The sequence below is a fragment of the Streptomyces sp. LUP30 genome (assembly GCF_001746365.1).
Classification (GTDB): Bacteria; Actinomycetota; Actinomycetes; order Streptomycetales; family Streptomycetaceae; genus Streptomyces.
Map to the genome: position 1 here is coordinate 113,810 of NZ_MJAJ01000011.1, position 51,207 is coordinate 165,016.

Consider the following 51,207-nt stretch of genomic DNA (forward strand, 5'->3'; position numbering starts at 1 on the left):
GGATCAACGAGTCGATCCTAGTGACGGGTTCCCGGACGACGCAGGCCCCGCACCCGAAGAATCACAGGGTGTCGGGATCCGGGCGCCGGGATCCGGAAGTCCGAGAGCCACGGCCCCGCGGGATCGGAGCGGGATCAGAGGGTGTCGAGCGCCTTGACGTACGCGCCGAGGTCACGGGCGTCCGGCAGCGCGTTGACGACCGTCCAGCGCACGACGCCCTCCTTGTCGATGACGAAGGTGCCGCGCACCGCGCAGCCCTTGTCCTCGGCGAAGACGCCATAGGCGCGGGAGACCTCGCCGTGCGGCCAGAAGTCGCTGAGCAGCGGGTACTCCAGGCCCTCCTGCTCGGCGAAGACGCGCAGGGTGTGGATGGAGTCGTTGGAGACGGCGAGCACCTCGGTCTCGCGGTCGGCGAACTTCGGGAGGTTGTCGCGCACCTCGCACAGCTCGCCCGTGCACACGCCGGTGAAGGCGAAAGGGTAGAAGAGCAGGATCACGTTCTTGCTGCCCCGGAAGTCGGAGAGCTTCACGTCCCGGCCGTGGTTGTCCTTGAGCTCGAAGTCAGGGGCCTTGTCGCCGACCTGGATCGCCATCGCCTGGATGTCCCTTCGTGGGCTGTCTGGGTGAGAACAGCCTACGCAGCGATCACCGGGACCGACGGACGGGCCGGGTCACGAGGACCCGGCCCGTCCGGGCTCGATCACTTCTGGGACGTCACTCCTCGGACGTCACTTCTTGGACTTGGCGGCCTTGGGCGTCACCAGCCGGCTGCCGCTCCAGTCCTTGCCCACGCTGACGCTCTTGCTGGCCGACAGACCCGCAGTCGTCGCGGCTTCGGAGATGTCGCTCGGCTCCACGTATCCCGTACGGCCGGTCTTCGGCGTCAGGAGGAGGATCGACCCGCCTTCTTCGATGTACGTGGTGGCGTCCACCAGCGCATCCGTCAGGTCTCCGTCATCGTCGCGGAACCAGAGCACTACGGCGTCGGCGACGTCGTCGTAGTCCTCGTCCACCAGATCGCTGCCGATGACTTCCTCGATGGACTCGCGGAGCTCCTGGTCGACGTCGTCGTCGTAGCCGATCTCCTGGACCACCTGCTCGGGCTGGAAACCCAGCCTGACGGCAGGGCTGGTCCGCTCCTCCGCGTGGTCCGCGGTCGCGCTCACGGGTTGCCTCCTGATCATGATTTGGGAATATCTCAGCCACGCGCGTGCGCGAGGCATTGGCCGTAGTCCACACGGGCGGGACGGATCGCGCAAGTACCCGGCGGTTCGGACCGCCGAAACGGTGACGATCCTGGCCGTGTCGACGCAACTCCAGGCACTCGATGCGGACGAATGGTGACGCACACCACACCTATCTGCCCTGTTTGCGTATTTGAGAACCATCCAAGGGTACGAGATTCGAACGGGTGCCGGTTACCTAGGGGTAGAGATGACGTTTGCGGCCCCTAGGTACACGATGGGGGCGGTGCAGCTACTGGAGAAGCAGCTTCATACCGGTGAGATTCCCAGCAAGACAAAACAGCCCCACACAGCCCTCTGACAGGTAAGGAACAGCGTGGCTTCCGGATCCGATCGCAACCCGATCATCATTGGCGGCCTTCCTAGTCAGGTTCCTGACTTCGATCCCGAGGAAACCCAGGAGTGGCTCGACTCCCTCGACGCCGCGATCGACGAGCGCGGCCGGGAGCGGGCCCGCTATCTCATGCTGCGCCTGATCGAGCGGGCCCGCGAGAAGCGCGTGGCCGTGCCCGAGATGCGCAGCACGGACTACGTCAACACCATCCCCACCAGGGCCGAGCCGTTCTTCCCGGGCAACGAGGAGATCGAGCGCAAGATCCTCAACGCGACCCGCTGGAACGCGGCCGTGATGGTGTCCAGGGCCCAGCGCCCCGGCATCGGCGTGGGCGGTCACATCGCCACCTTCGCCTCCTCCGCGTCCCTCTACGACGTCGGCTTCAACCACTTCTTCCGCGGCAAGGACGAGGGCGACGGCGGCGACCAGGTCTTCTTCCAGGGCCATGCCTCGCCGGGCATCTACGCGCGCGCGTTCCTGCTCGACCGGCTCAGCGAGGACAATCTCGACGCGTTCCGCCAGGAGAAGTCGAAGGCGCCGCACGGGCTGTCCTCGTACCCCCATCCGCGGCTGATGCCGGACTTCTGGGAGTTCCCGACGGTGTCGATGGGCCTCGGCCCGATCGGCGCCATCTACCAGGCGCGGATGAACCGCTACATGCACGCGCGCGGGATCGCCGACACGTCGAAGTCGCATGTGTGGGCGTTCCTCGGCGACGGCGAGATGGACGAGCCGGAGTCGCTCGGCCAGCTGACCATCGCCGCCCGCGAGGGCCTGGACAACCTGACCTTCGTCGTCAACTGCAACCTGCAGCGGCTCGACGGCCCGGTGCGCGGCAACGGCAAGGTGATCCAGGAACTGGAGTCGGTCTTCCGCGGCGCCGGCTGGAACGTGATCAAGCTGATCTGGGACCGGTCGTGGGACCCGCTGCTCGCGCAGGACCGCGACGGCATCCTCGTCAACCGGATGAACACCACGCCGGACGGCCAGTTCCAGACCTACGCCACCGAGTCCGGCTCCTACATCCGTGACCACTTCTTCGGCGACGACCAGCGGCTGCGCGCGATGGTCGAGGGCATGACCGACGACCAGATCCTGCACCTGGGCCGCGGCGGTCACGACCACAAGAAGATCTACGCGGCGTTCAAGGCGGCCGTGGAGCACACCGGCCAGCCGACGGTCATCCTCGCCAAGACGGTCAAGGGCTGGACGCTGGGCCCGAACTTCGAGGGCCGCAACGCCACGCACCAGATGAAGAAGCTGACGGTCGCCGACCTCAAGGGCTTCCGCGACCGGCTGCACCTGCCGATCTCCGACAAGGAGCTGGACGGCGGCCTCCCGCCGTACTTCCACCCGGGCCGGAACTCGGAAGAGATCCAGTACATGCACGACCGCCGCAAGGGCCTCGGCGGCTATGTGCCGACCCGTGTCGTGCGCTCGAAGCCGCTCGCACTGCCGGACGACAAGACGTACGCGACCGTGAAGAAGGGTTCGGGTCAGCAGTCGATCGCCACCACCATGGCGTTTGTGCGGTTGCTCAAGGACCTCATGCGGGACAAGGAACTCGGCAAGCGGTTCGTACTGATCGCGCCGGACGAGTACCGCACCTTCGGCATGGACTCCTTCTTCCCGAGTGCGAAGATCTACAACCCGCTCGGCCAGCAGTACGAGTCGGTCGACCGTGAGCTGCTGCTCGCGTACAAGGAGTCCCCGACCGGGCAGATGCTGCACGACGGCATCTCGGAGGCCGGCTGCACGGCGTCCCTGATCGCCGCGGGCTCGGCGTACGCCACGCACGGCGAACCGCTGATCCCGGTCTACGTCTTCTACTCGATGTTCGGTTTCCAGCGCACGGGTGACCAGTTCTGGCAGATGGCGGACCAGCTGGCACGCGGATTCGTCCTCGGCGCGACCGCCGGCCGTACGACGCTGACCGGTGAGGGCCTGCAGCACGCGGACGGCCACTCGCAGCTGCTCGCCTCGACGAACCCGGGCTGCGTCGCCTACGACCCCGCCTACGGCTTCGAGATCGCGCACATCGTGCAGGACGGGCTCCGGAGGATGTACGGCAGCTCCCCCGAGCACCCGCACGGCGAGGACGTCTTCTACTACCTCACGGTCTACAACGAGCCCATCCAGCACCCGGCCGAGCCGGAGAACGTGGACGCCGAGGGCATCGTCAAGGGCATCCACCGCTTCAGCGAGGGCACGGCGGGCTCGATTCCGGCGCAGATCATCGCCTCGGGCGTGGCCGTCCCCTGGGCGGTCGAGGCGCAGAAGATCCTCGCCGAGGAGTGGAACGTCCGGGCCGACGTCTGGTCGGCCACCTCCTGGAACGAGCTGCGGCGCGAGGCCGTCGACGTCGAGCGGCACAACCTGCTGCACCCGGAGGAGGAGCAGCGGGTGCCGTACGTGACGCGCAAGCTGGCCGGGGCCGAGGGGCCGTTCGTGGCCGTCTCGGACTGGATGCGGTCGGTGCCGGACCAGATCGCCCGCTGGGTGCCGGGCACGTACCAGTCGCTGGGGGCAGACGGCTTCGGCTTCGCCGACACCCGCGGCGCGGCTCGGCGGTTCTTCCACATCGACGCCCAGTCGGTGGTCGTCGGCGTGCTCACCGAGCTGGCCAAGGAGGGCAAGATCGACCGGTCGCTGCTGAAGCAGGCCATCGACCGGTACCAGCTGCTGGACGCGTCGGCGGCGGACCCGGGGGCGGCCGGGGGCGACGCGTAGAGGTCACCCGCGGGCGAGGGGCGGTGGAGCTTCGGCTCCCCCGCCCCTTACTCGTTCTTTACTATGCGGACATGCAACGACGAACGGCGCAGGACCGGCAGGACCGGTGGGAGCAGTGGACCCAGCGGCCGTTGCTGGCCCTCACCGTGGTGTTCGCCCTCGCCTACGCGGTGCCGATCGTGGACACCTCCGCCGGCAGGCCGCTGACGGTGGCCTGCACCTCGGTGGAGTGGGCGGTGTGGGGGACGTTCGCCGCGGACTACGTGGTCCGGCTGGCGCTGACGCCCGAGCGGCGCCTGTTCGTGCGGACGCACTGGCTGGACCTGTGCGCGGTGGTGCTGCCCCTGCTGCAACCGCTGCGGCTGTTGCGGCTCGTCTCGACGCTGCTGCTGGTGGGGCGGCGGGCGCGGATGGCCTCGCAGATCCGGATGACCACCTACGTCGTCGGGGCGGTCGTCGGGCTGCTGATGTTCGGTTCGCTCGCCGTGCTGTCGGTCGAGCGGGACTCGCCGGAGGGGAACATCCGGACACTGGGTGACGCCCTGTGGTGGTCGTTCACGACGATGACGACCGTGGGATACGGGGACCACTCTCCGACCACCGGGCTGGGACGGATCATCGCCGTCGGGCTGATGCTCTCCGGGATCGCGCTGCTCGGTGTGGTGACCGCGAACATCGCGGCGTGGTTCATCGAGCGGTTCGACAAGGACGACGTCGAGGAACGCGCCCAGACGGAGGCGATCCTGGCGCTGACGGAGGAGGTGCGGGCGCTGCGGCGAGAGGTCGCGGCGCTGCAGGACGGCGCCCGTGGGACCTCGTCGCTGACCTCCCGCCGACCGTCCGGGTAGCGGGGCGGCCGGGAGGCGCGGGGAGTCGGGGCCTCGGAACGGCCCGCGGCCCGTCAGCCGGCCGTCGGAGCGGTCCGCTGCCGGCCAGTGCGTTCGCTGCCGGTCAGAGCGTTTCGCTGCCGGTCAGAGCAGCCCGTTGCCCGTTCCCGTGGCGCCCGCCAGCCAGATGATCGCGAGCAGCGTGTCGATCGCGCCGAGGACGACGGCGACCAGGGCCGGCACCGGACGGGAGCCCGCCCAGCTACGGCCCATGGCCAGCCAGCCGCAGACGATCGCCGCGGGGCCGAGGATGATCCCCAGCGCGAAGAATCCGGCGACCGCGCAGACGAGGCCGATGATTCCGAGCGTCGCGCGATCCGGCCCGGCCTGTGACCCCGTGCGGCCACTCGAACGGGGGTACCTGCGGGCGCCGTTTCCGAAACCGGCCATCGTCAACTCCCTGGATTCCGGGGCTGTTCGATGGTCGGGTACCCGCGACACGCGGACTATTCCCCGCAGTTGCCGGGCAGTCGGCGCGCTGTCCCCCTCCGGCAGCGCGCCGCAGCCCTGGCCGCCCTGCCATCCGGAGGGCTTGACTAACTGTGACCTGCGGCGCGTACCGGATGCGAGGAACCTTTAGCGTTGTCACCCTGATAGGGGACATTCCTTGAAGTTCCGTCAGGTCGGACCGGCGGGAGCGCCTCAGATGTGGCCCGTCCCGGCGCCGGCGTCCGCGTTCTCCCCGCGCTTGGTGAACAGCGCGACGACGACGGCGACGACCGCGACCCCGGACGCCACCAGGGACGCCAGGCTCATGCCGGAGATGAACGTGTCGTGGGCGACGTCGGCGATCTTCGCGGCGATCGCCTCGGGAGTGCCCTTGGCCACCGGGGCCGCGCCGACCTGAACCGCCTCCGAGGCCTGGTCCAGCTGCGCGGGGGTGAGCGCGGGCAGCCCCGCGTCCTTCCAGTTGGCCGGCAGGTCGCTGTCGACCTTGGATGCCATCACGGCGCCCAGCACGGCGGTGCCGAGGCTGCCGCCGATCTGCATGGCCGCCTGCTGGAGGCCGCCCGCCACGCCCGACAGCTCCATGGGCGCGTTGCCGACGATGACCTCGGTCGCGCCGACCATGACCGGTGCGAGGCCGAGGCCCAGCAGGGCGAACCAGACCGACATGACACCGCTGCCGGTGTCCGTCTCGAGCGTGGACATGCCGTACATGGCGATCGCGGTGGCCGCCATGCCGCCGGCCAGCGGGATGCGGGGGCCGAGCTTGGTGATCAGCGCGCCCGCGAGCGGGGAGCCGACGATCATCATGCCGGTGAGCGGGAGGAGGTGCAGGCCCGCGTCGATGGGGCTCATGCCGTGCACGTTCTGGAGGTAGAACGTCACGAAGAACAGGCCGCCGAGGAAGGCGACGGCCATCAGCACCATGAGGACCACGCCCGCCGACAGCGGGACCGAGCGGAACAGCGCCAGCGGGATCAGCGGTTCCCGGACCTTCGTCTCCCAGTAGGCGAAGGCGGCGAAGAGCACCGCGGAGCCGAGCAGGAACGCCCAGGTCGCCCCGTCGCCCCAGCCCCAGGCCGGCGCCTTGATGAGGGCCCAGACCAGGCAGAACATCGCGCTCGAGAGCAAAGCGATGCCGAGGAGGTCGAAGGAGCGCGGGGCGTTCTCGGCGCGGTGGTCGAGCAGGATCAGCACGCCCAGGACCAGGGCGAGGGCCCCGACCGGCACGTTGATGAAGAACACGGACTGCCAGTTGACGTGCTCGACGAGGACGCCGCCGAGGATCGGGCCGCCCGCGGTGGACGCGCCGATGACCATGCCCCACAGGCCGATGGCCATGTTGAGCTTCTCCGCCGGGAACGTCGCGCGCAGCAGACCGAGCGCGGCGGGCATCAGCAGGGCGCCGAACAGGCCCTGGAAGACACGGAAGACGACGACCAGCGCGATGCTGTCGGACAGGCCGATCGCGCCGGAGGCGGCGGCGAAGCCGACGACGCCTATGAGGAACGTCTGACGGTGGCCGAAGCGGTCACCGAGCTTGCCCGCGGTGATCAGGGTGACCGCGAGGGCCAGGAAGTAGGCGTTGGTGATCCACTGGACCTGGGCGAAGGTGGCGCCCAGGTCCTTGGCGATGGCCGGGTTGGCGATGGCGACGATGGTGCCGTCGAGGGCCACCATCATGACGCCGACGGCGACGGTGAGCAGGGTGAACCACGGGTGGCCGCGCAGCCCCTTGGCGGACGGTCCCTCCGACGGGTCTGCCGGCGTCCTGCCCCCCGGTCCCGTCGAGTCGATGGCGGTCTGACTAGTCATGCGTTCGAGGCTAGTGACAGCCACTGACAATTGACAAACGAGTTCACAAGTCGGTAACTGACACTTATGCACACACTGCGCGAACGCAAGAAACAGCGCACCCGGGACGCGCTGCTGCGGGCCGCCGTGGAGCTGTTCACGTCCCGGGGATACGACGGGACCACCGTCGACGAGATCACCGAGGCCGTCGGCGTCTCCCAGCGCACCTTCTTCCGCTACTTCACCGGCAAGGACGAGGTCGCGCTCGGCCTGGTGGAGATGACGGTGACCAGGTTCGTCGAGGAGGTCCGCGCCCGCCCGGCGCACGAGACGCCGCTGCAGGCGCTGCGCCGGGCCGTCGTCGACGGCTGGTACTCGATCAACGAGGTCGTCGAGTCCGTCGTCCCGGTGGAGCTGTATCTGCGCATGTACCGGGTGATCGAGGAGACGCCGGTGCTGCTCGCCGCGCATCTCAGGCGCTCGGCGGAGGTCGAGGAGGACGTGGCGCGGGTGATCGCCGAGCGCGAGGGGCTCGACGCGGACGCCGATCCGCGGCCGCGTCTGGCGGTGGCGGTGTTCGGCGGGGCGATGCGGGCGGCGGAGCGCCGGTGGTCCACGGGCGAGGACCTCGACCCGGAGGAGATCCGGCTGCTGACGGCCCGGTATCTCGACGGCCTGGGGCCCGCTCTGCTGGGCGACTGGCGCGAGCCTGGAGCGGACCACGGGGCCTGAGACCCATACAGGCCTGAAGGGGATCATGACCACTCGCACGCCGGTTGAAACGTGATCCCCATCACTTGGGTCACCCGAGACCCTCTCGTTCTCCTAGTGTGTCCTTACAGTGACTTCCTTCGACACCTCCCCTCAGCTCAACGTCTGGCGCGCCCTGGCGGCCCTGGCCGTGGTGTTCGTGATGCTGACGACCACCGGCTGGACCGCCCTGCACCAGCACCGGGGCGCCACCGCCCTGCAGCACTCGCGCGCGGCGTGGGAGCACGGCCGGGTCGACGGCCGGCGGCTGCCGGACCTCGACTCCGCCCCCGCCCGGCTCGCCCGTTTCTTCGCCGGGCTGACCGCGCCGCAGCGCACCGCGCTCGCGCACGACTACGCGCTCGCGGTGGGCAACATGAACGGCGCCCCCGCCGAGCTGCGCTACCGCGCCAACCGCGTCGCCCTGCGCCAGCAGATCCGCGTGGAGCGCAGACGCCTGCACGACAGCCGGCTCACCCCGGCAGGGCAGCTGCTCGCCGACCGGCGGATGCACCGCTACGAGGCGATGAACACCGCGGGCCGGCAGATCCTCGCCTTCGACCCGGAGGGCTCCGGCCGGGCCGCAGAGGTGTTCGGCCGGCTCGATGACGCCGAGCGGATCTCCGTGGTCGTCCCCGGCGTCGACACCGACCTGCTCACCTTCCAGCGCACCAACCGCAAGTACTCGGCGCCCGTAGGCATGGCCCAGGCCCTCTACACGGCCGAACACGCGGCGAGCCCCTCGACGCGCACGGCCGTGATCGCCTGGGCCGACTACACCTCGCCCGACGGCCTGGGCATCGACTCGGCCACCGCGATGCGCGCACGCAACGGCGCCGTCCGGCTGAACGCCCTGCTCGGCGCCCTGCCGGGCCGCGCGCCGGTGTCGCTGTTCTGCCACAGCTACGGCTCCGTGGTGTGCGGGGTCGCCGCGCGCTCCATGCCGGACCGGGTGACCGACATCGCGGTGGCCGGCAGCCCCGGGATGCGCGTGGACAAGGCGGCCCAGCTGGGCACCGACGCCCGGGTGTGGGCGATGCGGGACGCCGACGACTGGATCCAGGACGTGCCGCACCTGGAGGTCGGCGGCCTCGGGCACGGCGAGGACCCGATGGCGCGGGAGTTCGGCGCCCGCGTGCTCTCGGCACGGGAGGCCCAGGGCCACGGAGGCTACTTCGAACCGGGCACGGACAGCCTGCGCAACTTCGCCGAGATCGGCACCGGCGCATTCCGCTCGGTGGAGTGCGCCCACGACGATGACGCCTGCACGGCGGGTTTGTTCGACACGACAGAGGCTGGACGCGCGTAGAGACGCAGTAATTGCGGGGTCGCGCGGGGAGGGGACGAAGAATGGGTGTCACGCCTACGATGAGCCGCATGGGTGACGTACTGGCCGGATTTCATGCCGCCTGGGAGTTCGAGTCCGACTCCGTCCTCATCCGCTACGAACGGGGGCTTCGCACTCCCAAGCTGCTCTCGGCTCTCCGCGAGCGCCGTATACCGCTGTCGGCCGTCGCCGGGGTGACGCTGGCCCCCGGCAAGCGGGGGACGGTCGTCCTGCGCCTGGAGCCCCGAGCGGGAGCCGATCCGTTGCTGGAGGCGGCCGCCGGCCAGCTGAAGGAGGGAAGCGACCCCTACCGGCTGGTGCTGCCCGCCGAGCGCGAGACGCTCGCCGAGTACTACGCCGACGAGCTGCGGTCGCAGCTGACCGGCTCCGGACCGGCCGAACGGTTCCTGGTGGACGCGCCGGAGGCGCCGCTGTCGTTCAAGGCGTACGACGGGAAAGCCTCGTTCGACGGGCGGACGGTGCGCTTCCGGTGGTTCTGGACGGGAGCGTCGTCCGCGAAGTGGAAGGCCGGCGACCAGAGCTTCGCCGTCTCCGAACTCAGCGGCGTCGAGTGGCGCTCGCCGGAGGTGTTCGAGGGACACCTCCGGCTGATCAACGGACAGGAGGCGCCGGTCCAGCCCGACCAGGATCCGGCGACCGTCGTCTTCGGGCTCGGCTACGGGCCCGTGCACGAGTCGCTGCCGTTCGCGGCCGCGGTGCTGGCGGCGGTCCGCGGCCGCGGGGCCTCGGCGGCCGTCCCGGCCGTGACCGTGCCGCGCCGGGATCCGGCCGACATCGCCGACCGGATCCGCCACCTCGGGGAACTGCATCAGGCAGGACTGGTGACCGACGAGGAGTTCACCGTCAAGAAGGCCGAGCTGCTGGCCGAGCTCTAGTGCTGTCGGCGTCGCCCGGCCCCGGCTGCCGTACCGGCTGCCGGGGCGGGCGGGTCACTCGCGTCCGGCGGAGGCGAACCGCATGTCCGCGTACCGGTCGCCGGCCACCTTGGCCGAGATCGGCTCCAGCAGGTCCAGCTCCTCGTCGCTCAGCACGATCCCCGTCGCCGCGGTGTTCTCCTCCACCCGGCCCGGCTTGCTGGTGCCCGGGATCGGGATCACCGGCAGGCCGTGCACGGTGCTCCGCTGCTGGACCCAGGCCAGGGCGATCTGGCCGAGCGAGGCGCCGTGGGCCTCGGCCACCGTGCGGACCGGCTCCAGCAGGGCCGCGTTGGCGACCGCGTTCTCGCCGTTGAAGCGGGGCTGCTGACGGCGGAAGTCGTCGGCGGTGAGGTCCGTTCCGGCGTCGGTGAAGGAGCCGGTGAGGAAGCCCCGGCCGAGCGGGGAGTAGGGGACCAGGCTCACGCCGAGCTCGCGGGCCGCCGGCACCACCTGCGCCTCGATGTCCCGGCTGAACAGCGACCACTCCGACTGGACGGCGGCGATGGGGTGGACGCCCTGTGCCGCGCGCAGCTCGTCGGCCGTCACCTCGCTCAGGCCCAGCTGCTTGACCTTGCCCTCGCGCACCAGGTCGGCCATCACGCCGACGGTGTCCTCGATCGGCACGTTCACGTCACGCCGGTGCATGTAGTAGAGGTCGATGACGTCGACGTCCAGGCGGCGCAGGCTCGCCTCGACGGCCTCGCGGATGTAGGGCGCGTCGTTGCGGATGATCCGCCGCGAGGGGTCCTCCGGGGGTATCGCCAGGGCGAACTTGGTGGCGATCACGACCTCGTCGCGGTGCGCCTTGAAGAACGGGGAGAGGAACTTCTCGTTCTCGCCCGCGCCGTACGCGTCGGCCGTGTCGTAGAGCGTGACGCCCAGCTCCAGGGCCCGTTCCAGAGCGGCGCGGGATGCGTCGGCGTCCGTGGGACCGTACGCGAAGCTCATGCCCATGCAGCCGAGGCCCTGGACGCCGACCTCGGGTCCGTTCTCTCCGAGTCGTGCCGTCGGGATCGTGCTGTAGGTCATCGGGCGGTCCTCTCGGCTTCGTGGAGCTGGGGTTCGTGGAGCTGGGGTTCGTGGAGCTGGGGTTCGTGGAGCTGGGGTTCGTGGGGCTGGGGTTCGTGCAGGCGGCCTTCGTAGGCCTGGGCGCGGGTGGCGTCCCCGTAGAACGTGATCTTCCGGTCGAGCACGGCGAGCGTGTCCTGGAGTTCGGCGATCCGGGCCCGCACGTCGCGCCGGGTGTTCTCCAGCAGTTCGTAGCGCTCGCCGAACGTGTGGTCGCCCTCGCGGACGAGCTCGGCGTACCGCACCATGTCGGCGACCGGCATACCGGTCAGCCGCAGCTTCCCGACGAGGTCGAGCCAGTCCAGGTCGCGGTTGCTGTAACGGCGCTGGCCGGTGTGCGAGCGGTCGATGTGGGACATCAGCCCGATGCGTTCGTACCAGCGCAGGGTGTGGGCCGTCAGGCCGGTGAAGGCGACGACCTCGCTGATCGTGTAGCTGTCCTGCCCGTCGGGGCGAGGGTGCCGCGGCGGGGGCGCGGAGCAGACGTCTGCGGGGGCGGGATTCTGCTCGATGGTCACGGGCGTGGTCTGCAACACCGTCATGACCACCACGCTATGGCCTTCGAGTGCGCTCGAAGCAAGCGGATACGGTAAGAAACCGGGGGACACGGCTCGATCACGCCGGTTAGCGTGCGGGGCATGAGTGTCGTGCGCCGAGCCCTGCCCGAGGACGCCGCGGAAGTGCTGCGGCTGCGCCAGGTGATGATCGACTCGCTGTCCCCCGGCGACGGGTCCGGCGGCGGGTCCGTCGGCTGGCACGCCGAGTCGCTGCCCACACTGCGCCGGCGGCTGTCCGAGCCCGACGGCGACTTCGCCGCCTTCGTCGTCGATCACCCCGAGCGGCCGGGGACGCTGGCCGCGCTGGTCGTGGGGACGATCGAGTACCGCATCGGGCGTGCCGGCAACCCGCGCGGGACCGTCGGCTACGTCTTCTCCGTCGCCACCGATCCCGGCGCGCGCCGCCGCGGGTACGCACGCGCCTGCATGGACGCGCTGCTCGCGTGGTTCCGGGCGCGGGGCGCGGCTCAGGTGCACCTCACCGCGTCCGCGGACGCGGCGCCGCTCTACACCGCCCTGGGCTTCCGCCCCAAGCCGGACCCCTTGATGGAGCTGCTGCTGTGAGCCGCATAGGGTCGTGGGCATGTCGTTGAAGAGTCTCGCGCTGATCGAGAACTGGCCGGTTCCTTCCGCCGCCGCGGGCGTCGTGCGGGCCGACGGCACGGTGCTGGGCGCCCACGGCCCCGTCGACCGGCGCTTCCCGCTGGCCTCGGTCACCAAGCCGCTCGCCGCGTACGCCGCCCTCGTCGCGTACGAGGAGGGCGCGGTGGAGCTGGACGAGCCCGCGGGGCCGCCCGGGTCCACGGTCCGCCATCTCCTGGCGCACACCTCCGGGCTCGCCTTCGACGAGCACCGCACGACCGCGGCCCCGGGCGAGCGCCGGCTGTACTCCAACGCCGGGTTCGAGCAGCTCGGCGACCACATCGCGAAGGCGACGGACATCCCGTTCGCGGAGTACCTGCGCCAGGCGGTCCTCGAGCCGCTGGGGATGACGGCGACGTCCCTCGACGGCTCCCCCGCCAAGGACGGCGTCTCGACGGTCGGGGATCTGCTGCGGTTCGCGGCCGAGGTGCAGGCGCCCAGGCTGCTGGACCCGAGGACGGTGGCCGCGGCCATGTCCGTGCAGTACCCCGGGACGAAGGGCGTGCTGCCCGGCTACGGGCACCAGAACCCCAACGACTGGGGGCTGGGCTTCGAGATCCGCGACTCCAAGTCGCCGCACTGGACGGGCAGTTCGTCGTCGCCGCGCACGTTCGGCCACTTCGGGCAGTCCGGCACGTTCCTGTGGGTCGATCCCGACGCGGGGGCGGCCGCGGTGGCGCTGACGGACCGGGCGTTCGGGCCGTGGGCGGCCGAGGCCTGGCCGCCGTTCACGGACGCGGTGCTGGCGGAGATCCGCTGACCGCTAGCCGGTCGCATCCTGGCCGGCCGGATCGTGGCCGGTCAGCTCCCACAGCAGTACCTCCGCCGCCGTCGCCCCCACCGCCTCCAGGTCCTTCGCGTCCGTGACGCGCGCCGCGTCCCCGGCCGCCAGCTTGTCGCCGCCCAGGCGGACTTCGCCGCGCACGACGTGGACGTAGACCAGGGGGGCGTCCGGCACCGCCGTGCGCTGCCCCGCGTCCAGCCGCCGCACGTGCAGCATCGCGCCCGCCCGCGGGACGGCGTACGGGGTGGAGTCGGCGATGCCGCGGACGATCTCGTACGACGGGTCGCCGCCGGGGGCCGGCGGGGCCAGCCACATCTGGACGAAGGTCAGGGGCACGTCGGCGTCGTTGCGTTCCACGTGCCGCACGCCGTCGGCCGAGCTGAGCCGCTGCACGTCACCGGGGCGCACGCGGGTCTCGTGACCGGCGGAGTCACGGTGGGTCAGCTCGCCCTCGACGACCCAGGTCACGATCTCGGTGTGGCTGTGGGGGTGCTCGTCGAACCCGGCGCCCGGGGCGAGGCGCTCCTCGTTGCAGGCGATCAGCGGGCCGAAGCGGAGGTTTCCGGGGTCGTAGTGGGGGCCGAAGGAGAACGCGTGCCACGACTCGATGCCCGCGGCCGGGTCTCCGCCTCGGTAGCGCTCGTCGGCGCGCCGTACGTCCATCACGGCACCCACGGTAGACCCGCCCCGCCCGGCGCGCGGGCCCCGGCGCGTCGGACCCCCGGCCGACGGCGGGAACGGAGACGACCCACCGGCTCGAGCATGCGCGGCGATAAGGCAGTCTTGTCCATGTGCCCGAACCAGAAACGAGTCGCCCTCAGCCCGCGGTCGCCGTCCACTCCCACCCCGCCACGCTGAAGCGGCTGGAGAAGTCCTCCGGGAGTCTCGCCGCCCAGGCCATCGCGCGGATGGACGAGACACTGCCGTGGTACCGGGCGATGCCCCCGGAGAACCGTTCCTGGATCGGACTGGTCGCCCAGGCGGGCATCGCGGCCTTCACCGAGTGGTTCCGGCACCCCGACGCCCCGCAGGCCATCTCCACCGACGTGTTCGGCACGGCGCCGCGCGAGCTGACGCGGGCCATCACGCTGCGGCAGACCGTCGAGATGGTGCGGACCACCATCGAGGTCATGGAGTCCGCGATCGACGAGGTCGCGGCGCCCGGTGACGAGAACGTGCTGCGCGAGGCGCTCCTGGTCTACGCCCGGGAGATCGCCTTCGCCACCGCCCAGGTCTACGCCCAGGCCGCCGAGGCACGCGGCGCCTGGGACGCCCGGCTGGAGTCGCTCGTCGTGAACGCCGTGCTGAGCGGCGAGGCCGACGAGGGGGCCGTGAGCCGGGCCGCCGCGCTCGGCTGGAACTCGCCGGAACATGTGTGCGTCGTCCTGGGCACCGCCCCGGACGGCGACTCGGAGCTGACCGTGGAGGCCATCCGGCGGGCCTCGCGGCACTCGAAGCTCCAGGTGCTGACCGGAGTGCTCGGCACCCGGCTGGTGGTGATCGCCGGCGGCAGCGACAACCCGCTCGCCGTCGCCAAGTCGCTGATCGGGCCGTTCGCCGCGGGACCCGTCGTGGCGGGGCCCGTCGTGCCCGACCTGCTGGCCGCGACCCGGTCCGCACAGGCCGCCGCGGCCGGCCTCAAGGCCTGTTCCGCCTGGCAGGACGCACCCCGACCGGTGCTGGCGGACGATCTGCTGCCGGAGCGCGCCATCGCCGGTGATCCCGGTGCGCGCGAGCAGTTGGTGGAGGAGATCTACAGACCGCTGGAGGAGGCCGGGTCCGCGCTCCTGGAGACGCTCTCCGTATATCTCGAACAGGCGTCCAGTCTCGAGGGGGCCGCCCGGATGCTCTTCGTGCACCCGAACACCGTGCGCTACCGGCTTCGACGTGTGACTGACGTCACCGGTTGGTCGCCTTCGGATGTACGCTCCGCGTTCACGCTCCGGATCGCGCTGATCCTGGGGCGTCTGGTCGACGGAGATCCTCAGACCTAGCCTTTTGTCGGGGTCCCACAAAACCCCCTGCCGTTCTTCGTCCCTGTCCCCACGGGCGGCTTCGGCCGTCCCCAAGAGAGAGTGTGAGAGTGCTCGTACTCGTCGCTCCCGGCCAGGGCGCCCAGACGCCCGGCTTCCTGACTCCCTGGCTCGAACTGCCCGGCGCCGCCGCCCGCGTCGCCGCGTGGTCGGACGCCATCGGCCTGGACCTCGCCCACTACGGCACGCAGGCCGACGCGGACGAGATCCGTGACACCGCGGTGGCCCAGCCGCTGCTGGTCGCCGCCGGAATCCTGTCCGCCACGGCGCTCGGCGACGCGTCCGCCGCCGCGGTCGCGGGCCACAGCGTCGGCGAGTTCACCGCCGCCGCGCTGGCCGGCGTCCTCGACGACACCGTCGCGCTGGGCCTGGTGCGCAAGCGCGGCCTGGCCATGGCCGAGGCCGCCGCGGTCACCGAGACCGGCATGTCCGCGCTGCTCGGCGGGGACCCCGAGGTCTCCCTGGCGCATCTGGAGAAGCTGGGGCTCACCCCGGCGAACATCAACGGCGCGGGCCAGATCGTCGCCGCGGGCACGCTGGAACAGCTCGCCGCGCTGGCCGAGGACAAGCCCGAGGGCGTCCGCAAGATCGTCCCGCTGAAGGTCGCCGGCGCCTTCCACACGCGGCACATGGCGCCCGCCGTCGAGGCCCTGGCCAAGGCGGCCGCGGAGCTCGTCCCGGCCGACCCCACGGTCCGCTACGTCTCCAACAAGGACGGACAGGCCGTCGCCTCCGGGGCCGAGATCCTGGACCGGCTGGTCGGCCAGGTCGCCAACCCGGTCCGCTGGGACCTGTGCATGGAGACCTTCAAGGAGCTCGGCGTGACCGCGCTCGTCGAGGTCTCCCCCGGCGGCACCCTGGTGGGCCTCGCCAAGCGCGCCCTGCCCGGTGTGAAGACGCTGGCGCTGAAGACCCCCGACGACCTCGACGCCGCTCGCGAGCTCATCGCCGAGCACGGCGTCGTCTGAGGAGCCCTGATGGCGAAGATCAAGCCCAGCAAGGGCTCCCCGTACGCACGCATCCTCGGGGTCGGCGGTTACCGGCCCACGCGGGTCGTGCCCAACGAGGTCATCCTGGAGACGATCGACTCCTCCGACGAGTGGATCCGCTCGCGCTCCGGCATCGAGACCCGTCACTGGGCGAACGACGAGGAGACCGTCGCCGCCATGTCGGTCGAGGCGTCCGGCAAGGCGATCGCCGACGCCGGGATCACCGCCGGGCAGATCGGCGCGGTGGTCGTGTCGACCGTCTCGCACTTCAAGCAGACTCCGGCCGTGGCCACCGAGATCGCCGACAAGCTCGGCACGAACAAGGCCGCCGCGTTCGACATCTCGGCCGGTTGCGCGGGCTTCGGCTACGGGCTCACCCTCGCCAAGGGCATGGTGGTGGAGGGATCCGCCGAGTACGTGCTGGTCATCGGCGTCGAGCGGCTGTCCGACCTGACCGACCTGGAGGACCGCGCGACGGCCTTCCTGTTCGGCGACGGCGCGGGCGCGGTCGTGGTCGGCCCCTCCGAGGAGCCGGCGATCGGCCCGACGGTCTGGGGCTCCGAGGGCGACAAGTCGGAGACCATCAAGCAGACCGTGCCGTGGACGGAGTACGACTCCGCGGGCAAGTTCCCGGCGATCACGCAGGAGGGCCAGGCGGTCTTCCGCTGGGCCGTGTTCGAGATGGCGAAGGTCGCCAAGGAGGCGCTGGACGCCGCCGGCATCACCGCCGACGAACTCGACGTCTTCATCCCGCACCAGGCCAACGAGCGCATCATCGACTCGATGGTGAAGACTCTCAAACTGCCGCAGTCCGTCACGGTCGCCCGTGACGTGCGCACCACCGGCAACACGTCGGCCGCCTCGATCCCGCTCGCGATGGAGCGGCTTCTGGCGACCGGCGAGGCGAAGAGCGGCGACACCGCGCTCGTCATCGGATTCGGGGCGGGTCTCGTCTACGCCGCCACTGTCGTTACCCTCCCCTAGGCACTTCGTGCCGGATCACCCGGTCCGGTGCGGGAATCACCCACTGCCACACCCTCTGGATATCTAAGAAGGAGCGCCGAACATGGCCGCCACTCAGGAAGAGATCGTCGCCGGTCTCGCCGACATCGTCAACGAGATCGCCGGCATCCCGGTTGAGGACGTCCAGCTGGACAAGTCCTTCACCGACGACCTGGACGTCGACTCGCTGTCCATGGTCGAGGTCGTCGTCGCCGCCGAAGAGCGCTTCGACGTCAAGATCCCGGACGAGGACGTCAAGAACCTCAAGACGGTCGGCGACGCGACCGACTACATCCTCAAGAACCAGGGCTGACCCCACTCGGTCCCCTGGACCGAACTGCCCCGCCACCCGGCGGTGGCGCCGCTGAATCCTCGTAACGTTGGAGAAAGAATCCGTGATCCCGACCAATCGCACCGTGGTCGTCACCGGTATCGGCGCAACTACACCGCTGGGTGGCGACGCAGCCTCTACCTGGGAGGGTCTCGTCGCCGGCAAGTCCGGCGTCCGGGCCCTCGCCGAGGAGTGGGCGGCCGACCAGGCCGTCCGTATCGCGGCCCGTGTCGCCGTGGAGCCTCTCGAGGTCATCCCGCGGCCGCAGGCCCGCAAGCTGGACCGTTCGGCGCAGTTCGCGCTGATCGCGGCCCAGGAGGCCTGGAAGGACGCCGGCTTCTCCGGCAAGGCCGGCGAGGAGGGCAGCGAGGGCGACGTCGAGCCCGACCGCCTGGGCGCGGTCATCGCCTCCGGCATCGGCGGCGTGACCACCCTCCTCGACCAGTACGACGTCCTGAAGGACAAGGGTGTGCGCCGGGTCTCCCCGCACACCGTCCCCATGCTGATGCCCAACAGCCCCTCCGCCAACGTGGGTCTGCTCGTGGGCGCCCGCGCGGGCGTGCACACGCCGGTCTCGGCGTGCGCGTCGGGCGCGGAGGCCATCGGCTACGCCATCGAGATGATCCGCACCGGCCGTGCCGACGTGGTCGTCGCCGGCGGCACCGAGGCGGCGATCCACCCGCTGCCCATCGCCGCGTTCGGCAACATGATGGCGATGTCCAAGAACAACGAGGACCCGCAGGGCGCTTCGCGTCCCTACGACGTGGCCCGCGACGGCTTCGTCATGGGCGAGGGCGCCGGCGTGATCGTCCTGGAGTCCGCCGAGCACGCGGCCGCGCGCGGAGCACGCGTCTACGCCGAGGCCGTCGGACAGGGCATCTCGGCCGACAGCCACGACATCGTGCAGCCGGAGCCGGAGGGCCGCGGCATCTCGCACGCCCTGCAGAACCTGCTGGACAACACCGACCTGAACCCGGCCGAGATCGTGCACGTCAACGCGCACGCCACCTCGACGCCGGCCGGCGACATCGCGGAACTGAAGGCGCTGCGCAAGGTCTTCGGCGACGACGCCGACCACATGGCGGTCTCGGCGACCAAGTCGATGACCGGTCACCTGCTGGGCGGCGCGGGCGGCGTCGAGTCCGTCGCGACGGTGCTCGCGCTGTACCACCGGGTCGCTCCGCCGACCATCAACGTGGAGAACATCGACCCCGAGGCCGAGGCGAACGCGGACGTCGTCCGCGGCGAGGCGCGCAAGCTGCCCGTCGAGGGCCGTATCGCCGCCCTGAACGACTCGTTCGGGTTCGGCGGGCACAACGTGGTCCTGGCGTTCCGCTCGGTCTGAGACCTGCCCGTACGCGATCGCGTACCGGACCGAAGGGGCCCCGCCCGGGAAGGCGGGGCCCCTTCGGGCTTTCGGTCTCCGGACGCGCTCGGGCCGGTCTCAGACGACCTGGTGCAGCCAGCGCACCGGGGCGCCCTCGCCCGCGTAGCGGAAGGGCTCCAGTTCGTCGTCCCACGGCTTGCCCAGGAGCTTGGAGAGTTCACCCTCCAGCTCCGTCTCGCCGCGGCCGCTGCGCAGCAGGGCCGCCCGCAGACGGTCCTCGGGGATCAGGATGTCGCCGTGGATGCCGGTGACGGCGTGGAAGATGCCGAGGTCGGGCGTGCAGCTGTAGCGCTCGCCCTCGGCGGTGGCGCAGGGCTCGGCGGTGACCTCGAAGCGCAGCATCTGCCAGCCTCTCAGCGCCGACGCCAGCTTGGAGGCGGTGCCGGCCTCGGCCTTCCAGGAGAACTCCGAGCGCCAGGTGCCGGGCGCGGCGGGCTGCCGGATCCAGTCGAGGTTGACGCGCGTGCCGAGCACCCCGGCGACGGCCCACTCGACGTGCGGGCACAGCGCGCGCGGCGCGGAGTGCACGTACAGAACTCCACGTGTCGTCACCGGGACCTCCGGGCAGAGCGGGACAGTCTTGCAGGCTGGCAACGGCGGCGGTGGCAGGCAGCCGCGTTGATGGCGAGGCTACCGTGCGGCGGCGCAAGGAGTGTGACGTACCGTCGGTCCTGGTGCCCTGAAACCTCCGCCATTCACCCGGCAGGACGCCTGTACGGGTGGGAAGCGTTCCATCTTGTGGGTGTGATTCGCCCGGGAACTCCCGTGCGTTGTCCTAGGGGGAGCGTTGTTCGGAGAACGAGGGGAACACCAGCGGATGCGGAAGCGGAACCGGCACGCGCGGGCCGTGCTCGCGGGCACGACGGCGGCAGTCCTCGGCCTGACGGGCTGTGACGCCCTGGGCGGAGGTGACGGCTCGGGGCCGTCGGGCGCGCGGGCGCGCCACGCGAAGCCCTCCGCTTCGCCGGCCCCGCTGTGGGACACCAGCCCGTCCTCGGTCGCGGCGGTGGGCGACTCCATCACCCGTGGCTTCGACGCCTGTACGGTCCTCGCGGACTGTCCGGAGGTGTCCTGGGCGACCGGCGCCAGCGTCGACGTGAAGAGTCTCGCGGTACGGCTGCTGGGCCCGGCGAAGGCGGCCACGCACAGCTGGAATCACGCGGCGACCGGGGCGCGGATGGCGGACGTGCCGGCCCAGATGGCCCAGGCGGCCCTGGACAGACCGCAGCTGGTGACGGTGATGGCGGGGGCGAACGACGCGTGCCGCGTCTCCACGGCGGCGATGACGCCGGTGGCCGACTTCCGCACGCAGTTCGAGGACGCGCTGCGCACCCTGCGCCGGGCGTTGCCGAAGACGCAGGTGTACGTGTCGAGCGTGCCGAACCTGAAGCGGCTGTGGTCGCAGGGGCGGACGAACGCGCTGGGCAAGCAGATCTGGAAGCTGGGCATCTGCCCGTCGATGCTGGGCGACGCCGACGTGCTGGACTCGGCGGCGACCCTGCGGCGGGACACCGTGCAGAAGCGGGTGGAGGACTACAACTCGGTGTTGAAGGAGGTCTGCGCGAAGGACGTGCGGTGCCGGTTCGACGGCGGCGCGGTGTACGACTTCCGGTTCGGCACCGACCAGCTGAGCCACTGGGACTGGTTCCATCCCAGCAAGGACGGCCAGGCGCGGCTCGCGGAGCTGGCCTATCGGGGAGTCACCGGGAAGACCTCGTGACTTAGTGTTTCGCCCATGAGCGAACACTTCGGAACACTTTCCGACGGCACCCCCGTGCACCGCTGGACCCTGGAGCGGGCGGGCACGCGGGTGCGCGTTCTGTCGTACGGCGGGATCGTGCAGTCCGTCGAGGTCCCGGACCGGAACGGGCACACGGCGGACGTGGTGCTCGGGTTCGCGGATCTGGACGGTTATCTCGCCCATCCGGAGCCGTATCTCGGCGCGCTGGTGGGGCGGTACGCCAACCGGATCGCGCAGGCCCGCTTCCCGCTGGACGGGGTGACCTACGCGCTGGAGCCCAACGCCGCGCCCAACTCGCTGCACGGCGGGCCGGGCGGGTTCGACAAGCGGGTGTGGGACGTGGAGCCGGTCGAGCACGGGCTGCGGCTCAGCCGGGTCGCCGCGCACGGCGAGGAGGGCTTCCCGGGGCGGCTGGAGGTCTCGGCCACGTACACGCTGGACGCGTCGGGGTCGCTGCGGTTCGCCTATCGGGCCGTCACCGACGCGCCGACGGTGGTGAACCTGACCAACCACAGCTACTTCAACCTCGGCGGGCCCGGCAGCGGCGGTGCGGGCGACCACGAACTGCGGCTGGCCGCCTCCCGGTACACGCCGGTGGAGGCGGACGGGATCCCGACGGGCGAACTCGCGCAGGTGGCCGGCAGCCGCTTCGACTTCCGTGCGGCCCGCAAGATCGGCGTCGGCTACGACCACAACTTCGTCCTCGACAAGGGAGTCACCGACACCCCGGTCGAGGTCGCCGAGCTGCACGACCCGGCGTCCGGGCGGGTGCTGACGGTCTCGACGACCGAGCCGGGGCTGCAGCTGTACACCGCCGACCATCTGGGCGAGCCGTTCGTGCCCGGCGAGGGCGTCGCGCTGGAGACCCAGCACTTCCCGGACTCCCCGAACCGGCCGGAGTTCCCGAGCACCGTGCTGCGGCCGGGCGAGGTCTACCGGTCGCAGACGGTGTACGGCTTCTCGGTCCGCTAGCGGTCCGAGGGAGAGATGTTGCCCCGGCCCAGGGGTCAGGTCCCGGGCCGGGGCTGTTCGCGGGGCGACGGCCGCGCCGGGGCGGGCGGCCGTGCCGATCACACGTTAATCGTCGCGGTGATCCGGCGGTCGGCGATCGAGCGACCCACCTGGATTTCGTACGAACCTTTCACAAAGGACCACCGGTGGTCCGCCTCGTCCCATACCTCGAAGGCACGGGTGGGGATCTCCACGGCGACCTCGGCGCTCTCCCCCGGGCCCGCCTCCACGACGGCGAAGCCGGCCAGCCGGCGGGCGGGACGCTCGGGCGCAGGCGCCGGGTCGGTGGGCGCCAGGTAGACCTGGACGACCTCCCGGCCCGCCCGCTCGCCGCTGTTGCGGATCCGCACCCCGACCGTCGACCCCGTGACGTCGACGGACTCGTACGTCCAGTCGGTGTAGCCGAGGCCGTGGCCGAAGGGGTAGACCGGGGTGCGGTCCTCCTTCTCCCAGGCGCGGTAGCCGATGAAGACGCCCTCGCGGTAGGAGAGGGCGCCGTCGGTGGGGACGACCTCGGTGACGGGGGCGTCGGCGAGGGAGCCCCAGGTGGTGGGGAGGCGGCCGCCGGGCTCATGGGCGCCCGTGAGGACGTCGGCCAGCGCCGCACCGCCCTGCTGGCCGGGGAACCAGCTGAGCAGGACGGCCGCGACCTCCTCCCGCCAGGGCATTTCCACCGGGGAGCCGGCGTTGACGACCACGACGGTGTTCGGGTTGGCGGCGGCGACGGCGCGCACCAGGTCGTCCTGCCGGCCGGGGAGGCGGAGGTCCTCGCGGTCGTAGCCCTCGGACTCCACGCGTTCGGTGGTGGCGACCACGACGACGGCCGTGTCGGCCGCCTGCGCCGCTTCGACCGCCTCGGCGATCAGCTCGTCGGGGTCGCGCACCGGCTCCTGGTGGAGCAGCGCGAAGGCGACGGCCTTGAAGGGGGCGCCCTCGGGGAGCGCGAAGACGTGGGTGAGGGAGATCTCGACCGGTTCGCCGGCGGTCAGCTCCACCTGGGCGCGGGGCTCGGGGGATCCGAAGAACCCTTCGAAGGGGTCGCTGTCGTCGGCGGGGCGCTGGACGTCGTCGTAGTAGGTCGTCCCGGCGACGGTCAGGGTGAAGGCGCCCGTGCCCTTGGTGCCGAAGGTGTGCCGGCCGCTCTCGCGCGGAGTGAGGACGCCGGTCAGTTCGACCGTGTGGAGGGTGTCGTGAGCGACGCCCTCGGGGAGGTCCGAGCCCATCCACTGGATCTGTCCGTTGGGGGCGGAGCCGGTGCCGAGGACGGTTCCGGCGGCGTCGCGGCAGACCGCCCGGAGCGCGAACCCCTTGTCGGCGACGGCGAGTTCGGTGCTGGGATCGGCGCCGACGGCGTAGTGGAGAGCGCCCTCGGGGAGGGCGGCGGTGAGGCCGTCGAGCGGGGAGACGACGTGGGTGGGGAAGACGGTGGCGGAGCCGCCGCCCAGGATGCGGGCGTCGCGGGCGGCCGCGCCGCTGAGGGCGACGGAGCCCGGCCGGAGCGGCAGCGCATCGCCCTCGTTGCGGAGCAGGACGAAGGAGCGGCGGGCCAGTTCGCGGGCCAGGGCCTCGCCGTCGATGGGGGCGGGCGGCTCCGTGACGGCCGGTTCGACGTCCGCGAGGGCGCCGACGCGGGCCGCCAGGCGCAGGACGCGGCGGACCGCCTCGTCGACCTCGGACTCGGCGAGGCGTCCCTCGCGCACCGCGGTGGCGAGGGCCTCGCCGTAGACGGTCTGCGGGCCGGGCATGGCCACGTCGAGACCGCCCCGGAGGGCGGCGACGGTGTCGCGGGCGGCCGCCCAGTCGGAGACGTTGAAGCCGTCGAAGCCCCACTCGCCGCGCAGGACCTCGTTGACGAGGTGGTGGTGCTCGGTCATCGTCGTGCCGTTGACCGTGTTGTAGGCGGTCATGACGCCCCAGGGGCGGGCGTCGGCGACGATGGCCTCGAAGGGCGCCAGGTACAGCTCGCGCAGGGCGCGTTCGCCGACCAGGTTGTCCACGGTGAAGCGCTCGGTCTCGGCGTCGTTGGCCACGAAGTGCTTGACGGTGGTGCCGACGCCTCCGGACTGGACGCCGTTCACATAGGCCGCGCCGATCACGCCGGTGAGATACGGATCCTCGCTGTAGGCCTCGAAGTGGCGGCCGCCGAGGGGGGACCGATGCAGGTTGACCGTGGGAGCGAGCAGCACGTGGACGCCCTTGCGCCGAGCCTCCTGGGCGAGCAGGGCGCCGGCGCGGCGGGCGAGGCCGGGGTCCCAGGCGGCGGCGAGGGCGGTCGGGGAGGGCAGGGCGACGGAGGGGTCGTCGGCCGTCCAGCGCACGCCGCGCACGCCGATCGGGCCGTCGGACATCACGAGCGACCGCAGGCCGATCTCCGGCAGCGCGGGCAGTGACCAGGTGTCCTGACCGGCCAGGAGCCGGGTCTTGGCGTCCAGGCCGAGCTTGCCGAGAGCCTGCTCGACGGCCGCCTCCGTCCCCGCACCCCTCGCCGACTCCGTCACCGCGCCCGTTGCCGCCCCGGTCTCCGCCATGCGGCGCCTCCTCGTCGAGTGTCTGCACGTGCCGTGGCTCCATCGTGCAACGGCTACCTGTCGATCGGTAGGTTTCGTTACTTTGCCGTTATCCGCAAGAGGGCGTATGCCGTACCGTGACGGCATGACTGCCAGGGCCAGAAGCGAGGAGCGGCGGGCCGAGATCGTGCGGGCGGCCCTGGCGGTGATCGCCGAGCGCGGCTACCGCGGGGCGAGCATGGCGGCGGTGGCCGAACGGGTCGGACTGACCCAGCAGGGGCTGCTGCACCACTTCCCGACGAAGGACGCGCTGCTGGTCGCGGTGCTCCGGGAACGCGACCAGTGGGACGCCGTGCCGGACACCCGGTGGCGGGTCGACCTGCTCGCCTCGCTCGTCGAGTACAACGCGATGCGCCCCGGCGTCGTCCAGACCTTCTCGGCGCTCCTCGGCGAGAGCGTCACGGAAGGGCATCCCGCCCGGGAGTACTTCACCGAGCGGTACACACGGGTGCGGGCGAGCATGGCGGCCGCGCTGCGCACCGAGTACGGCGACCGGCTGCCCAACGGCCTCACCCCGGAACGCACGGCCCCGCTGCTGGTCGCGGTGATGGACGGGCTGCAGTACCAGTGGCTGCTCGACCCCGAGTCGGTGGACATGCCGGAGGCGTTCCGGGACTTCCTGCGGCTGCTGGGCGAGCCGGTCGGCTGAGGGTCACTGGTCCCACCTGAGCGCCAGCCCCTTGCTCACCGCGCACACGACGCCGAAGGCGAGCGCCCAGCCGTGCGCACCGGCCGCGTACAGCGCGCCGACTCCCGCCCCGAACCAGAGCAGTTCGAAGCCGGCCCGGCCCGCACCCCGCATCCTGAAGCGGGCCCGCGGCGAACCGCACAGCGCCCAGGCCGCGATCAGCGCGGCCGGGGCGACCGGTCCGAGCAGCCAGGGCCACGAGGTCGACGCACCCCACCAGGCGGCCGCGGCCACGGCGCCCAGCTCGATCAGGAAGAGAACGCCCAGGTTGGCTGCCTTCATGCGCGGCAGTATCACTCCACGGCGGGCAGCGCGGCCACCGCTTTCGCTCCCGATCCGTGCGGCATCGACGCATGAGGTACGCGAGGTACGGGCGGACGCTGACGTCGGCCGGGGTGAGGCTCCATGGCGGGAGCGCCTCGCGGCACGGGATACTGCCGTCGTCCCGCCCCACGCTCTCCCCCCACAGCGACGGAAGGACCCCGACTCCCGTGCACTGCATACGCGTTCGCACCGCCGTCCTCGGTCTGGCCCTGACGGCCGGGCTCTCCTCCCCCACCGCCGCGACCGCGACCGAGCCGGCGTCCGCCGCTCCCGGCGTCGAGGAACAGCGGCTGACGCAGGCCGCCGCGCAGGAGATCCTCGCCCGGTCCGGGTTCGACACGGCGGCCCCGCGGCTCGCCCGGCTGCTGGCGGCCTCGCCGTCCTACGCGCGGGCCCGGCAGGTCGTCGCCCGGGAGGGCTCGGCCCTGTGGCGGCGTGCGGTGGACCGGGTGCAGGGACGCGGGCCGGCCGGCGGAGACCTCAGCCGGGACGACGACCGGCCGCTGTACTGGGCGCGGCTCGACATGACGAGCCGACTGCGCGCCTGGAAACCCCCGTTCGCGATGACGGAGCGCCGACGAGCGGCCCTGTCGGACTCCTTGGAGCGCACTTCGCGCGGCCAGAGCGACATCCGGCTCCCCCGGCACGCCAAGGGCCTCAAGCGCGTGCTGGTGACCGGCTTCGACCCGTTCACCCTGGACCGGGACGTCCGGATCTCCAACCCCTCGGGGGCGGCCGCCCTCGCCCTGGACGGCACGGTGATCAGGACCGCGGACGGGCCCGCGCGCATCGAGACCGCCGTGTTCCCGGTGCGCTGGCGGGACTTCGCCGACGGCGCCGTGGAACGCGCGCTGCGGCCGCACCTGCCCTGCGCCGACCTGTTCGCGACCGTCAGCCAGGGTCGCGTCGGCCGCTTCGACGTGGAGCGCACCAACGGGGCCTGGCGGGGCGGCTTCCCCGACAACGAGAACATCGGCCGCACGGAGACGATCCCGGTCGCCGACCCCGACTCGCAGCCGCAGTGGACGACCACGACCCTGCCGTACGCCGCGATCACCGCGGCGGACACCGGCCGCTTCCCGGTCTACGACCACACGGACGTCACCGAGATCCCGGCAGGGGGCTCCGGTCCCGTCGTCCGGCCGGACGGGCCCACGCCGGGGTCGACGGCCCGGGCCGGAGGCGGCGGGGACTACCTGTCCAACGAGATCGCCTACCGGGCGACCCTGCTGCGCGACCGGCTGGGGCTGCACGACAGACTGCAGGGCGGCCATGTGCACACGCCGGTGCTGCAGTTCGCGGCCGGCAACGCCGACCCCGCGACCGGGACGGTCACCGATCCGCAGTTCGTGCGCAACCGGCTGGACATCGTCGCCCAGGTGCGGGCGATCCTGACGGCGGCGCTCGGGGCGACGGAGCGGGCGCGGGACTGACGCCGGGACGGCGAGCACCGGGCCGGCGGTCTCGTCGAGGCCCGTGCGGCCTCGGCCTCCCCGGCGCGGGTCTCCCTCACGGGGCGGCGTTCTCCTCCTCGGCCGCTTCGGCCGTGCCGCCTTCGGCGATCTCCTCGCCGACCAGCTCACGGGCGAGCAGGGTGGCGCCCGCGACCGCGCCGGGCATCAGGAAGACCGCGACGAAGGGCACCAGGAAGGCCAGGCCCAGGGGGGTGCCGAAGCCCCACACCAGCATCCTGCGGCCGCGCAGCAGGGCGAGCCGGGCGCGCAGGTCGACGTCGCGGCGCTGGAGGGCGACGGCGACGAGTTCCTCGGTGAGGAAGAAGCCCGTGACGAAGAAGCCGATCACCGGGACGACCGTCTGGCCGACGACCGGGATGAACCCGAGGGCGAACAGCAGCACCGCCCAGACCAGCGCGCGCAGGAGGACGCGCAGGCTGTCGCGGGCGGAGACCCACAGTTCGCGCCAGAGCGGCAGCCCCGACTCGGGGGCCGTGCCGTCGGGCGACACGTCCCGGTCGACCTTCTCGGAGAGGTTCTCGTAGAAGGGCTGGCCGATCAGCAGGGTGACGGCGGTGAAGGTGAGCACGGCGAGCAGGAGGCCGAGGGCGAACAGCACGGCGGTGAGGAAGCCGCGGAAGAGACCGAGCCAGGGGTTCGACCAGTGGTCGGCGAATGGCGTCGTCCAGCCCACGAAGTCCTCGCCCCACACCGCGAGCGCCACCAGCGCCGCCGCGTACAGGACGAGCGTCAGCAGCCCGGGAACGAGCCCGAACCCGTACTGCCTGCCGTGCCGGGCCACCCATCGCTGGCCCTTCAGGAGGTACCTGAACCCCACCCCGAGATCGCGCATGGCCGAACTCTATCGGTCGTGCACATTTCACGACTGCCGCCCCGCGTGCGCTCCTCCCGGCCGAGCGGGCGGAGCCCGTGCCGGTCCGCCGCGGGGGTCTCGTAGGCCATCCGGGGCATCGGTGACACCGAGGCCCTCCTCCCGCAGTTGAGTCGAACAGGCACACCTCGCCGTACCGATCTGCGCAAGCAACGATCCAGGCAAGTCCAGGAGGTAGACGTGCGCACATCGAGCGCCTGCCCGGCCCGGCCTGTTCTGATCACCGCCCGCGTCGCCGCCGCCGTCGTCCACCCGCGCACGGCCGGCGCCCCGGATCGCGGTTTCGTCCACACGCCGGCGACCCGGCGCAGATCGCACAGGCGTTGATCACCATGGCACACGCAAGCAGCGGGCTGGTTGAGGAGAGCGGATGACTCGTTTGGCTCGGACGACGCAGGAGATCCACGGCACGGTGGCCGATGGGTTCGAGGCGGTACGGGAGGAGTTCGCCGCGTTCGTGGCGGAAGAACAGCCCGACTACGAAGGCCAGTTGTGCGCGTCGGTGCACGGCCGGCGAGTCGTCGACCTGTGGGCGTCCGGCGACGGCGCCGGCCCCGACTCCCTCTACGGCGTGTACTCCTCGACCAAGGGCGCCGCGCACCTGGTGGTCGCGCTCCTCGTCCAGGAGGGCACGCTGGAGCTGGACCGCAAGGTCACCTACTACTGGCCGGAGTTCGCCGCCGAGGGCAAGGGCGCGCTGACCCTGCGCGAGCTGCTGGCCCACCGGGCCGGCGTGGTCGGCACGGACGGCGGGTTCTCACCGCAGGAGCTGGCCGACGACCGGCAGCTCGCCGAACGCCTCGCCGACCAGCGGCCGTTCTGGCGGCCGGGCACCGCCTTCGGCTACCACGCGCTGGTGATCGGGGCGCTCACCGGCGAGGTCGTGCGGCGGGCCACGGGGCGCACCCTCCAGGAGGTGTACGAGGAGCGGGTGCGGCTCGCCTACGGGCTGGACTTCTTCCTGGGGCTGCCGGCGCCGCACGAGCCGCGCTTTCGCAGCGCGCAGCCGATGGCCGCGACGGCCGAGCAGCGGGCGCTGCTGGAGGCACTGCCCGGCGGGCCGCACACCCTGACCGCGGTCGCCTTCAACCGTCACACCGCCGAGCCGACCGACCTGGAGCTCCTGCCGAACGACCCGCTGGTCCGGGCCAAGGGGCCGGCGTCGGTGGGCGGGGTCGCCTCGGCGCGCGGGCTGGCCGGACTGTACGCGGCGGCGATCAGCGAGGTCGACGGGAAGGCGCCGCTGCTGAAGGAGGACACGGCGGCGGAGTTCGGGCAGCTGCACTCCGTGGGCTACGACGTGGTGACGCGGTCGCACAGGTCGTACGGGCTGGGCTTCCAGGCCACCGCGGACACCTGGCACCCGTTCCTGGGCGCCGGGGCGTTCGGGCACAGCGGGGCGGGCGGCTGCCAGGCCTTCGCCGACCCGCGCAGCGGGCTTGCCTACGGCTACACGCGGCGCCGGTTCGCCTTCCCGGGCGGGGCGGCCCCGGAGAACGACAGGCTGGCGGGGGCCGTGCACCGCGCGGCTCTGGCCTGCGGCTGAGACACGGCGAAGGCCGCACCCCCCGCGGAACGTTCCAGGGGTGCGGCCTTGGGCGTGCGTGCGGCGGTCAGAGCTTGACGATCATCTTTCCGGTGTTGTCGCCGCGCAGGACCCCGAGGAACGCCTCCAGGTTGTTCTCGATGCCCTCGACGACCGTCTCGCGGTACTTGAGGTCACCGGAGCGGACCCAGGCGCCGACCTCCTGGACGAACTGCGGCTGCAGGTCGTAGTGGTCGCCGACCAGGAGGCCCTCGATGCGGCCGCGGGTCTGGATCAGGCGGGCGAGGTTCTTCGGGCCGGGGGCCGGCTCGGTGTTGTTGTAGACCGAGATCATGCCGCAGATCGCGATGCGGCCCTTCTGGTTGAGGGAGCCGATGGCCGCCTCGAGGTGGTCGCCGCCGACGTTGTCGAAGTAGACGTCGATCCCGTCGGGGGCGGCCGCGCGGAGCTGGTCTGCCACGGAGCCGTTCTTGTAGTTGAAGGCCGCGTCGAAGCCGTACTCCTCGACGAGGAGCTTGACCTTGTCGTCGGAGCCGGCCGAGCCGATGACCCGGGAGGCGCCCTTGAGCTTGGCGATCTGGCCGACCTGGCTGCCGACGGCGCCGGCCGCGCCGGACACGAACACGGCGTCGCCCTCCTTGAAGGCGGCGGTGCGCAGGAGTCCCGCGTAGGCGGTGAGGCCGGTCATGCCGAGGACGCCGAGGTAGGTGGAGAGCGGGGCGGCCTCGGGGTCCACCTTGACGGCCTGCTTGGCGTCGACGGTGGCGTACTCGCGCCAGCCGCCGAAGTGCAGGACGTGGTCGCCGACGGAGACGCCCTCGGCCTCGGACGCGACGACCTCGCCGACCGCCCCGCCCTGCATGGCCTTGCCCAGCTCGAAGGGGGCCACGTAGGACTTGGCGCTGCTCATGCGGCCCCGCATGTACGGGTCCACCGAGACGTACGCGTTACGCACCAGCACCTCACCGGGGCCGGGGCGGCGGATCTCCGCCTCGGCGAGCTCGAAGTCCTCGGGCTTCGGCCAGCCGACGGGGCGGCTGAGCAGACGCCATTCGCGGCTGGTGGTGGGGAGGGCCGAGTCAGTCATGGGAGAGGCTGCCTTTCACATGCTCGAAAATGCTTCACTACCTGAAACAACCATGCGCCTGAATATTTCAGGATGTCAAGTAAACGGGTACCCTGGATCCATGTCCGCCTCACATCCGACCTCGCAAGCGACCTCCCGGCCGACCGGTCCGGCCGGCCCCACCACGCTTCCCGACGCTCTGACCCTGGAGGTCGTCGAGCTGATCGGCGAGGTCGTGGCCCGTTTCTACGAGGACTACGAGGACGCCGCCGCCGACCACTCGCTCACCGGCGCGCAGGCCCGGCTGCTGAGCCTGCTCTCGCTGGAGCCGCTGCCGATGCGCAAGCTGGCGCAGAAGCTGAAGTGCGAGCCGTCGAACGTGACCGGCATCGTCGACCGGCTGGAGTCGCGAGGTCTGGTGGAGCGGCGCCCCGACCCGGCCGACCGCCGGGTGAAGCTGGCGGCGGCCACCGAGGAGGGGCGGCGGATCGCCCGAGGGCTGCGCGAGTCGCTGCGGTTCGCCCGCGAGCCGCTGGCGGGGCTGGCCGAGGAGGAGCGTCTGGTCCTGCGCGGACTGCTGGGGCGCATGCTCACGACCGCAAGCGACCGCGCCTAGGCGCCGGCGTCGCGAGAGGGCGCCTCAGCCGTGTGTCTCAGCCGTGCGCCTCAGTCGTCCGACTTCGAGGGCGAGCGGCCGTCGCGGTGCGAGCGGCGCGCGAGTTCGCCCGCGGCGAGGGTCGCGGCCGCGGCCGCGCGCACCCAGCGCGGGGCGTCTGCCCGCGCCGCCCGCCAGACGCAGGCGCAGCCGCCGAGGACGAGGACCAGGACACCGATCAGGAGCGGCACGATCACGCTCCACCCCCGTCTTCCGCCGTGAACTCGTACTGCAGCTCGTAGAGATGGCCGGCCTTCACCATCACCGTCACCTCGACGGGTCGGCCGTCGTCACCGGTGACGACGCGCAGGGTGCGCAGCACCGGCATGCTGCTGGTGAGGCGCAGGACCCGGTACTGGTCCTGGGTGGGCACCCGCGCGGACACGCGGTCCGTGCTGCGCCGGGGCGGGTGCCCCAGTGCGGTCAGCAGGGCGGGGGCACCGCCGCGGATCCTGCGCCCCTCGGCCAGGGGCGTGCCCCGGGCGATGTCCAGCGGGTAGTAGGCCTCCACGAGCTCGGCTGGCTCGTCGTCGACGAGGAGAATCTGGCGGCGCAGCATGGCCGCGCCGTCCGCCGGGAGGCCGAGAGCGGCTCGGACGTCGGCGGGCGGGCGGCCCTCGGTCACGTCCAGCAGCTCGGTGCGGGCGTGCGTGCCGTGCTTGGCCGCCTCGACGAGCCAGCGGTAGGGCTCCCCGGGGCCGCCCGGAGCCATCAGGGAGGCGGGCCGGACCGTGCGCTGGCGGTGTTCGCGGACGGTGACGGCGGCGCCCGCCCGGCCGACCACCAGGCGCTCGTCCTTGAGGAGCTGCAGGGCCTTCTGCACGGTCGCGCTCGACGCCTCGAAGCGCTCCTTGAGCTGGGCGGTCGTGGGCAGGTTGGCGCCGGGGGCGAGCTCTCCGCTCATGATGTCGTCGCGCAGATCGGCCGCGATGCGCTCGTGCAGGGAGCGGCGGTCGACGGCTTCCGGGTCTGCCTTGGGCACGGTCATCCGATCCTGATCTGGTAGCGCAGCCTCTGCCGTAGGGCAGGCATCACCATACGGTCGACCTGGATCGGCCGGTCGTCGCGGTCCAGGGTGAGCCGGATCAGCCGCAGGACCGGCTCGTCGGGGGCGGCGCCGAGGGCCTCGCGCTCCTCCTCGTCCGGCATCCCGGCGGTGACGTCCTCCCGGACGAGGGCGCCGACGTGACCGAGTTCGGCGAGCAGGGTGAGGGCGCCGCCGGGGATCTTGGCGGTTCCGGCGAGCCGGGTGCCGCCGGCTATGGCGACCGGGTAGTAGGTGTCGGTGAGCTCGCTGGGCTCGTCGTCGAGCAGGATCAGGCGGCGGCGCACCACGACGGGCTCGCCCTCGGGGACGCCGAACAGCTCGGCCACCTCGGCGGGCGCGGGCGTCTCGCCGGCGTGCAGGATGCGCTGGGCGCCTCGCCGCCCCCGCGCCGCGGCCTCGGCCGCCCAGGCGTCGCCCTGCCCGGCGAGCCGGGGCGTCAGATACGGCAACGACGTACTGACCCAACCGCTCCCACCCACGACGTCCTCCTGTACGGCCGACCGTTCTTTCGACCCTGCCGCCCTACACGGTAGGCGACGTGCCGCGTACGTCGACCGCCACCCTCGAGCCACCCTCAGCCACCCCGGACCACCTTGTCGCCTTTCGCGAACAACAGTAAGGTGTCGCCGCAGGACGCCCCTGAACCACGGAGGTGCCCCCCGTGCCCTTGTCACGGCAACGTCGTTTCCCCCGCTCGCGCGCCTCGGTAGGGGCCGCACGCACCTTCGTCCACCAGGCCCTCACGGACTGGGACTGCCTCGACCGGCTGGACGACATCACGCTGTGCGCGTCGGAACTCGCCACCAACGCCCTGCTGCACGGCGTGCCTCCGGGCAGGCAGTACTGCGTGACGCTCACCCTCGACGGCCCGCTGCTGCGGCTCGCCGTGCGCGACACCGGCGACCACCCCTCCCCCGCGGGCCCTCCGGCCGAGGACGCCTGCTCGGGCCGGGGTCTGTACCTGGCCCGAGAGGTGTCGGACGAGCTGGGCGTCACCGAACACGTCATCGGCAAGACCGTGTGGGTGGTGTTCAAGACGGACGGCGGTCCGTGACGCCGGGGCGGCTCAGACCTTCTTGCGGGTCGTCATGAAGCGCTGGACCAGGATGAACGTGCACAGCAGCACACCGGTGGCGATCTTCGTCCACCAGGAGCTGAGCGTGCCCTCGAACTGGATGATGCTCTTGATCAGTCCCAGCACGAGGACGCCGAACAGGGTGCCCAGGACATACCCGGACCCGCCCGTCAGCAGTGTGCCGCCGATGACGACCGCGGCGATCGCGTCGAGCTCCATGCCGGTCGCGTGCAGCGGGTCGCCGGACTGGATGTAGAGGGTGAAGAGGAGACCGGCGAGCGCCGAGCAGAACCCGCTCACCGTGTACACGGCGATCTTGGTGCCGCCCTGCGGGAGACCCATCAGCATCGCCGACTGCTCGTTGCCGCCGATCGCGTACACCCGGCGGCCGAAGCGGGTGTAGTGCAGGACGTAGAACGCCACGGCGAGGACGACGAGGGAGACGATCGCGCCGATCGACAGGAACCCCATCCCCAGCGAGGCCTGCGCCTGGGCCATGCTGCTCACCGTGGAGTCGCTGATGGAGATCGACTCCTTGCTGATGACCAGGCACAGACCGCGGAAGAGGAAGAGGCCGGCGAGGGTCACGATGAAGGGCTGGATCTCGAAGTTGTGGATCACGTAGCCCATCAGGAAGCCGCCGAAGGCGCCCACCGCCAGCGCCATGGGGACCACGACGAGCAGGGGCAGGCCCTGGCGCTCCACCAGCCAGGCCGTGAACATCGTCGTGAAGCCGATCATCGAGCCGACGGACAGGTCGATGCCGCCGGACAGGATGACGAAGGTGACGCCGACCGCGGCGACCAGCAGATAGCCGTTGTCGATGAACAGGTTCAGGAAGACCTGCGGTTCGGCGAACCCGTAGTACTGGTACCGGGCCAGGCCCCCGCCGTACATCAGCAGGAAGAGCAGGGCCGTCACCGCGACGGGCAGCCGCCGGTCGCCGAGCAGACGGGCGGCCCGGGACGGGGACGAGGACGGGGTACGGCTGTCGGAGGCCGTGGGGCTCTGGGTGGTCGCGCTCATCACGACACCTCCATCTTGGGAGCGGCCTCGGTCGCCGCGGCGGGGTCGGCCGTGGCCGCGGTCGGCTTGGCGCCGCCCTTCGACGCGAACCGGGCGGCGAACTTCGCACCGAAGACCTTGGCGCGGAACTTCGGGGACTGCAGCAGGCAGACGACGATGACGACGGCGGCCTTGAAGACCAGGTTGGTCTGGGTCGGCACGCCGATGGTGTAGATCGTGGTGGTCAGCGTCTGGATGACGAGGGCGCCCACCACCGTGCCGCCGATGGAGAACCGGCCGCCCAGCAGTGAGGTGCCGCCGATCACCACGGCGAGGATCGCGTCGAGTTCGATCCACAGGCCGGCGTTGTTGCCGTCGGCGGCCGAGGTGTTGGAGCTGATCATCAGTCCGGCGATGCCCGCGCACAGCGCGCAGAACATGTAGACCATGATCTTGATGCGCCGGGACCTGATGCCGACCAGACGGCTGGCCTCGGCGTTGCCGCCGACCGCCTCGACCAGCAGGCCGAGCGCCGTGCGCCGGGTCAGCGCGACGGTGACGGCGACCACGGCGGCCACCACGAAGATGGAGAACGGCAGGGTCAGCCAGTAGCCGCCGCCGATCAGCTTGTAGGGCTCGCTGTTGATCGTGATGATCTGGCCGTCGGTGATCAGCTGGGCCACACCGCGCCCGGCGACCATGATGATCAGGGTCGCGATGATCGGCTGGATGCCCATCCGGGCCACCAGGAAGCCGTTCCACAGCCCGCAGACCACCGCGGCCACCAGGCCGAGGCCCATCGCGAGCAACACTCCGGACAGCGCGCCCTGATCGTGCTGGTCGCTGATGTACGAGCAGGCCAGCGCGCCGGTGATGGCGACCACCGCGCCGACGGAGAGGTCGATGCCGCCGGTGGCGATGACCAGGGTCATGCCGACCGCCACCAGGATGAGGGGCGAGCCGAACAGCACGATCGAGACGAGGCTGCCGTAGAGGTGGCCGTCCGCCATCCGGATCGAGAAGAAGTCCGGGGTGAAGGGGACGTTGACGAGCAGCAGGAGGACGAGCACCGCCACCGGCCAGAACAGGTGGTGGCGGGTCAGCGCCCGCCACCGGGAAGAGGTGGTCGAAGTCGTGGTCACTGGTGCTCTCCGCTCGCGATGGTCTCCAGGATCCGGCTCGTGGTGATCTCGGGCCCGTTGGCGATCTGCGCCACCAGCCGGCGGTCGCGCAGCACCCCGATGGTGTGGCTGAGCCGGAGCACCTCCTCCAGCTCGGCCGCGATGTACAGCACGGACATGCCCTCCTCGGAGAGCGAGACGACGAGCTTCTGGATCTCCGCCTTGGCGCCGATGTCGATGCCGCGCGTCGGCTCGTCGAGGATCAGCAGCTTCGGCTGGGTGATCAGCCAGCGGGCCAGCAGCACCTTCTGCTGGTTGCCGCCGCTGAGCTGGCCCACCCTGGCCTCGGGGTTGGCCGGGCGGATGTCGAGCGCCTTGATGTACTTGGCGACGAGTTCGTCGCGCTGGGCGATGGGGATCGGCCGGGTCCAGCCGCGCGAGGCCTGCAGGGCCAGGATGATGTTCTCCCGGACCGTCAGGTCGGGCACCAGGCCCTCGCTCTTGCGGTTCTCGGAGCAGAACGCGACACCCGCGCCGATGGCGTCGTTGGGGGCGCTCATGGAGACCTGGCGGCCGCCGATCGTCACCTTGCCGGTGTCCGGCTGGTCGGCGCCGAAGAGCAGCCGGGCGAGTTCGGTGCGGCCCGATCCGAGCAGACCGGCGAGCCCGATCACCTCGCCCTTCCTGATCTCCAGGTCGAAGGGCGCGATGCCGCCGGTCCTGCCGAGGCCGTCCGCCTGGACGAGGGTCTCGCCCGCGTCGGAGCGCAGCTGGTGTTCGTGGAGCTCGTCGAGCTGGCCCATGGCCTTGCCGAGCATGAGCTGGACGAGACCGACCTGGTCGAGGTCGCTCACCATGTGCTCGCCGACCAGGGTGCCGTTGCGCAGCACGGTCATCCGGTCGCAGACCTCGTAGATCTGGTCGAGGAAGTGCGAGACGAACAGGATCGCGACGCCTTCGTCCTTCAACCGTCGCATCAGGGCGAAGAGTTGGAGCACCTCGTCCCGGTCGAGGCTGGAGGTCGGCTCGTCGAGGATCAGCACCTTGGTGCCGGGACCCTCGCCGTCGCCGGTGTTCAACGACCGCACGATGGCGACCAGTTGCTGGACGGCCAGCGGGTACGAGGACAGGGGCGCGGCGACGTCGATGTCCAGCCCGAGCCGGTCCACCAGCTCCGCCGCCTCCCGGCGCAGCCGCTTCCACTGGATGCGGCCCATGCGGGTCGGTTCACGCCCGATGAAGATGTTCTCCGCCACCGACAGGTTCGGGCAGAGGTTGACCTCCTGGTAGACCGTGCTGATGCCGGCCTGCTGGGCCTGCAGCGGGCTGGCGATCCGCACGGACCGGCCGTCCAGGGTGATCGTGCCGCCGTCCAGGGAGTAGACGCCGGTGAGCACCTTGATGAGGGTGGACTTTCCCGCCCCGTTCTCGCCCATCAGGGCGTGGATCTCGCCGGGGAAGAGCCGGAAGTCGACGTCCGACAGAGCCCGTACCCCCGGAAACTCCTTGACTATGCCCGCCATTTCCAGGACGGGCCGCGGCTCTGCCATGGCAGCGCTCCTCATGAGATTGGTTCAGGCCCGCAGGGAGCCCCGGGACCGATGGCGCTCGGTCGGCCGCGGGCTCCCTGCCGGTGGGTGCGTCGGTTCAGTACTTGCGGCTCGGGAGCGCGGCCTTGGCCTGGTCCTGCATGAAGTCGCCCTCCTTGGTCTTGATCCAGCGCTCGACCGACTCGCCGGCCTTGACCTTCTTCACGGTGTCCATCAGCTGCGGGCCGAGCAGCGGGTTGCACTCGACGATGGCGTTGATCTTGCCCTCGGACATGGCCACGAAGCCGTCCTTCACGCCGTCGATCGAGACGATCAGGATGTCCTTGCCGGGCTTCTTGCCGGCCGCCTCGATGGACTGGATGGCGCCGATGGCCATGTCGTCGTTGTGCGCGAACAGGACGTTGATGTCCGGGTTCGACTGCAGGAAGGCCGCCATGACCTGCTTGCCGCCGGCGCGGGTGAAGTCACCGGTCTGGCTGACGACGATCTTCCAGTCGTCCTTGTGGTCGGCGTCCATGACTTCCTTGAAGCCCTTGGCGCGCTCGATCGCCGGGGCGGCGCCGGTGGTGCCCTCCAGCTGGGCGATCTTCACCGGGCCCTTGTGGCCGGCCTTCTCCAGCACCTTCTCCAGGATCTTGCCGGCGCGGCGGCCCTCGTCGGTGAAGTCGGAGCCGACCAGCGTGACGTACAGGGAGTCGTCCGAGGTCTCCACCGAGCGGTCCGTGAGGACGACCGGGATCTTCGCGGCCTTGGCCTCCTTGAGAACCGCGTCCCAGCCGGTGACGACGACCGGCGAGAAGGCGATGACGTCCACCTTCTGCGCGATGTAGCTGCGGATCGCGGAGATCTGGTTCTCCTGCTTCTGCTGCGCGTCGGAGAACTTGAGGTTGTAGCCGGCCTCCTTGGCCGCGTCCTTCACCGAGGTGGTGTTGGCGCTGCGCCAGCCGCTCTCCGAACCGACCTGGGAGAAGCCCAGCGTGATCGTCTTGCTGCCGCCCGAGGAGGAGGAGCCGGAGGAGTTGTCGTCCTTCTTGGCACAGGCCGTCAGACCGCCCGCCGCCGCCACTCCGACCGCCGCGGTGAGGAAGTTCCTTCTGCTGAGCATGTTCTTCTCCTTTGAAGAGCCGGCCCTGGGACGGACCTGCTGGTACTTGACGGGACCGGCTGTACTGCGTCCAGCCTGTCGATCACTGTTCGGGATTTCGGCCACACTGCCGGAGCGGGTCGGCCGACGGGGTCGTCAGAGGGGTGTGCCGTCCGGCTGGGCGGCGTAGGGGAAGGTACTGGCCCGGACCACGAGTTGAGGTTCGATCGCCACCCGGGGAGCGGTGGCGGCCGGCCGGCCCTCGATCAGGTCCAGGAGGAGCGCGATGCCCCGCTTGCCCACCGCCGAGAAGTCCTGCCGGACGGTGGTCAGCGGCGGAGCGAAGAACTCCGCCTCCGGGATGTCGTCGAAGCCGACCACCGCGACGTCCTGGGGAGTTCGCACCCCCGCCTCGCGCAGGGCTCGCAACACCCCCAGCGCCATCTGGTCGTTGGCGACGAAGACCGCGGTCAGCCCCCGGCCCACCCAGCCGGCCAGTTCCTGGCCCGCACGGTAGCCCGACAGCGGACTCCAGTCGCCGCGCAGCAGCATGGGCGGTTCGACGCCCGCGGTTTCGAGGGTGTCCCGCCAGCCGGCGGCCCGGTCGGCCGCCTCCTGCCATTCCTCGGGCCCGGCGAGATGCCAGACCGTGCGGTGGCCGGCGGCCAGCAGATGGCCGGTGGCCAGCCGCGCCCCCAGATGCTGGTCCACGCTGACGCCGGCGATGTCCACACCCGGCCCGCCGCCCACGATCACCACGGGGAACGGGTGGCGCAGTTCGGCGAGGGCGTCCACCGCCGACCGCTGCGGAGCGATGGCGACCACTCCCTCGACCCCGCCCTCGCTGAGGTGGTCCAGGGCCTCGGAGACACTCTCCATGGTCAGTTTGCGCAGACTGACCGTCGAGACGAGGTATCCCTCGGCCCGCGCCGCCTCCTCCAGCGCGAACAACGTGCTGGCCGGCCCGTACAGGGTGGTGTCGGAGGCGACGACGCCCAGCGTCCGGGTCCGCCGGGTCGCCAGTGCCCGTGCGGAGAAGTTGCGGCGATAGCCCATCTCCTCGATCGCCCGGAGCACTCGGGCCCGTGTCGCGTCCCGCACGTTGGGGTGGTCACCCAGCACACGGGACACGGTCTGGTGGGACACGCCGGCCTGACGCGCCACGTCGGCCATGGTGGGCGGCCGAAGCCTGGTGTGTGACACGGGCGCCCCTCCTTGACTCTCGTTGCTCGGCACGGCCTGCGCTGCGGGCGGACGGTTCCGCGCCGCCGACGTCACTCCGGGATCCCGGAGAGCCCAACAGCACTGGCGGAAAAGGCGAGTCGAGGCGATGTGAGCACGACGCTCGTTCCTCCCCCGCCGACGTTGGGCGTTGACTGGTGAATGCGGAGGTCATTGTGAGCGCTAACAATTCACGGCGGTCAAGAGGGCTGCAGCCAATCGTCGTCACGGTTCCATAACGCGCTGTCGCGCTGTGGGCCATAACCCCTGGTCAGGGCCGTGAGAGCGGACTACGGCACCGACGCCCGCCGACCACCCGACGACGACCCGCGCGCCCGCCGCGGCACGGGATCCGGGCACGGGCGGAGTGAAGTCCGGCCACCGGGACGACGAGCACACCGCCCTGGACGAACCGTCCACGCGGTCGGCGCCCGCCGGACGGCGCACGCCGAAATCGCGCCCCCCGCGAGCCCCCGGCATCCCGCGCGAGCGACGATCCCCCTCCCGCAAGCGCCTCCGACGCCCGACGCCATACGAAATCCGGACAGGCGCGGGGTGAGGTCCAGCCACGAGGACGACGAGCACATCACCCTGGACAACCGTCCACGCGGGTCGGCATCCGGCGCGAGGAACGGCCTCGGCTCTAGGAGCACCACCACAGAAAGCGCGTGCACGTCTGTGACGGCGAGGGCTGCGGGGAGGCGCCCGACGCCGTCGGCCGGGGGGTCGCGGTGGAACCCGAGTCGGCCGGGTCCGAGGGAGCCCCCGCACCGGGCGTCGACCCCGAGGAACCGGGAAGGTTGCCCGACTGGGCCTGCTTGCCGGGGCTCGGCGCGACCGTCCCACCCGTCGCGGAGGCCGACGCCGACACCGACGGCGACGCGGAGGCGTCGGGGGAGGGCGAGGCCTTGCCCGCGCCGGTGTCCGTCCGGTCGTCCAGCGGCTGCGCGGACACGCTCGGCGCCGGCGTCGAACCGTCGAGCTCGGACGACTCGCCTCCGGCCGCCGCCGGGTTGGCCGGCGAGGAGAACCCCGGGGCGTCCACGCCGAGTTCGGCCAGGCTGAGCCCGCCCGCGGCCAGGGCGAAGCCGACGCCGATCAGCACCACGCGCTTACGGCGTCGACGGTGGACGGAGGCCTTGCGGTCGCGTCGGCTCGCGTCCGGTGCGGCCGGGGCCCCGCCGGGACCCCGCCGACCGCCGCGCCCCTGCTCGCGGCGGCGCGCGGCCCGGCCCTGCGGCTCATCGCCCTCGGCTTCGCCGTCGCCGTGGTCACCGAGCTGATGGCAGTCGTCGTCCTCGTCGCGAGCGTCGTGCTCCTCGCGGGCGTCGTGCTCGGCCGCCGGCTCGCCGGGACCGGGCCCCCCGTACGGTTCCGGCGCGTACGGTTCGGGCGCGTGGGGCTCCGGCGCATACGGCTGCGGCTCGTACCGTGGCGCCCGCGGGTCGTGCAGCTGCGGCTCCGGGTCGTACGCGCTCTGCGGATACGCGCGTAGCTGTCCGGCGGGTGCGCCGCATCCCGGGCAGGCGAGGGCGCCGTTGAGGTGCCGTCGGCACGGGTGGCAGTAGTCCATGACGCGGAGAGACTAAGTTCCTGGACGGCCGCGTTCCCGGGTCACCGTGTGAAAGTTGTGTGGGAAACCGGCCATAGGGCACGCCGGATCGAGTGACCTGCCCCACACGGCGGTGTCTCAGAAGTCGAAACGGTCGGCAAGACTGGCGAAACCGTTACCCGTTCGACCCATTGACACTCCGCTCGCGCCGTCTTTACTGTCTGGTCAGCATTTCGAACGTGTGACGAAATCTCGAACAGCCGAAGGGTTACTTCCGTGCGCATCACCGGAATCAGCACGCACGTCGTCGGGACGCCGTGGCGGAACCTGACCTACGTCCTGGTGCACACCGACGAGGGCATCACGGGTGTCGGAGAGACCCGCATGCTGGGCCACACCGACGCGCTGCTCGGTTACCTGAAGGAGGCAGAGGCCAACCACATTCTCGGGTCCGACCCGTTCGCTGTCGAGGACCTCGCCCGCCGGATGAAGTACGGCGACTACGGGCGCGCCGGCGAGATCGTGATGTCCGGCATCGCCGTCATCGAGATGGCCTGCTGGGACATCAAGGGCAAGGCTCTCGGCGTGCCGGTCTGGCAGCTCCTCGGCGGCAAGGTCACCGACAAGGTCAAGGCGTACGCCAACGGGTGGTACACCACCGAGCGGACGCCGGAGGCCTACCACAAGGCCGCCAAGGGCGTCATGGAGCGCGGCTACAAGGCGCTCAAGATCGACCCCTTCGGCACCGGGCACTTCGAGCTCGACCACCAGCAGTCCCTGTACGCCGTCTCGCTCATCGAGGCCGTGCGCGACGCCATCGGGCCGGACGCCGAGCTGATGCTGGAGATGCACGGCCGCTTCTCCCCCGCCACCGCCGTGCGGCTCGCCAACGAGCTCGCGCCCTTCAAGCCCGCGTGGCTGGAGGAGCCGTGCCCGCCGGAGAACCTGAAGGCCCTGGAGAAGGTCGCCGCCAAGGTCGACATCCCGGTCGCCACCGGTGAGCGCATCCACGACCGCATCGAGTTCCGCGAGCTCTTCGAGAGCCAGGCCGTCGACATCATCCAGCCGGACGTCGGCCACATCGGCGGCATCTGGGAGACGCGCAAGCTGGCCGCGACCGCGGAGACCCACTACATGCTGGTGGCCCCGCACAACGTCGGCGGCCCGGTGCTCACCGCCGCCTCCCTGCAGGTCGGCTTCACCGCCCCGAACTTCAAGATCCTCGAGCACTTCAACGACTTCGCGGACGCGGAGATCAAGAAGGTCGTCAAGGGCGCGCCCGAGGTGATCGACGGCTACTTCCACCTCTCCGACAAGCCCGGCCTCGGCGTCGAGCTGGACGTGGACGCCGCCGCCGAGTTCCCGCAGCAGCAGGCCCGCTTCGACCTCTGGGCCGAGGGCTGGGAGCAGCGCAAGCCGAAGGGCAGCAAGTGAGCACCGCTGTCGTCGTCGACGGGCCGGGCGAGCACCGGCTCGTCCCGCACGAGCCGCGGCGGCCGGAGGCCGGTGAGGCGCTGGTGCGCGTCCACGCCACCGGCATCTGCGGCAGCGACCGCGAGGTGTACCAGGGCAACCGGCCCGAGGGGTACGTCCGTTACCCGCTGACCCCCGGCCACGAGTGGTCCGGGACGGTCGAGGCGGTCGGCGCCGGGGTCCCCGCGTCGCTCGTCGGCCGCAAGGTGGTGGGCGAGGGCTTCCGCAACTGCCAGGTCTGCGACCGCTGTCACGCGGGCGAGACGACGCTGTGCACGGACGGGTACGAGGAGACCGGCTTCACCCAGCCGGGGGCCATGGCCGCCACCCTCACCCTCCCGGCCCGGCTGCTGCACGCCCTCCCGGACGACGCCGACCTCACCGCCGCCGCCCTGCTGGAGCCGGCCGCCTGCATCGCGGCCGCCGCCATCAAGGCGCGGGCGCTGCCCGGCGAGAAGGTGGCCGTCGTCGGCACCGGAACGCTGGGCATGTTCGCCGTGCAGTTCCTGAAGGCGGGCTCGCCCGCCGAGCTGCTGGTCGTGGGCACGCGCCGGGACCGCGAGGGTCTCTCCCGGCAGTTCGGCGCCTCCGGCTTCCGCACCCGGGACGAGGAACTGCCGGACGACTTCGACGTCGTCATCGAGACCGCTGGATCGGCGTCCGCCGCACGGACCGCGGCCTCGCTGCTGCGGCGGGGCGGACGGCTGGTGCTGACGGGGATCCCGGCGGCCGGCGCGGACGGGCTCGACCCGACGGACCTGGTCGTACGCCAGCTGGAGGTGCACACCGTCTTCGGCGCGCCGCCGGACGCCTGGTCGCACACCGTCCGGGTGTTCGGGGCGGGACTGCTGGATCCGCTGCCGCTGGTCACGCACGAGCTTCCGCTGGCCGAGTTCTCCGAGGCCATCGAGCTCGTGGGGTCCGGTGACCCGAAGGTGGGCAAGGTGCTGCTCAGGCCGTAGGCACCGCCGAGCCGTACGCCGGCACAGGACGACCTGACGGTCCCCGTGCCGGCGTACAACCAAACCCCGTATGACCTGAGCCGCGAACCCTGACCGAAATATCGAACACGAAGGACGGCATGTGACCACCGACGCTTCCACCCCGGCAGCCCGCCGACCCGGTGAGCAGGCGCTCACCACCCTCGGCCTGGGCGCGCCCGCCCTCGACCCCGACGACGCCTCTCCCCATGAGTTCCCGGGCGGCGGCCGCTGGCGCACCGAGGTCCCTTCGTGCGAGGGTCCCGAAGCGCTGGCGGTCATCCTGAAGGAAGCCTCGCGCCTCGACGTGCCGATCCACCGGATCAGCCAGGGCAGCGGCGTGTGGATGCTGACCGACGCCGAGATCACCGAGATGGTCGAGGCCACGGGTGAGCGCGACATCGAGCTCTGCCTGTTCACCGGCCCGCGCGGCACCTGGGACATCGGCGGCTCGACCCGTACCGACTCCAAGGGCGGCGGACTGCGTGCCCGCGGCCACGACGCCGTCGCCGGGTGCGTCGAAGACGCGGTGCGGGCAACGGAGTTGGGCGTCAAGTGCCTGCTCGTCGCCGACGAGGGGGTCCTGTGGACGCTGCACCGCGCCCGTGCGGCGGGCATCATCCCGGCCGACACGACGCTGAAGGTGTCGGCGCTCATCGGTCCCGTCAACCCGGCGGCGTACGCGGTCTACGAGCGTCTCGGCGCGGACTCGGTCAACGTGCCCAGCGACCTGACGCTCGATCACCTCACGGAGATCCGGCGGGTGTCGGGCGCTCCCATGGACATGTACATCGAGGCCCCCGACGACCTCGGCGGCTACATCCGCATGTACGAGGTCGCCGAGCTGATCCGGCGCGGTGCGCCGCTCTATCTGAAGTTCGGCCTGTCCAAGGCCCCGGGAATCTACCCGTACGGCCACCACATGCGCGATCTGGCGCTCTCCACCGCCCGCGAGCGGGTGCGCCGCGGACGGCTCGCGCTCGACCTGCTCGCGCGCCACGGAGCCGATGGCGACATGGCCCCGCTCGGCTCGCGACTGCCCGGCGAACTGCACAGGTTCGACATGACGTCATAACGTTCCGGAAACCTCGCTTCACAGAAGCCGACACAGGCGCGCAGAATCCCACACATCGCTTCTCGGTCTTTCCGGCGCTCACTCCGGAGGCGTCCTTCTCAGCGCGAGACCGATCACTGCACACACATCAAGGATGATGATCATGCGTAACCGCAGAGCTGCCCTCGCCGCCATAGCCGGAGCCGCGTCCCTCGCCCTGACCCTGACCGCCTGCGGGCAGTCCGGCGAAGGCGGCAGCAAGGAGGACAAGGGTGACGCCAAGGGCGGGACCATCGGCATCGCGATGCCGACCAAGTCCTCCGAGCGCTGGATCACCGACGGCGCCAACGTCGAGAAGGACCTGAAGGCCAAGGGCTACAAGACCAAGCTGGTCTTCGGCGAGGACGACCCCGAGCAGCAGGTCTCGCAGATCGAGAACCTGATCACCCAGGGTGTGAAGGCGCTGATCATCGCGGCCATCGACAACAAGTCGCTGAACAGCGTGCTCCAGCAGGCCGCCGACGCCAAGATCCCGGTCATCTCCTACGACCGCCTGATCCTCGGCACGAAGAACGTCGACTACTACGCGTCCTTCGACAACGAGAAGGTCGGCAAGCTCCAGGCCGGCTACCTCGCCGACAAGCTGGGTCTGGCGTCCGGGAAGGGCCCGTTCAACATCGAGCTGTTCGCCGGCTCCAACGACGACAACAACACCAAGTACTTCTTCAACGGTGCGATGAGCGTGCTCCAGCCGTACATCGACAGCAAGAAGCTCGTGGTCAAGTCCGGCCAGACCAAGATGAACCAGGTCACCACCCTGCGCTGGGACGGCGCCACCGCCCAGAAGCGCATGGAGGACATCCTCACCTCGTCGTACAAGAGCGGCCGGGTCGACGCGGTCCTCTCGCCCTACGACGGCATCTCCATCGGCATCATCGCCGCGCTGAAGTCCGACGGCTACGGCTCCGCCGCCAAGCCCCTGCCGGTCATCAGCGGCCAGGACGCCGAGCTGGCCTCCGTGAAGTCGATCATCGCAGGCCAGCAGTCCATGACCGTCTACAAGGACCTGCGCAAGCTCGCCAAGGTCGCCACGGACATGGTCGACGCGACCCTCAACGGCAAGAAGCCGGAGATCAACGACACCAAGTCGTACGACAACGGCACCAAGGTCGTTCCCGCCTACCTGCTCCAGCCGGTGAGCGTCGACAAGACGAACTACCAGAAGGAGCTCGTCGACGGCGGTTACTACACGGCGGACCAGCTCAAGTAAGCGTCGAACCTTACGGATTGGAAGGCACGACCATGGCGGGACCCGTCCTGGAAATGCGCTCGATCGTCAAGACCTTTCCCGGCGTCAAAGCGCTGTCGGACGTCACACTGACTGTCCGTCAGGGCGAGGTCCATGCCATCTGCGGTGAGAACGGCGCCGGGAAGTCCACCTTGATGAAGGTGCTCTCCGGCGTCCATCCCCACGGCAGCTACGAGGGCGACATCCTCTTCGAGGGAGAGGTCGTCCAGTTCAAGGACATCCGGGCGAGCGAGCAGCACGGCATCGTCATCATCCACCAGGAGCTGGCGCTGTCGCCGTACCTCTCCCTGGCGGAGAACATCTTCCTCGGCAACGAACACGCCAAGAGCGGGTTCATCGACTGGCGGGAGACCCTGCGGCACGCCACGGAGCTGCTGCGCCGGGTCGGTCTCGACGACCACCCGGAGACCCGCGTCGCCGACATCGGCGTGGGCAAGCAGCAGCTCGTGGAGATCGCGAAGGCGCTGTCGAAGAAGGTGAAACTGCTCATCCTGGATGAGCCGACGGCGGCCCTGAACGACGAGGACAGCGGCAAACTCCTGGATCTCATCCTGGAGTTGAAGAAGCAGGGCATCACCTCGATCATCATCTCCCACAAGCTCAACGAGATCCGCAAGGTCGCGGACTCGGTGACGATCATCCGCGACGGGCACTCGATCGAGACGCTCGACGTGAAGTCGGCGGAGACGACCGAGGACCGGATCATCAGCGGCATGGTCGGCCGCGACCTCGACCACCGTTTCCCCGAGCGCACCCCGCACGAGCCGGAGAAGGGCGCGGCTCCGGCCCTGGAGATCCGCGACTGGACCGTGCACCACCCGATCGACCAGCAGCGCAAGGTGGTCGACGACGTGTCGATCCAGGTGCGCCGCGGGGAGATCGTCGGCATCGCGGGCCTCATGGGCGCGGGCCGCACCGAGCTGGCCATGAGCGTCTTCGGGCGCAGCTACGGCCGGCACGCGGGCGGCACGGTCCTCAAGGACGGCAAGGAGATCCGTACCAAGACGGTGGCCGAGGCCATCGGGCACGGGATCGCGTACGTCACCGAGGACCGCAAGCACTACGGCCTCAACCTCATCGACACGATCAACCGCAACATCTCGCTGACGGCCCTGGACAAGGTCGCCAAGCGGGGCGTGGTCGACGAGCACGAGGAGCGGCAGGTCTCCGAGGGCTACCGCAAGTCGATGAACATCAAGGCCCCGACCGTCTTCGAGCCGGTGGGCAAGCTGTCCGGCGGCAACCAGCAGAAGGTCGTCCTCAGCAAGTGGATCTTCGCGGGTCCCGACGTGCTGATCCTGGACGAGCCCACGCGCGGTATCGACGTCGGCGCCAAGTTCGAGATCTACACGGTCATCGACCAGTTGGCCGCCCAGGGCAAGGCGGTCGTCTTCATCTCCTCCGAGCTGCCCGAACTGCTCGGCATGTGCGACCGCATCTACACGATGGCCGCCGGACGGCTCACGGGCGAGTTCCCGCGGGCCGAGGCCACGCAGGAAGTGCTGATGCGTCAGATGACGAAGGACAAAGAGGTATCGCGATGAGCACGGACGTGACGGACAAGAGCCCGGCGGCCGCGCCGCCCGGCAAGAGCGGAGGCTCAGCCACCGGCGGCGGGCTGCTGCAGCTGATCCTCGACGGGCTGCGGCGCAACATGCGCCAGTACGGCATGCTGATCGCGCTCGGCCTGCTCGTCATCCTGTTCCAGGTGTGGACCGGCGGCGACCTGCTGCTCCCGCGCAACGTCTCCAACCTGGTGCTGCAGAACAGCTACATCCTGATCCTCGCGATCGGCATGATGCTGGTGATCATCGCGGGTCACATCGACCTGTCGGTCGGATCGGTGACGGCGTTCGTGGGCGCCTTCGCGGCCGTCCTCACGGTGCAGCACGACGTGGCGTGGCCCCTCGCGCTGGTGCTGTGTCTGGTCGTCGGCGCGGTGGCCGGCGCGGTGCAGGGCTTCCTGATCGCCTATCTCGGCATACCCTCCTTCATCGTCACCCTCGCGGGCATGCTGCTCTTCCGCGGTCTGACGGAGATCCTCCTGGCGGGCCAGACCCTCGGCCCGTTCCCCGACGGTCTGCAGAAGATGGGCAACGGCTTCCTGCCCGCGGTGGGACCGAACACCAACTACCACAACATCACACTGCTGCTGGGCTTCGCCCTGCTGGCCTTCGTGGTCCTCCAGGAGGTCCGCGACCGCAAGCGCCAGCAGGAGTTCTCGCTCGACGTGGTGCCGCTGAACCTCTTCCTGCTCAAGCTCGTCGCCATCGCCGCCGCGGTCCTCACGGTCACGATGCTGCTCGCCAGCTACAAGGGCGCGCCGATCATCCTGATCATCCTGGGCGTGCTGGTCGTGGGCTACGGCTACATCATGCGCAACGCCGTCTTCGGCCGGCACATCTACGCCATCGGCGGCAACCTGCCCGCGGCGAAGCTGTCCGGCGTGAAGGACAAGAAGGTCACCTTCTTCGTCTTCCTGAACATGGGCGTGCTCGCGGCCCTCGCGGGTCTGGTGGTCGCCGCCCGGCTGAACGCGGCCTCGCCCAAGGCCGGCCTCAGCTTCGAACTCGAGGCGATCGCCTCCTCGTTCATCGGCGGTGCGTCGATGAGCGGCGGCGTCGGCACCGTGCTCGGCGCGATCATCGGTGGTCTCGTCCTCGGTGTGCTGAACAACGGCATGAACCTGCTGAGCGTCGGCACCGACTGGCAGCAGGTCATCAAGGGTCTCGCCCTGCTGATCGCGGTCGGGTTCGACGTGTGGAACAAGCGCAAGTCCGGTTCCTGAACCGGTAGCGGGCCCCGCCGGAAGGCGGGGCCCGCTCTGTTCTCAGGACCGGGCTCCGTCCCCGGGGACGGAGGGGAGCGGGAAGTGGAAGGCGGGAATGCGGTGAAGACGTTCTTCGGCAGGCTGGCCGACGGCGCCGAGGTCTCCAGCTGGTCGCTGGAGAACGGCGGGACCCGGCTGAAGGTCCTCGACTACGGCGGGATCGTGCAGTCCCTGGAGATCCCCGACCGGCACGGCCGGTACGCGAACGTCTCCCTCGGGTTCGGCTCCGTCGAGGACTACGTCGCCGGCAGCCCGTACTTCGGGGCGCTGATCGGCCGGTTCGGCAACCGCATCGCCGAGGGCCGCTTCACCCTGGACGGCGAGAGCCACCAGCTGCCCCGCAACGACGGGGACCACAGTCTGCACGGCGGCGAAGAGGGCTTCGACCGGCGCCTCTGGCAGGTCGAGCCGTTCACCGAGGGCCCGGACGTCGGTCTGCGCCTGCGGCTGACCAGCCCCGACGGCGACATGGGCTACCCGGGCACGCTCCAGGTGCGGGTGACGTACACCCTCACCTCCGGCGGCGACTGGCGCATCGACTACGAGGCCACCACCGACCGGGCCACCGTGGTCAACCTGACCAGCCACGTCTACTGGAACCTGGCCGGGGAGGGCAGCGGCTCGGTGCACGACCACGAGCTGGAGATCGCCGCCTCCCGCTACCTGCCCGTGGACGCGGGGCTCATCCCCACCGGCGAGCCGGCCGACGTCGCCGGCACCCCCTTCGACTTCCGCACGGCCAAGCCGGTCGGCCGGGACCTGCGGGTCGCCCACGAGCAGCTGCTGCACAGCAAGGGCGTCGACCACAACTACGTCCTCGACAAGGGCCTCACCGCCCGGCCCGAGCCCGCCGCCGTCCTGCGCGACCCCGCCTCCGGCCGCACGCTGACGATCGCGACCACCGAGCCGGGGCTGCAGTTCTACTCGGGCAACTTCCTCGACGGCAGCCTCGTCGGACCTGGCGGTCATACCTACCGCCAGGGCGACGCGCTCTGCCTGGAGACCCAGCACTACCCGAACTCCCCCCGTCAGCCGGATTTCCCGAGCACCGTGCTGCGGCCGGGGGAGGTCTACCGGACGACGACGGTCCACTCGTTCGGCGCCTGACCCACCGCCCTCGCCGACGGGCCTCCTTCACGGTTAAACCACAATTTCCTACCGATTCCTCAGCGGTTGAACAGCGCCGCCGACACCTCCGTATGTAAGAGCGGCCCGCGCTCCCCCGCGCGGGCCACCCCATGACGACGGGCCCGGTCGCCCCGCCGGGTCCGCCCCATACGGAGGTTCCATGGCCGACAACGTCTCCTCGTTGTTCCGCAACAGCGCGGCGCACAGCCCGTCGATGGCGGCGCTGACACGCGAGGGCGGCGAGGGAGTCGGCCCGGTGGACTTCTGCATCCCGTGCAACCCGTACTTCCCCACCCCGGCCATGATCGAGACCATGGCCGCCCGGCTGCGGGACATCATCACGTACTACCCGAGCAGCGCCGACACGATCACGGCCGAACTGTGCAACCTGCTCCAACTCCCGCCGCAGGCCGTGGCGATGGGCAACGGGTCGACCGAGCTGATCACCTGGATCGACCATCTGCTGGTCCGTGAGTCGCTCGCCGTGCCCGTCCCCACCTTCGGCCGCTGGACCGACCAGCCGATGGAGACCGGCAAGCGGGTCGACATGTTCCCGCTCCAGGAGTCCAGCGGCTTCGCCCTGGACCTCGCGCAGTACGCCGAGTTCATCCGGACCCGGGGCACCCGGGCCGCCGTCATCTGCAACCCGAACAACCCCGACGGCGGATTCCTGCCCAAGCGCGCCCTCGTGCAGTTCATGGACGCGATGGCCGACCTGGACCTGATCGTCATCGACGAGTCGTTCCTGGAGTTCGCGGACGCCGAACAGGAACCCAGCGTCGTGCAGGAGGCGATGATCCGGCCGAACGTCATCGTGCTGCGCAGCCTGGGCAAGAACTTCGGCCTGCACGGCATCCGTTTCGGCTACATGGTCGCCAACCCGTCGCTGGCCGGCCGGATCCGCTCGATGCTGCCGAAGTGGAACCTCAACGCCTTCGCCGAGTACGTGGTGTTCATGCTCAAGGAGCACGGACCCGAGTACGCGCAGAGCCTGTTGCAGGTGCGCCGGGACCGGCTCGACATGGCGAGCCAGCTTTCCGCGCTGCCGGGCCTGACCGTCTACCCCTCCCAGGGCAACTTCCTCTTCGTGCGCCTTCCCGTGGGCGCCGAGGGCACCGTGGTCCGCGACCGGATGCTCGCCGAGCACCGCATCCTGGTGCGCGAGTGCGGCAACAAGATCGGTTCGTCGAGCCGCTTCCTGAGACTCGTGGTGCGCCCCCAGGTCGACGTGCGTCGCCTGGTGTCCGGCCTGGAGCAGGTGCTCTACGGGACCAGGAGGGGAGCCGCCGTGCCCGAGCTGAGCGTCGGGACGAGCTACAGCTCGGGCACGGCGGCGGTGGACCGGCTGGTCACCAACGGGGCGGGTATGCCGGGCCTGGCCGCTCAGGCCATGGGGGCCGGAGGGCCCGGGCTGGTCGCGGCCGCCCCGGCGGCCCCGGCCGCCGTCGCCGCGGCGATGCCGGCCGCGATGCCGCAGCCCGCGCCGTCCGAGGGCGCCGGGATACCGATGCCGGCCGCGGCACAGGTCTTCCCCCAGTCCGTGCCCGCCCCCGCCCCCCCCCCCCCCCCCCCCCCCCCCCCCCCCCCCC

General features: G+C 71.0%; 47 protein-coding genes and 1 pseudogene. 27 read left to right on the forward strand and 21 right to left on the reverse strand.

The window, feature by feature from the left end; translation table 11 throughout:
• Positions 1 to 134: 134 nt before the first annotated feature.
• Together BG482_RS12415 and BG482_RS12420 are read right to left on the reverse strand one after the other, a co-directional pair.
• On the reverse strand, positions 135 to 593 hold the full coding sequence (locus BG482_RS12415) for a peroxiredoxin (protein ID WP_069769030.1): 459 nt from the start codon (positions 591 to 593) through the stop codon (positions 135 to 137).
• A 135-nt stretch (positions 594 to 728) separates the two neighbouring features.
• The gene (locus BG482_RS12420; RefSeq protein ID WP_057583034.1) at positions 729 to 1,166 is read right to left on the reverse strand and encodes a DUF3052 domain-containing protein; all 438 of its coding nucleotides are present in this window, start codon (positions 1,164 to 1,166) and stop codon (positions 729 to 731) included.
• 394 nt (positions 1,167 to 1,560) lie between these two features.
• Here BG482_RS12420 and aceE point away from each other — a divergent pair, with 394 nt between their 5' ends.
• Positions 1,561 to 4,308 (forward strand): pyruvate dehydrogenase (acetyl-transferring), homodimeric type, encoded by a 2,748-nt coding sequence (gene aceE, locus BG482_RS12425; RefSeq protein ID WP_069769031.1) that lies wholly within the window; start codon positions 1,561 to 1,563, stop codon positions 4,306 to 4,308.
• 71 nt (positions 4,309 to 4,379) lie between these two features.
• Entirely contained in the window at positions 4,380 to 5,156 is a 777-nt protein-coding gene (locus BG482_RS12430) for a potassium channel family protein (protein ID WP_069769032.1), read from the forward strand.
• Positions 5,157 to 5,279: 123 nt separating this feature from the next.
• Here the strand turns inward: BG482_RS12430 and BG482_RS12435 are convergent, their stop codons facing one another.
• Positions 5,280 to 5,585, reverse strand: coding sequence for a small hydrophobic protein (locus BG482_RS12435; RefSeq protein ID WP_069769033.1), 306 nt, complete (start codon positions 5,583 to 5,585; stop codon positions 5,280 to 5,282).
• 252 nt (positions 5,586 to 5,837) lie between these two features.
• A complete protein-coding gene (locus BG482_RS12440; RefSeq protein WP_069769034.1) occupies positions 5,838 to 7,457 on the reverse strand; it encodes an MFS transporter in 1,620 nt (539 codons plus the stop codon).
• A 66-nt stretch (positions 7,458 to 7,523) separates the two neighbouring features.
• On the opposite strand from BG482_RS12440, the gene BG482_RS12445 reads away from it, so the two are divergent.
• From BG482_RS12445 to BG482_RS12455, 3 genes are all read left to right on the forward strand, one after another.
• Positions 7,524 to 8,168, forward strand: coding sequence for a TetR family transcriptional regulator (locus tag BG482_RS12445; RefSeq protein ID WP_069769035.1), 645 nt, complete (start codon positions 7,524 to 7,526; stop codon positions 8,166 to 8,168).
• A 109-nt stretch (positions 8,169 to 8,277) separates the two neighbouring features.
• On the forward strand, positions 8,278 to 9,495 hold the full coding sequence (locus BG482_RS12450) for an alpha/beta hydrolase (protein ID WP_069769036.1): 1,218 nt from the start codon (positions 8,278 to 8,280) through the stop codon (positions 9,493 to 9,495).
• Positions 9,496 to 9,554: 59 nt separating this feature from the next.
• Positions 9,555 to 10,409, forward strand: a complete 855-nt coding sequence (locus BG482_RS12455; RefSeq protein WP_069769037.1) for a DUF4429 domain-containing protein — start codon at positions 9,555 to 9,557, stop codon at positions 10,407 to 10,409.
• A 54-nt stretch (positions 10,410 to 10,463) separates the two neighbouring features.
• On the opposite strand, the gene BG482_RS12460 is transcribed toward BG482_RS12455, so the two are convergent.
• Together BG482_RS12460 and BG482_RS12465 are read right to left on the reverse strand one after the other, a co-directional pair.
• A complete protein-coding gene (locus BG482_RS12460) occupies positions 10,464 to 11,480 on the reverse strand; it encodes an aldo/keto reductase (protein WP_069769038.1) in 1,017 nt (338 codons plus the stop codon).
• Between the two features lie 107 nt (positions 11,481 to 11,587).
• A pseudogene (locus BG482_RS12465) lies at positions 11,588 to 12,061 on the reverse strand (MerR family transcriptional regulator); the annotation flags it as partial.
• A gap of 96 nt (positions 12,062 to 12,157) precedes the next feature.
• On the opposite strand from BG482_RS12465, the gene BG482_RS12470 reads away from it, so the two are divergent.
• Both BG482_RS12470 and BG482_RS12475 read left to right on the forward strand, forming a co-directional pair.
• Positions 12,158 to 12,640 carry a GNAT family N-acetyltransferase gene (locus BG482_RS12470; RefSeq protein ID WP_069769039.1) on the forward strand — a complete coding sequence of 161 codons (483 nt, stop codon included), beginning with the start codon at positions 12,158 to 12,160 and terminating at the stop codon, positions 12,638 to 12,640.
• Between the two features lie 19 nt (positions 12,641 to 12,659).
• Positions 12,660 to 13,478: a serine hydrolase gene (locus tag BG482_RS12475; RefSeq protein WP_069769040.1), complete on the forward strand. Its 819-nt coding sequence runs from the start codon at positions 12,660 to 12,662 to the stop codon at positions 13,476 to 13,478.
• Positions 13,479 to 13,481: 3 nt separating this feature from the next.
• On the opposite strand, the gene BG482_RS12480 is transcribed toward BG482_RS12475, so the two are convergent.
• Positions 13,482 to 14,165: a pirin family protein gene (locus tag BG482_RS12480; protein WP_107450512.1), complete on the reverse strand. Its 684-nt coding sequence runs from the start codon at positions 14,163 to 14,165 to the stop codon at positions 13,482 to 13,484.
• Positions 14,166 to 14,293: 128 nt separating this feature from the next.
• Between BG482_RS12480 and fasR the strand changes: the two genes are divergently transcribed.
• The 5 genes from fasR (at position 14,294) to BG482_RS12505 (ending at position 19,202) form a co-directional block, all read left to right on the forward strand.
• Positions 14,294 to 15,496 carry a fatty acid biosynthesis transcriptional regulator FasR gene (fasR, locus tag BG482_RS12485; protein ID WP_069769041.1) on the forward strand — a complete coding sequence of 401 codons (1,203 nt, stop codon included), beginning with the start codon at positions 14,294 to 14,296 and terminating at the stop codon, positions 15,494 to 15,496.
• Between the two features lie 89 nt (positions 15,497 to 15,585).
• Positions 15,586 to 16,503 (forward strand): ACP S-malonyltransferase, encoded by a 918-nt coding sequence (locus tag BG482_RS12490; protein WP_069769042.1) that lies wholly within the window; start codon positions 15,586 to 15,588, stop codon positions 16,501 to 16,503.
• Between the two features lie 9 nt (positions 16,504 to 16,512).
• Positions 16,513 to 17,508 (forward strand): ketoacyl-ACP synthase III, encoded by a 996-nt coding sequence (locus BG482_RS12495; RefSeq protein ID WP_069769043.1) that lies wholly within the window; start codon positions 16,513 to 16,515, stop codon positions 17,506 to 17,508.
• 82 nt (positions 17,509 to 17,590) lie between these two features.
• Positions 17,591 to 17,839: an acyl carrier protein gene (locus tag BG482_RS12500; RefSeq protein WP_019067091.1), complete on the forward strand. Its 249-nt coding sequence runs from the start codon at positions 17,591 to 17,593 to the stop codon at positions 17,837 to 17,839.
• An 82-nt stretch (positions 17,840 to 17,921) separates the two neighbouring features.
• The gene (locus BG482_RS12505; protein ID WP_069769044.1) at positions 17,922 to 19,202 is read left to right on the forward strand and encodes a beta-ketoacyl synthase; all 1,281 of its coding nucleotides are present in this window, start codon (positions 17,922 to 17,924) and stop codon (positions 19,200 to 19,202) included.
• A 99-nt stretch (positions 19,203 to 19,301) separates the two neighbouring features.
• Here the strand turns inward: BG482_RS12505 and BG482_RS12510 are convergent, their stop codons facing one another.
• Entirely contained in the window at positions 19,302 to 19,796 is a 495-nt protein-coding gene (locus tag BG482_RS12510; protein WP_069769045.1) for a DUF3145 domain-containing protein, read from the reverse strand.
• A 265-nt stretch (positions 19,797 to 20,061) separates the two neighbouring features.
• Between BG482_RS12510 and BG482_RS12515 the strand changes: the two genes are divergently transcribed.
• Together BG482_RS12515 and BG482_RS12520 are read left to right on the forward strand one after the other, a co-directional pair.
• Complete coding sequence (locus BG482_RS12515) at positions 20,062 to 20,964, forward strand: SGNH/GDSL hydrolase family protein (RefSeq protein ID WP_069769046.1); 903 nt, start codon at positions 20,062 to 20,064, stop codon at positions 20,962 to 20,964.
• A gap of 15 nt (positions 20,965 to 20,979) precedes the next feature.
• Positions 20,980 to 21,957 carry an aldose epimerase family protein gene (locus BG482_RS12520; RefSeq protein ID WP_069769047.1) on the forward strand — a complete coding sequence of 326 codons (978 nt, stop codon included), beginning with the start codon at positions 20,980 to 20,982 and terminating at the stop codon, positions 21,955 to 21,957.
• A 98-nt stretch (positions 21,958 to 22,055) separates the two neighbouring features.
• On the opposite strand, the gene BG482_RS12525 is transcribed toward BG482_RS12520, so the two are convergent.
• Positions 22,056 to 24,524: a beta-glucosidase gene (locus tag BG482_RS12525; RefSeq protein ID WP_069769048.1), complete on the reverse strand. Its 2,469-nt coding sequence runs from the start codon at positions 24,522 to 24,524 to the stop codon at positions 22,056 to 22,058.
• Positions 24,525 to 24,630: 106 nt separating this feature from the next.
• On the opposite strand from BG482_RS12525, the gene BG482_RS12530 reads away from it, so the two are divergent.
• Positions 24,631 to 25,212: a TetR/AcrR family transcriptional regulator gene (locus tag BG482_RS12530; RefSeq protein WP_069769049.1), complete on the forward strand. Its 582-nt coding sequence runs from the start codon at positions 24,631 to 24,633 to the stop codon at positions 25,210 to 25,212.
• A 3-nt stretch (positions 25,213 to 25,215) separates the two neighbouring features.
• Here BG482_RS12530 and BG482_RS12535 read toward each other — a convergent pair whose 3' ends face one another.
• The gene (locus BG482_RS12535) at positions 25,216 to 25,533 is read right to left on the reverse strand and encodes a YrdB family protein (protein WP_069769050.1); all 318 of its coding nucleotides are present in this window, start codon (positions 25,531 to 25,533) and stop codon (positions 25,216 to 25,218) included.
• A 209-nt stretch (positions 25,534 to 25,742) separates the two neighbouring features.
• Here BG482_RS12535 and BG482_RS12540 point away from each other — a divergent pair, with 209 nt between their 5' ends.
• The gene (locus BG482_RS12540; RefSeq protein ID WP_069769051.1) at positions 25,743 to 27,008 is read left to right on the forward strand and encodes a pyroglutamyl peptidase; all 1,266 of its coding nucleotides are present in this window, start codon (positions 25,743 to 25,745) and stop codon (positions 27,006 to 27,008) included.
• A 76-nt stretch (positions 27,009 to 27,084) separates the two neighbouring features.
• Here BG482_RS12540 and BG482_RS12545 read toward each other — a convergent pair whose 3' ends face one another.
• Complete coding sequence (locus tag BG482_RS12545; protein ID WP_069769052.1) at positions 27,085 to 27,882, reverse strand: EI24 domain-containing protein; 798 nt, start codon at positions 27,880 to 27,882, stop codon at positions 27,085 to 27,087.
• 409 nt (positions 27,883 to 28,291) lie between these two features.
• On the opposite strand from BG482_RS12545, the gene BG482_RS12550 reads away from it, so the two are divergent.
• Positions 28,292 to 29,467 (forward strand): serine hydrolase domain-containing protein, encoded by a 1,176-nt coding sequence (locus BG482_RS12550; RefSeq protein WP_069769053.1) that lies wholly within the window; start codon positions 28,292 to 28,294, stop codon positions 29,465 to 29,467.
• A gap of 67 nt (positions 29,468 to 29,534) precedes the next feature.
• Here BG482_RS12550 and BG482_RS12555 read toward each other — a convergent pair whose 3' ends face one another.
• Positions 29,535 to 30,554 carry an NADP-dependent oxidoreductase gene (locus BG482_RS12555; RefSeq protein ID WP_069769054.1) on the reverse strand — a complete coding sequence of 340 codons (1,020 nt, stop codon included), beginning with the start codon at positions 30,552 to 30,554 and terminating at the stop codon, positions 29,535 to 29,537.
• Positions 30,555 to 30,654: 100 nt separating this feature from the next.
• On the opposite strand from BG482_RS12555, the gene BG482_RS12560 reads away from it, so the two are divergent.
• Positions 30,655 to 31,149, forward strand: a complete 495-nt coding sequence (locus BG482_RS12560; protein WP_256096341.1) for a MarR family winged helix-turn-helix transcriptional regulator — start codon at positions 30,655 to 30,657, stop codon at positions 31,147 to 31,149.
• Between the two features lie 50 nt (positions 31,150 to 31,199).
• Here BG482_RS12560 and BG482_RS12565 read toward each other — a convergent pair whose 3' ends face one another.
• Genes BG482_RS12565 through BG482_RS12575 form a run of 3 tightly spaced genes read right to left on the reverse strand, consistent with a single transcriptional unit; the run spans position 31,200 to position 32,715 of the window.
• Positions 31,200 to 31,379 (reverse strand): hypothetical protein, encoded by a 180-nt coding sequence (locus tag BG482_RS12565; RefSeq protein WP_370745776.1) that lies wholly within the window; start codon positions 31,377 to 31,379, stop codon positions 31,200 to 31,202.
• Between the two features lie 2 nt (positions 31,380 to 31,381).
• A complete protein-coding gene (locus BG482_RS12570; RefSeq protein ID WP_069769056.1) occupies positions 31,382 to 32,176 on the reverse strand; it encodes a GntR family transcriptional regulator in 795 nt (264 codons plus the stop codon).
• Positions 32,173 to 32,715, reverse strand: coding sequence for a GntR family transcriptional regulator (locus tag BG482_RS12575; protein ID WP_069769057.1), 543 nt, complete (start codon positions 32,713 to 32,715; stop codon positions 32,173 to 32,175). Before BG482_RS12575 ends, BG482_RS12570 begins: the two co-directional genes overlap by 4 nt.
• Positions 32,716 to 32,897: 182 nt before the next feature.
• Here BG482_RS12575 and BG482_RS12580 point away from each other — a divergent pair, with 182 nt between their 5' ends.
• Positions 32,898 to 33,290, forward strand: coding sequence for an ATP-binding protein (locus BG482_RS12580; RefSeq protein ID WP_069769058.1), 393 nt, complete (start codon positions 32,898 to 32,900; stop codon positions 33,288 to 33,290).
• Between the two features lie 12 nt (positions 33,291 to 33,302).
• On the opposite strand, the gene yjfF is transcribed toward BG482_RS12580, so the two are convergent.
• The 6 genes from yjfF to BG482_RS12610 form a co-directional block, all read right to left on the reverse strand.
• Positions 33,303 to 34,337: a galactofuranose ABC transporter, permease protein YjfF gene (yjfF, locus tag BG482_RS12585; RefSeq protein ID WP_069769059.1), complete on the reverse strand. Its 1,035-nt coding sequence runs from the start codon at positions 34,335 to 34,337 to the stop codon at positions 33,303 to 33,305.
• A complete protein-coding gene (locus tag BG482_RS12590; protein ID WP_069769060.1) occupies positions 34,337 to 35,458 on the reverse strand; it encodes an ABC transporter permease in 1,122 nt (373 codons plus the stop codon). Before BG482_RS12590 ends, yjfF begins: the two co-directional genes overlap by 1 nt.
• Entirely contained in the window at positions 35,455 to 36,987 is a 1,533-nt protein-coding gene (locus BG482_RS12595; RefSeq protein ID WP_069769061.1) for a sugar ABC transporter ATP-binding protein, read from the reverse strand. Before BG482_RS12595 ends, BG482_RS12590 begins: the two co-directional genes overlap by 4 nt.
• Positions 36,988 to 37,084: 97 nt before the next feature.
• The gene (locus BG482_RS12600) at positions 37,085 to 38,092 is read right to left on the reverse strand and encodes an ABC transporter substrate-binding protein (protein WP_069769062.1); all 1,008 of its coding nucleotides are present in this window, start codon (positions 38,090 to 38,092) and stop codon (positions 37,085 to 37,087) included.
• A 135-nt stretch (positions 38,093 to 38,227) separates the two neighbouring features.
• Positions 38,228 to 39,274, reverse strand: a complete 1,047-nt coding sequence (locus BG482_RS12605; RefSeq protein WP_069769063.1) for a LacI family DNA-binding transcriptional regulator — start codon at positions 39,272 to 39,274, stop codon at positions 38,228 to 38,230.
• A gap of 661 nt (positions 39,275 to 39,935) precedes the next feature.
• The gene (locus BG482_RS12610; RefSeq protein ID WP_176741359.1) at positions 39,936 to 40,865 is read right to left on the reverse strand and encodes a hypothetical protein; all 930 of its coding nucleotides are present in this window, start codon (positions 40,863 to 40,865) and stop codon (positions 39,936 to 39,938) included.
• 255 nt (positions 40,866 to 41,120) lie between these two features.
• Here BG482_RS12610 and BG482_RS12615 point away from each other — a divergent pair, with 255 nt between their 5' ends.
• The 8 genes from BG482_RS12615 to BG482_RS12650 all read left to right on the forward strand — a co-directional run.
• A complete protein-coding gene (locus tag BG482_RS12615) occupies positions 41,121 to 42,278 on the forward strand; it encodes a mandelate racemase/muconate lactonizing enzyme family protein (RefSeq protein WP_069769064.1) in 1,158 nt (385 codons plus the stop codon).
• Positions 42,275 to 43,279 (forward strand): zinc-binding dehydrogenase, encoded by a 1,005-nt coding sequence (locus BG482_RS12620; RefSeq protein ID WP_069769065.1) that lies wholly within the window; start codon positions 42,275 to 42,277, stop codon positions 43,277 to 43,279. Before BG482_RS12615 ends, BG482_RS12620 begins: the two co-directional genes overlap by 4 nt.
• 121 nt (positions 43,280 to 43,400) lie before the next feature.
• Complete coding sequence (locus BG482_RS12625) at positions 43,401 to 44,372, forward strand: hypothetical protein (RefSeq protein WP_069769066.1); 972 nt, start codon at positions 43,401 to 43,403, stop codon at positions 44,370 to 44,372.
• 142 nt (positions 44,373 to 44,514) lie between these two features.
• A complete protein-coding gene (gene chvE / locus BG482_RS12630) occupies positions 44,515 to 45,621 on the forward strand; it encodes a multiple monosaccharide ABC transporter substrate-binding protein (protein ID WP_069769087.1) in 1,107 nt (368 codons plus the stop codon).
• A gap of 32 nt (positions 45,622 to 45,653) precedes the next feature.
• Positions 45,654 to 47,204 (forward strand): multiple monosaccharide ABC transporter ATP-binding protein, encoded by a 1,551-nt coding sequence (mmsA, locus tag BG482_RS12635; RefSeq protein ID WP_069769067.1) that lies wholly within the window; start codon positions 45,654 to 45,656, stop codon positions 47,202 to 47,204.
• Positions 47,201 to 48,448 carry a multiple monosaccharide ABC transporter permease gene (gene mmsB / locus BG482_RS12640; RefSeq protein ID WP_069769068.1) on the forward strand — a complete coding sequence of 416 codons (1,248 nt, stop codon included), beginning with the start codon at positions 47,201 to 47,203 and terminating at the stop codon, positions 48,446 to 48,448. The genes mmsA and mmsB overlap by 4 nt, the downstream gene beginning before the upstream one ends.
• 102 nt (positions 48,449 to 48,550) lie before the next feature.
• Positions 48,551 to 49,597, forward strand: a complete 1,047-nt coding sequence (locus BG482_RS12645) for an aldose epimerase family protein (protein ID WP_069769069.1) — start codon at positions 48,551 to 48,553, stop codon at positions 49,595 to 49,597.
• 181 nt (positions 49,598 to 49,778) lie between these two features.
• Positions 49,779 to 51,207, forward strand: a 1,429-nt coding sequence (locus tag BG482_RS12650; RefSeq protein ID WP_069769070.1) for a histidinol-phosphate transaminase, incomplete at its 3' end; no start/stop codon positions are given.

Excerpts from the sequence above, each read along its gene's own strand:
- BG482_RS12600 (WP_069769062.1), bottom strand. The coding sequence starts at position 38,092 with ATGCTCAGCAGAAGGAACTTCCTCACCGCGGCGGTCGGAGTGGCGGCG.
- chvE (WP_069769087.1), top strand. The coding sequence starts at position 44,515 with ATGCGTAACCGCAGAGCTGCCCTCGCCGCCATAGCCGGAGCCGCGTCC.
- BG482_RS12470 (WP_069769039.1), top strand. The coding sequence starts at position 12,158 with ATGAGTGTCGTGCGCCGAGCCCTGCCCGAGGACGCCGCGGAAGTGCTG.
- BG482_RS12445 (WP_069769035.1), top strand. The coding sequence starts at position 7,524 with ATGCACACACTGCGCGAACGCAAGAAACAGCGCACCCGGGACGCGCTG.
- BG482_RS12555 (WP_069769054.1), bottom strand. The coding sequence starts at position 30,554 with ATGACTGACTCGGCCCTCCCCACCACCAGCCGCGAATGGCGTCTGCTC.
- BG482_RS12430 (WP_069769032.1), top strand. The coding sequence starts at position 4,380 with ATGCAACGACGAACGGCGCAGGACCGGCAGGACCGGTGGGAGCAGTGG.
- BG482_RS12570 (WP_069769056.1), bottom strand. The coding sequence starts at position 32,176 with ATGACCGTGCCCAAGGCAGACCCGGAAGCCGTCGACCGCCGCTCCCTG.
- BG482_RS12525 (WP_069769048.1), bottom strand. The coding sequence starts at position 24,524 with ATGGCGGAGACCGGGGCGGCAACGGGCGCGGTGACGGAGTCGGCGAGG.
- mmsA (WP_069769067.1), top strand. The coding sequence starts at position 45,654 with ATGGCGGGACCCGTCCTGGAAATGCGCTCGATCGTCAAGACCTTTCCC.
- BG482_RS12440 (WP_069769034.1), bottom strand. The coding sequence starts at position 7,457 with ATGACTAGTCAGACCGCCATCGACTCGACGGGACCGGGGGGCAGGACG.
- mmsB (WP_069769068.1), top strand. The coding sequence starts at position 47,201 with ATGAGCACGGACGTGACGGACAAGAGCCCGGCGGCCGCGCCGCCCGGC.
- BG482_RS12460 (WP_069769038.1), bottom strand. The coding sequence starts at position 11,480 with ATGACCTACAGCACGATCCCGACGGCACGACTCGGAGAGAACGGACCC.
- BG482_RS12530 (WP_069769049.1), top strand. The coding sequence starts at position 24,631 with ATGCCGTACCGTGACGGCATGACTGCCAGGGCCAGAAGCGAGGAGCGG.
- BG482_RS12545 (WP_069769052.1), bottom strand. The coding sequence starts at position 27,882 with ATGCGCGATCTCGGGGTGGGGTTCAGGTACCTCCTGAAGGGCCAGCGA.
- BG482_RS12515 (WP_069769046.1), top strand. The coding sequence starts at position 20,062 with ATGCGGAAGCGGAACCGGCACGCGCGGGCCGTGCTCGCGGGCACGACG.
- BG482_RS12480 (WP_107450512.1), bottom strand. The coding sequence starts at position 14,165 with ATGGACGTACGGCGCGCCGACGAGCGCTACCGAGGCGGAGACCCGGCC.
- BG482_RS12560 (WP_256096341.1), top strand. The coding sequence starts at position 30,655 with ATGTCCGCCTCACATCCGACCTCGCAAGCGACCTCCCGGCCGACCGGT.
- BG482_RS12495 (WP_069769043.1), top strand. The coding sequence starts at position 16,513 with ATGGCGAAGATCAAGCCCAGCAAGGGCTCCCCGTACGCACGCATCCTC.
- BG482_RS12550 (WP_069769053.1), top strand. The coding sequence starts at position 28,292 with ATGACTCGTTTGGCTCGGACGACGCAGGAGATCCACGGCACGGTGGCC.
- BG482_RS12610 (WP_176741359.1), bottom strand. The coding sequence starts at position 40,865 with ATGGACTACTGCCACCCGTGCCGACGGCACCTCAACGGCGCCCTCGCC.
- yjfF (WP_069769059.1), bottom strand. The coding sequence starts at position 34,337 with ATGAGCGCGACCACCCAGAGCCCCACGGCCTCCGACAGCCGTACCCCG.
- BG482_RS12435 (WP_069769033.1), bottom strand. The coding sequence starts at position 5,585 with ATGGCCGGTTTCGGAAACGGCGCCCGCAGGTACCCCCGTTCGAGTGGC.
- BG482_RS12520 (WP_069769047.1), top strand. The coding sequence starts at position 20,980 with ATGAGCGAACACTTCGGAACACTTTCCGACGGCACCCCCGTGCACCGC.
- BG482_RS12475 (WP_069769040.1), top strand. The coding sequence starts at position 12,660 with ATGTCGTTGAAGAGTCTCGCGCTGATCGAGAACTGGCCGGTTCCTTCC.
- BG482_RS12595 (WP_069769061.1), bottom strand. The coding sequence starts at position 36,987 with ATGGCAGAGCCGCGGCCCGTCCTGGAAATGGCGGGCATAGTCAAGGAG.
- BG482_RS12500 (WP_019067091.1), top strand. The coding sequence starts at position 17,591 with ATGGCCGCCACTCAGGAAGAGATCGTCGCCGGTCTCGCCGACATCGTC.
- BG482_RS12415 (WP_069769030.1), bottom strand. The coding sequence starts at position 593 with ATGGCGATCCAGGTCGGCGACAAGGCCCCTGACTTCGAGCTCAAGGAC.
- BG482_RS12535 (WP_069769050.1), bottom strand. The coding sequence starts at position 25,533 with ATGAAGGCAGCCAACCTGGGCGTTCTCTTCCTGATCGAGCTGGGCGCC.
- BG482_RS12455 (WP_069769037.1), top strand. The coding sequence starts at position 9,555 with ATGAGCCGCATGGGTGACGTACTGGCCGGATTTCATGCCGCCTGGGAG.